This window comes from Streptococcus sp. ELY_137, from assembly GCF_058314515.1.
Genome location: NZ_JBZFUL010000018.1, coordinates 1 through 41,672, shown reverse-complemented (window position 1 = coordinate 41,672; position 41,672 = coordinate 1). Strand labels below are relative to the sequence as shown.

Sequence of the window (41,672 nt, the reverse complement as noted above, 5' to 3'; positions counted from 1 at the left end):
ACGAGTTCGTTTGTGGTAAGATGGGTGTAGGTCATTTATGGTAGTTCCTCTCAGACAAATGTGGTGTTTATCTGAGCCTAACATAAATGGCTTTTTTCTGTCTAGCTTAATTTTACAAATTGGGTATAGTATAACTGACATCAAAACCTTAATGCTCTTACTTAAAGAAAAAGTAGCACTCAAAATATTCCAGTGTCAGTGCCTTTAGAGTCAATGCCATTATCATAATTTTTAAAAACTAAAAGGAGTCTGTTATGAATCATCAACACAATCATCACATGGATAGGTCTCATTCTTCACATGCGACTCACCACAGTCATGGGGGTGGAATGGCTCATAGTGGCCATGCTGAAATGTTCAAGAAAAAGTTTTGGGTAAGTCTTATTCTATCTCTTCCTGTGCTATTTTTATCACCAATTATGGGGTTGAAACTACCGTTTCAATTTATCTTCCCTGGGTCCAATTGGATAGTATTAATTCTCTCGACAGCTGTATTTTTCTATGGCGGGATGCCCTTCATTACTGGTGCTAAAGATGAAATCAAGGCGAAAAGTCCTGGTATGATGACCCTGGTTGCTATGGGGATATCTGTTGCTTATTTCTATAGTGTCTATGCCTTCATTGCCAATAACTTTATCGGAGGCGATCATGTTATGGATTTCTTCTGGGAATTGGTGACACTGGTAGTTATTATGCTATTAGGTCACTGGATTGAGATGAAGGCTATATCCAATGCAAACTCTTCACTAGAGCAATTGGCCAAGCTTTTACCCGATGAAGTTACTCGTATCACCGATGGTAAGGAGGAGAATGTAGCTCTCGAAAACGTAAAAGAAGGCGATGTTCTCTTAGTACGTGCCGGTGATAAAATGCCTGCTGATGGAATCATCGAATCTGGCTCAACAATTGCGGATGAATCAGCCGTTACCGGTGAATCTAGGGGAATTATTAAAGATGTAGGAGATAGTGTCATCGGAGGTTCTATTAATGGCAATGGGACTATTCAAATGAGGGTAACTGGTACTGGAGAAAGCAGCTTCCTAGCTCAAGTCATGGAGCTGGTACGAAAAGCGCAGGATGAAAAGTCTCATTTGGAAGTCCTTTCCGACAAGGTGGCCAAATGGTTATTCTATGTGGCCGTTAGTGTTGGTATTGTGACCTTTATCGTTTGGTTGTTGATAGCAGATTTGCCAACGGCACTTAAATTTACAGTGACAGTACTGGTTATCGCCTGTCCACACGCTCTGGGATTAGCGATTCCGCTTGTCGTTTCTCGTTCAACATCAATGGCTGCTCAAAACGGACTATTATTAAAACGTCGCTCAGCTCTCGAAGTTTCCAGTCATCTAAATAAAATGGTTTTAGACAAAACTGGTACTTTGACAGAAGGAAAATTCGATGTTACAGGTGTTGAACAGTTCTCCCACTACACTGCTGAAGATGTTTTAGCTTTTTACGGAGCACTAGAAAAAACATCAAATCACCCTATCTCAACCAGTATTGTTAACTATATTTCTGAACGCAACATTCCCGTAAGGGATGCACAGGAGACAGAGAATATCTCTGGTAAAGGAATTCGAGGTCTAATTGATAATAAAGAAGTCCAAATTTTAAGCTACAAAGCCATCAAACTCCTTGGATTTAATATTGATCCAAAAGTTATCAAACCTTATCAAGAACAGGGAAATACATTAACCTTTCTTATTGTCGACGGTATATTGGCAGGTATGATTGCTCTGGGTGATACTGTTAAATCTGATTCAGCCGAATTTATTAAGTCACTAAAAAATCATGGGATTACCCCAATCATGATGACTGGAGATAATAAAGACTCAGCTAAGGCTGTTGCTGACTACTTAGGAATCACAAACTATTTCGCAGAGATGTTACCAAGCGATAAAGAAAAAAAGGTAGCCGAGTTAGTGGCTCAGGGAGATCAAGTAGCCATGGTAGGCGATGGGATCAATGATGCACCAAGCTTAGCCAGTGCCACTCTTGGCATTGCAATAGGGGCAGGTACTGATATCGCTATCGAATCTGCAGATCTTGTCTTGACCAATAGTAGGTTAAAGGATATCTTATACTTTTTAGATCTAGCCAAAAATACAAGAAGAAAAATGGTACAAAACTTGATTTGGGGAGCTGGCTATAATATTCTGGCTATTCCATTAGCTGCTGGAATATTAGCCCCAATCGGATTTATCTTAAATCCAGCTGCTGGTGCTATTCTCATGTCATTATCCACGGTTATTGTTGCGATTAATGCGATGACCCTGAAAATGAAAGGACAAGGATAGGAAAAGACATCGTGTAGGGCCTCCTCAACTCTAAGGTAAAATCCGGCTAACGTTTTATACAAAGGACTTACCTATTCGTATTAGTAATCCGAATCTTTTCTCAGTGGTGCGGATATTCATCATATTGCTTTAAAATCTGAGAGTGGGACAAAATATTGTAAACTTATTTAAGAAATAAGTATAGGTAAGTTTCTTAAAAAAGGTAGCACTCGTGCGTCTCATCAGTGATTCCTTGAGAAAGGGTAAGCAATGACTAAAAAATATCTATACGTTACCCAAGGAAATTAAGAAATATATCATATCTCCTATTTGCTAGTTACTTCCTTCATCCTTAAGCTACACTGCTATGAGGGAGGGAGTAAAGAGAGAGGTGCTGGCTTGTCTGTTTCAAATTTCCTTGTAGTAGAGAGGTGGACCAGTAGGGGAAATATATCGAAATAAATAGAAAAAAGAATGGACTGTTGAATAAATACGCTTTGAGCGGTGGCTTTCACCTGATAACTTTGATGCTAACGGCTACCAGAAAAGGTCTCTGCAAGATTAGATATAGCAGAGATAACAAATAAAAAGACACTTCTGATTCTAGTTTACTAGATGCTAACAGAAGTGTTTTTTTATCTTCTTTATAGATAGGCTTTTACATTATGACACATTTGTATTAATTGATAACCGAGTAATTGTTTTTGTAGGAGTGGTAAGATCGCTTTTATGGAAGAAGTGTGGGAGTGTGTTGGGAGAGCATTTCAGAAGTGAAGATCATTGACAATTTCGAGATGTTATTTTACTATCTAATTGAATAATATAGGAGTCAATAATATGCAGGAAACAATCAACCATTATAAAACTAATCTATACAAGGCTTTATCTCATTTGACCAAAGGATTGGGTAGTGAGAAGCGGATTGAAATTTTAAATATATTATCACAGGGCCCTAAATCGGTAGAGGGGATTGCACAAGCAACTGGCCTTTCGGTTGCTAATACATCACGACACCTTCAAGTGCTAAAAGACAGTCATTTAGTAGTGACGCACCGCAATGGAAATTATATTCGTTATAGTTTGGCTTCAGAAAAAGTGGCTCAGCTTATCCTTTTATTATTTGATGTAGGTGAGGAGCAGCTTGCTGAAGTTCGTGCTATTGAGAAAGATTATGATCAAGCGGCTGGAGTTAGCCAACTAACTTTGGATAAGGCAGTGGAGATGTCTGAGCAGGCAGATGTTGTCTTGGTTGATCTTCGACCAGCTGAGGAGTTTGAAGCTGGGCATCTGCCAAGAGCGCTGAATCTACCGATTGACGAGTTTGCTCAGAGAAAAACGAAGCTGCCAAAAGATAAAAAAATTATCCTCTACTGTCGTGGTCGTCAATGTGGTTACGCTAATCTAGCTGCCCAAGATTTACAGAACATGGGCTATCAAGCTTTTAGCCTTAATCGAAGTTTTGCAGATTGGAAATGGGGCACAGGTTTAGCCATCAAATAAGTCAATGTAAAAAGTAGTTTGCTAAAAAGTCAACTACTTTTTTTAGTACAGTTGAGCAAAACAGTTGACCTTTTATTGAAACATGCTATAATTCAATTATTCAATTAAATGATTGAATATAAAAATGCTGTTTTTTTTTAAAACTCTATTCAACGAATTAGTTGAATATCATAGAGGAGGCTATCATGACAAAACAACTAACAACTGAAACTTTTGCACAAGAAATCCAGGCTGGTGTCACATTGGTAGATTTTGGTGCGACCTGGTGCCCACCATGTAAGATGATTGAGCCAGTCGTAGAAGAGTTAGCGCAGGAATTTGACGGGAAAGCCAGCGTGACTAAGGTTGACGTCGATCAATCACCTGAGCTAGCCCAATTGTTCAATGTCCGTTCCATCCCTACCCTTATTTTCTTTAAAGATGGAAAGCCGGTCGATGCAACAATCGGTGTTCAATCTAAAAAAATTCTGGCCGATAAGTTGGCCAGTCAATTATAGGAGAAGGTTATGTACGATGCGATTATTATTGGATCAGGTCCTGCCGGATACACGGCAGGGATTTATCTGAGCCGTTCTGGTTTAAAGAATCGGTTAATTTCAGGGTATTCTCAGGGAGGTCAGTTGACAACGACAACTCTAGTTGAAAATTACCCTGGTTTTAAAGAAGGTGTAGATGGTAATGAACTTGTTGAAAGCATGCGCCAACAAGCCGAGCAATTTGGGACTGAAATGACCTTTGGTTTGGTTGAAAATATTGAAGGAGATGTTTCCCCATTTACCATTCATCTGGATAATGGAGAGGCCCTTCAAACCAAAGCGGTCATTATTGCGACAGGTTCCAGTGCTAAGTACCTAGGAATTCCTGGCGAAGAAGAAGTGATTGGAAAGGGTGTCAGTGCTTGTGCAACCTGTGATGCCTTCTTTTATAAAGAACGCGAAATTGTCGTGGTCGGTGGAGGTGATGTTGCCATGGAAGAGGCGATCTTTCTAACCAAGTTTGCTTCCAAGGTGACCCTTGTGCATCGTCGAAAAGAGTTAAGAGCATCAGATATTATGGTTCAGCGGGCAAAAGCCAATGATAAGATTCATTGGATGCTCAACTACACCCCGCTTGAGGTCCAGTCAGACATGCTAGGTATGACTGGACTTGATCTCAAAGATAACGAGACGGGAGAGGTGGTTCACCTTAAGGCAGATGGTTTGTTTGTAGCTATCGGTCATCATCCGAATACTGAGTTTTTACAGGGTAAGCTCGCCTTGGATGATAAGGGCTATATCAAAACAGAACCAGGAAATTCAAAGACAACAGTAAAAGGTATTTATGCAGCAGGTGATGTCCAAGATCCTAAGTATCAACAGGCGGTAACAGCAGCTGCTAGTGGTGCCATTGCTGCTCTAGATGTTTTGGAGTATCTCAACCAATGACTCAAGATAGTATCACATCAACTTTGGAATTAAAAGAACTTGTCTCAGCGACAGCTCGTCTTGCGCTCTTAGTCTCTGCCAATCAGTGCAGTCTCTCTCCCTTAGGGCAAAGAGCCTTGATGAAAGAAGCAAGAGACCGTAATCTCCCTCTTTATCAAGCAGATATATTTCAAGTCCCTAAACTGATTCCCTTATACGGACTAAATCCAAACCAAATCAGTTTACTCATCTTTGAGCAGGGGCAGTTGATGGCAAAGGAGGTTGCCTAGTATGGCTAGAAAAACATTCAAGCAAGCTAAGAAAAAGAAATTCGCTGTCCAAGAGTACAGCCGTTGCCAATCCTGTGGGCGACCACACTCGGTCTACCGCAAATTTCAACTCTGTCGGATTTGCCTACGTAGCAATGCTTATAAAGGAATGATTCCAGGATTGAAAAAAGCATCTTGGTAACAAGAAAGGAATTATCAATGGAAATTAGTTACTGGTCAGATATTGCCTGCCCATTTTGTTATATCGGTGCAGCTCGTATGAAACGGGCGATGAGAGAGGTGGGATTAGATCCCTATGATTTGGAAATGAAGGCCTTTCAATTAGATCCCAATGCGCCTTTAGAAACTGACGAAACCATGCAAACCCAATTTGCGGCCAGCCACGGGATGACCCAGGAGCAAGCCAAATTGCAATTTGAGCACATGGCTGCTATGGGTGAGGAGGAAGGCTTGCATCTAGATGTTGCTGGTGCTATTCCAACCAATACCTTCTCAGCCCACCGTTTAGTCAAATGGGCGCGCAAACGCTTGTCTAAGGAAGATCACCAAGGCTTGATCATGAAACTCTACCAGCTCTATTTTGTAGATCATGTCTCAATCGCTGATAAGGAAGTCCTTGTCTCCGCTGCGACAGCAGTCGGTCTGCCAGCTGATGAGGTTTCAACTTTTTTAGATGGAACAGAGTTTTCAAGTGACGTGAAACAAGATATTCTTGAAGCTCACCAATCAGGTGTGCAAGGAGCACCCTTCTTTGTAATTAACCAGAAATATGGCATTTCCGGTGCTCAGCCCTATGACTATATGTTAGCAGCCCTTAAACAAATCCAAGCAGAAGAAGGAGAGGTTTAGAATGAAAGAATTTAAATTAGATCTTTTTGAATCTACTGGAGCCAACGAAAACGGTATCGGTCTTGTCTGTGGTATTGATGGCTGTGCCATTGATCCAGGCTTGCTTGAGTCAGTTGAACAAACCAGTGAGATGACACAGATTGAGGAAACAGACTGATGGAACTATCTGTGTTAAATTTAGTCCCTTTACGAACGGGGCAGTTTTCTGAGATTAATCTGTTAGCCCTGTAGAAGAAACCATCAGTAGTATTATGATAATCTGTCGTAATTAGAATAGTGCCCTACTAGCCACTTTTGTGGCTATTTTTTCTGTCAAAGTGAATCTCAGTAGCACTTAAGGATGGGATAGAGTGTTTTAAAAAAATGAGCAAGTAGGTTGACAAATTGAAGACCCTATCCTATACTTGTATCACAAACAAGAACAAGTTTGCCGCTTATCAGTCAGTTACTGATAGCAGAGCAGTGTTTGGAGAAGGAGTGCTATGGATACCAAATTTTCTGTCGCCATTCATATTTTGGCCATGATTGCTGAAACCAAGGAAAGCTTATCTTCACAAGCCTTGGCAACAAGCGTTGGGACCAATGCTAGCTATATCCGCAAGGTTATCGCCCTTTTAAAAAACGCCAATTTATTGACCTCGCATCAGGGCAAGGTCGGCTATGAGCTTACCAAGGCTCCCTCAGACATTAGTCTGCTTGAAATCTATTATGCGACCCAAGAAGTGGCGCAAGTCAAGCTTTTTCAAGTTCATCAGCATGCGAATATGGATTGTCCTGTCGGCAAGCATATTGAAGGGGCCATCAGCCCAGTCTTCCAACAAGCAGAAAGACAACTAGCTGAAGAGCTAGCCAGTCAAAGCTTGGCGGATGTCATTGCTAATCTCTACAAACAAGCTAACTTAGCCAAGTAATGAGCTTGGCTAATAATTTAAATCAACTTGTATCTGTACTCAAAACAAGAACAAGAAAGAGTTGACAATTACCTCAATAACTAACAGACCCAGTTCTGCTATTTTCAAAAATTAGAAAGAAGAAAATCATGAAAGCAGCACAATTAAACGCCTACAGCAAAAACAACCTCAACCTTGACCTAGTCGATGTCGCAAAGCCAACATCAGTGGAAAACCAAGTCCTTATCAAAGTATTGACTGCCGGTGTTAACCCACTGGATAACATGATTACTCGTGGTGAGGTCAAGATGATTGTCCCCTACAAAACGCCTCTCATCGCTGGTAACGAAGTAGTCGGTATAGTCGAGGAGGTCGGCAGCAATGTGAACCAGTTCAAGAAGGGGGAACGTGTCTTTGGACGCCTGCCGTTAGATAGTATTGGTGCTTTTGCCGAATATGTGGCAGTGGATGCTGAAGCCTTGGCCATCGTTCCAGATTATTTGACAGATGAAGAAGCCGCTGGTGTGCCACTGACTGCTCTAACCATTATGCAGGCCTTAGAGCTGATGGATGCCAAAGCCGGGCAGACCCTTTTTATCTCAGGTGGAACTGGTGGCGTTGGAGCTATGGCTATCCCTCTTGCTAAGGCTAAAGGCTTAAATGTTATCACCAATGGCGGAGCTGATAGTCGTGATCGTGTCCTATCACTAGGTGTGGATCAATTCTTGGATTACAAGACACAGGATTATACCGAGCTCTTGTCAGATATTGACTTGGTTTTAGACACACTAGGCGGTGCGGAGACCGAGAAACAGATGACTGTCTTAAAACCTGCTGGTCACTTAGTGTCGCTTCGTGCTATGCCCAATGGAGCCTTTGCCAAGCGTATGAACCTTCCCAAATATAAGCAGCTTCTCTTTGCTCAAGCTGGCCGTAAATTCGATAAAATGGCTGATAAATACGGGGTCCATTATGACTTTATCTTCGTGGAAAGCAACGGCAAGCAGTTGCAAGAAGTGGCAGCTATCTTTACCGAGCGCCAGATCAAGCCGTCTATAGATACCGTCTTTGGCTTTTCAGATGTCAATAAAGCCTTAGACAAAATCGCTAATGGTCGCTCACGTGGTAAAACAGTCCTCAGCATGAAAGGGTAAAACATGGCTTATTTAACAACTAAAAACCAATATATTACTGTTAATGGCAACAAAATCGCCTACCGTGAAATCGCAAAAGGCAAGTCAGAACGGCCTTTGGTCATGCTGGTTCATTTAGCAGCAACCATGGATAACTGGGATCCTAAGCTGATCGATCTTTTAACTCAAAAACAACATGTCATTCTGCTTGATTTACCAGGTGTTGGAGCAAGCGAGGGTAAGGTTGCCCCAACTATTCCAGGCATGGCTGAGCAGGTGATTGCTATTGTCAAGGCCATGGGTTATGCCAGCATCAACTTACTGGGACTGTCCATGGGCGGTATGGTCGCTCAAGAAGTCGTGTGGCTTGCGCCAACTTTAGTCAACCGACTCGTTCTAGTTGGGACAGGGCACCGAGGCGGCATCGGTATTGATAAGGTGACGTCAAGGACTTTTCGTTATATGGCGCGTGCTGGTTTCCACCACGTAGATCCTAAACGCTATATTTTTTACGGGCATGATGCTAAGGGCAAAATAGAAGCAGATAAGGTTCTCAGTCGTTTAGACAGCCGTGATCAGGCTTATGCGGACAAGGCCATGGCAGTTCCGTCTTTCCTGCGTCAGCTTAAAGCCATCAAACGCTGGGGCAAGTCAGCAGAGGATGACCTGAGCTTTATCAGCCAACCGACTTTTATCGCCAATGGGGATAAGGACATGATGGTGCCGACGGAAAATTCTTATATCATACACGAAAAAATTCGCAATAGCCAGCTCATCATCTATCCCAATGCTGGTCATGGTTCACTCTTTCAGTATGCTGATCAATTTGCTAAGGATTTAGAGGATTTCTTAGGAGTATCACATGACTAAAACCATCCTCATCACCGGCTCAACGGACGGTATTGGAAAGCACTTAGCCGCCAAGCTAGCAAATGAAGGGATATGACCGCATAAAATGAAGCTAAACCGGCTAAATTTAGTCAAGGCTATAAACGTGCTGACGCTCTAATTCCCCAGAAACAGTTCTTTACCTCAGCTGGTATTCTTGTTACAATAATAATCCTGTCAGTTATAAGCTTGCAAGTAATAGCAGTGACAGAAATTATAGAATAAGATTAGGAAGTGAACCATGAGCAAACTATCTACCAAACTCATCGCACAAAATACTATGATCGCAGCCATCTATCTAGTGCTGACTCTCATCAACCCCATCTCAAGTGGGATTTTCCAATTTCGCCTATCAACACTCTTGATGGCAGTTCCCTTTTTCTTTCCAAGGCTATCTTATGGCCTTGTGATCGGGGTCATGGTCAGCAATTTCTTTACAGGTTTCGGCTTGATTGATGTCTTGGGTGGCTTTGTCATCCAAACTCTATCCCTATTCGTCTATAATAAAGTCTTCAAATCGGCCTATCTTAAGAGCTTTTTATATGCCCTAACAGCTGGTTTGGTCGTTTCAAGCGTCATTTTTTACGTGACCAAGATTCCATTTGAAAGCAAGGCCTTTGCCCTCAGCGTCTTTTCTGTAGGTGTTTCAAACTTCTTGATTGCCGTCATCGGTGTCTTTATCGTCGATAAATACCTCAAAACACCCTTAGAAAGATTCCTTGTTAAATAGTTAGATCCCTTGGTTGCCACACAAGTCAACTGAGGTTTTTTTATTATCGCAAATTTGAAAATAGCTATAAAATAAATGTTGACTGTTATGATTATTTCTAAAAAATTGAAAATAATAGAAATAATAGATGGTAGAGATGATTTGATGATATAATGGTGACAAAGTAAATGCTATGAAAATCGTTTTATTGAAAATCTGGCTTATTTAGAATTGTGTCGACGATATCCTAAAGTATACGTAGGTAACACTGGAAAGTATGAAGTGTATTTCGTAGCTGTCACTGACCAAGAGTTTTAGGAGTGCTATCAAGTGAGCGAGACAACCTTAGTTTCAGAAATCTTAAAAAGAGAGCCCCATCCCTAAAAGAAATCTAGGATCAAATTCCAAAATACCTATTAACTTTAGGCAGAATTCAACCTACAGCAAATTACGATGGGATCATCAAGAAAAATTTGGTGGACTGGTTGTTGGAGAAGTAAAGTAGATAAAGGAGGAATGTATGACAGTCAGATTAGAATTGCTAAAAATAGAAGACAAAGAACAATTCATCCTAGACAATCAGGAATCCTTTAGATATGGCGCACTAGAAGAATTTGGCAAGCGTGACGCTCATTTTGAAAAGGATGGCGAAATCATCTCTCGCCAAACTATCGAGCAGGCTATTGATACAGGAATCGCCTATAGAATTGTTGATCAAGATCAAATTGTTGGTGGCTTGGTTCTTCAAATAAATGGTAGCAAAGGAGACTTAGATTTATTATTTGTCTCTCCGCAGCATCATAGTAAGGGAATCGGTTATGCAGCTTGGCAAGAAGTTGAAAAACACTATCCACAAGTCAAAGTATGGGAGACTATGACACCATATTTTGAAACCAGAAATATTCATTTCTATGTGAACCGTCTGGGATTTCATATTATCGAGTACTTTCATGAAAAGCATCCAGATCCTCACCGAAATAATGACACGGCTACAGATGATAGTGACGGCATGTTTCGTTTTCAGAAAATTCTCTCAATATCAGATCATTGATTTGGGATAATAATATAAAGTGAACAAGAAGCAAATTTGTTCGTCTTAATTTTAGCACTTGTTCACGGTTATAGACTGACTATAAAAACATTTGTTAGCTTAACTCAAAGTCTGCATTTTTTTGATGTTAGAGTAGTCGCATATGGCTAAGGACATTGGAAAGCTTTTCCTGTGCTTTTTCTAGGCTTAAGTTGGTGTCTAAAAGCCAATAGTGGACAAAGGCAACAATAGCCCCTGAAAAGATGTGGATAGAGGCAGGATCTACAGTCAAGCCATGCTCATGGCTGCCGTCTAGGTTGGTGGTAACGATCATCTGGTGAAAGGCCGCCGAAAAGCTAGCGGGTTGGCTGGTTAAGAGTTGGTGAATAATGAAGCGGTTGTGATCCACGGCATGCAGGATATTATTGAGAAAGAGTCGGTTTTCTGCCGGCGTGATATGGCTGAGATCTTTAGCGACTGGGCGACAGGCCTCCTCCATAGATAGAAGGATTTTCTGCAGGAGGCTCTCATAGAGATGCTCTTTTGTCTCGTAGTGTTGGTAAAAAGCATTGCGTGATACTTGAGCCAGCTGGCAGATTTCTTTGACAGAAATTTTAGCAAGGTCCTTGGCTTGCAGGAGGTGTAAGAAAGCCTCTTGCAAGTTTTTTTCGGTCTTTTCAAAACGTAAGTCTTTTTTCAAGATGACAGTCCTTTCTAATGTGTCCTTTAAGTGACAGATGTGAAGATAATGTCCATTGCATTATTTAAATGACAGGTGTACTATAAATACTATACCATATTACCAAGGAGAAAAGAAGGTGATTCATGAAAAATCGCCTAACAGATCATTTAGATATTGCTAAATCGATTATCGAACAGTTCTTGACTTGGTAAAGATGGGTGATAGATAAAATGACAAATGCTTGTCACTATTCTAGCTGATCAGCCTCACTACTAGAGGTATTTACTAAATCAACAAAACAGCAGAGCGGTAGTGACTATTTTCTGGAGTATGGCATGATGACCATCTAATAATAGAATAGGAGTAAGCATGATGACAGAAAAGAAACAAATGAAACTCGGGCTTGCTATGTTTGGCGCAGCAGGTTTAAATTTTAAATCTTGGCTGGATCCAGAGGTTCACTTGGAAGACTATCCAGATATTTCGGTAGATGTTAAAGAAGCCCAATTGGCAGAAAAAGGAAAATTCCAGTTTATGTTCTTTGGTGATTTTCCTGGGACAAAAGCTGCTGATAATGCTGATATGCAGACCATGGGGATGGATCCTTTGCTGATTGCGACGGTCATTGCCAGTCAGACAAAGTATATTGGTCTAGGGATTACCAGAGCGACGTCTTGGAACAATCCCTACGAAGTTGCTCGCCAATTCAAGACGCTAGATGCGATTAGTAAAGGTCGTGTGGCTTGGAATGCCGTAACTGGGGCTAATGGGGTTAGTGCCAATGCCTATGGTGTTTCTTTGCCGTCCAGTTTTGATCGCTACGGCAAGGCAGCTGAATTTGTAGAAGCAGTCCAAGCTTTATGGGCAACTTGGGAAGAAGATGCGCTTAAACTCGATCATGATAAGCAAATTTTCGCGGATTATGACAAGGTGAAATCCGTGTCCATCAATGGAAATTATATTGAAACGTCTGGAACCTTACCCATTCCGCCATCAAAACAAGGTCAACCGCCAATTTTCCACTCAGGTGGTTCAAGCAATAGTGTTGCCTTTGCCGGTAAAGAAGCTGATGTCTATGTTGGTGAAGTGTGGACGATTGAGCAGGGACAAGCCATGCGTCAGGCCCTCAGCCAAGCCGCTGTTGCAAACGGCAGAAAATCAGATAGTATCGCCTTTATCGCAGGAGTCATGCCTCTCATCGGAGACAGTAAAAAAGATGCCCTAGAGCGCCATGCAAGGTTCATTGATGAAGAAACCTTTTATCAAAGAGTGGCTCATATCGGCTATGCACTAGGGGTTAACTTTACCATGGCTGATATTGAAAGGCCAATCGATCCTGAGATTCTAGACGGCGTTGAAATCACGCCTTACAGTGACCCACGGACTGAAAACATCATCCGAGTGGCGCGTGAAGGCTGGACTCTACGAGAAGTGGTTTACCACTCAGTTATTGACTATCACCCTGCAGCAGTCGGAACAGCTGAAGATATCGCTGATCACTTAACTGAATGGTTTGAAAGTGGCGCTGCCGACGGTTTCTGGGTCATGCCTGACGTCTATGAAACAGATCTTAAGCGCTTTGTCGATGAGGTTGTTCCCATCCTGCAAGAACGCGGTCTCTTCCACACAGACTATGAAGGTAAAACACTCCGAGAAAATCTAGGTCTTCCTTATCAATATGGTGTGCGAACAGAGGGTTAGATGACAGTTTTATCCATTTTGTCATCTAAGTGACAAAAAGACTTCTTCTGCCATTTGACCGAATTAAATGACAGATGTACTATTAGGCTGTAGAAAAATAAAGAATCGAGGTCAGCTTATGACAAATCGTGTGGCAGAAATTTTAGGAATTGAGAAGCCGATCATTCAAGGTCCCCTAGCTTGGTTGACTGATGGGCACTATGCAGGTGCAGTCAGCGCGGCGGGTGGTCTCGGAGTGCTTGGCATCAGTGCTGGTCAAAAGGTCGCAGCAACAACCGTAGAGGAAACGATTGAAAATATGCGCCGTGAAATTCATATTGTACGTGGGATTACTGATAGACCATTGGGGATTAATGTAGCACCGGGCAGTGAACTGACTGATATTTTTACCGGTCCAATGCTTGATCTCATGGTTGAAGAAAAAGTACCTGTTGCTATCATGGTCGGTCAATTTTCTGCCTACTGGACGGCTAAATTCAAGGAAAAAGGCATCAAGGTTGTCTTTCGGGCAGAAACGCCAGATGTTAAAAATACTGAAGAAGCTATTCAAGGTGGTGCCGATATCATTGTGGCGACTGGTTTTGATGAAGGCGGGACAGTTCCAAGCAAGGTTATCGGGACCTTCTCAATTGTCCCTATGATTGTGGATGCGGCTAAGGGGCGTGTACCAGTCATGGCGGCCGGCGGTATCGCTGACAGTCGTACAGCACGGGCAGCTTTTGCCCTGGGTGCAGAAGGGCTCTACGTTGGTACTGCCTTCATGATGTCAGAGGAGTCTATCTTAGCGCAAAACATCAAAGAGATGGCCTTAAAAGCTGACGCTTCTGATCTCTTGCTTTACCGTACAGTGCCTGCCTATTACCGTTCATTACCGGGAGAAATTCCTAATAAACTCTTAGAGATGAGTAAGGACGGAGCGACGGAAGAAGCGATTTTTGAAGTGCAGCGGGGCTACAATGGCATGCGTGATGGGATGCTCTTTGGAGATCTGACCAAGGGCTTCGCTTCTTTTGGACTTGGTATCTCAATGATTGATAAGATTGAACCCGTCGCCGTTATCATGGATAAACTCATGAGCGGGATTGCGGATTTGGTGTAACTCATAGGGAAATATTAGGGCTTAACGGCCTTCCAAATAGCACAGACTTTGTGTAAAAATTCTATCTGAACTAGGATAGAATTTTTTTGTCTCTACCTTTTAGGAAGGACTTTTGACTCGTATTTTTATTTTCAGGTTTAGCATGTTACAATGGCACTAGAATTTTAAAAGAGGAAAATGAGTTATGGAGTCAGTTAATTTATTGTTCACTATTGATGATGCCTATGTCGAGCAGTTTAAGGTAACGCTTTATTCTGTTAAGCAGAATCTGTCTGCTGCTGAAGTGCATGTCTATCTTCTGCAAAAAACAGCCCTAGCGAAGAGCGACCAACTAGCCCGTTTTTGTCAAGCATTAGATTATCATTACCATCCCATCCTTGTAGGGGATCAACCATTTAAGGATGCCCCAACGACGGATCGCTATCCCGATACTATCTATTACCGTCTTTTGGCGCATCAGTTTCTGCCGGAAGACCTAGATAAGATCCTTTATCTGGATGCGGATATCCTCTGCCTCAATGATTTTAATGATTTTTACCAGCAAGATCTGGGACAAAATCTCTACGCCGCAGCTAGCCATAACGCTGACAGTAAAATTATGGATTTGATCAATCAGTTGCGCCTTCAAAATTATGAAATGGAGTCCTCTTATTTCAATACAGGCGTTCTCCTTATGAATCTTGCCCTAATCCGTCAAGCTGTGGGGCGTCAAGCTATTTTAGAGTATATCGAGAAGAATCGGACTAAGCTGATCTTGCCTGATCAGGATGTCTTAAATGGTCTCTATGCAGATAGAGTACTAGCTGTTCCTGATGAGATTTATAATTACGATGCTAGATACAGTCGTTTGTACCAAGCACGCAGCAATGGCAATTGGGATATTGACTGGGTCATTGAAAATACGGTCTTTTTGCACTTTGCTGGTCGGGACAAACCTTGGAAACCCAATTATACCACCCGTTACGCAGCTCTTTATAAATATATGGCTAAAAAAGCGCATGGGGTCTGAAGTAGAAATGGTTAAAATAAACTTGAATGCTAAAATGGAGACAGGACAATGAAAGAGTGGGAGAAGGCACAAGAATGAAATCTAGCAACTCTAAATTTTCAATAAGCTATCCGATAATAAAAAAGACAAGGAACTAAAAATTCAAGTCCCAAATTAAAAATAGCAGAGCACTTATTAATAAGCAGAATTATGAATGGAACAGTCAGTGCCTAGAAAAGCATAATAAAAGACATGATGAAAGTGTAAAATAAAGAAATCAAAACTTGCTATTTCAATAGTTTGATCTAATATCTAATCGATAGCCAGTGATGTTGGGGGAGGCAGTTATGCATATCGAAAAACTTAAATACTTTATTGACCTATATGATTATAGAAATTTTACTGCAACGGCGAGAAAAAACTATATTTCTCAAGCTAACATTAGCCAATATATTTCTAGCTTGGAGAAAGAGTTTGATACAGTATTTTTCGATCGTTCTACAAATCCCATAAGACCTACAGAGTCAGGGAAAATATTTTATGATCATGCGCAATTATTGCTCAAGCAGTATGAAGAAACCCAAGAGGCTATCGGTCGTTCCAAAAGTCAACAAATTCCTAAAATAACTTTAGCCTATACATCTTTAAGTGATATAAAATTACTGCTACCTTTTATTAGCTTTCTAAAGGATCAACCTCAAGTTTTCAGTGTAGAGCTAGAGAAGGTTGACTGCAAGGATATTGAGAATTATCTTTTAAAAGGGTTAGTTGATATGGCCTTGTCCTTTTCGGAAGAGTTTATGGGTGAGAGCATATCAAAAGTGGTTGTTAAATCTGGGATTTACAGGGCTCTAGTTCCGAAAGGACACGATCTTTTTAGATTTGATAGTCTTGATGTAGAGGATTTATACAAATATCCTTTGCTTATGCTAAGTGAAGAGAAAATGGGAAAGCCTTATCAAACTATGAGGGAGCGATCCTTGGAAGATGGATTTTATCCAAATATAGCCAGAACTGTAGATGACTTTGAGGAAGGGTTCTTTTATATCCTCACTGAACAGTTGATTGGATTTGCAGCTAGTGAGTATCCCCTTGATAGTTTAGAAGGGGTCATTAAGAGTATCCCCATAAATAGTAGTCAGCATACCTATGAACTTGTGCTAGCCTATCAGACCGACACCGAGAATGAAGCATTAGTACAGTTCATAAAGCAGTTAAATACCTACTTATTATAAAAATTTATAGCCCATAATAAATCAGAATTGGCCATTTGACAATGTTTGCACTATAATGAAGATATCTTATGAAAGTGAGGAAATTCACATGGGGAAATTATTATTAACAGGTGTCGATGGAAATCTAGGTGGCCTTGCTGCGGATTATCTGCTTGGCTTGGCAGAAAAATCTAGTCTTATCTTTGGCGGTTATAGTAGGTCAGCCCTTGAAAAATATGCTAATCAAGGCATCGAAACTCGCCAAATGAATTTCAATCATAAAGAAGGTTTGGCTGAAAAATTTGAAGGTGCAGAGGTTTTGGCACTTATTTCCATGCCATTTGTCGGTGAAAAGCGGCAAACGGCTCATAAAAATGTTGTAGATGCAGCTAAAGAAGCAGGAGTGAAGAAAATTATCTATACCTCTTTGGTAAATGCATCTGATCCAACCAATCCTAGTAAGGAAAAGATCGACCATGCTTTTACCGAAAAATATATAGAAGAATCTGGTCTCGATTATATTTTCTTACGGAACTCACAGTATGCTGAAGCCATGATTACAAACTATTTCACCTTTGTTCACGCGAATGCACCGCTTGCTAATAGTCAAGGTGAAGGGAAGATGGCCTATATTTCTCGAAGAGACTGCGCCAAAGCAGTAGCTTACGCCTTGCTAGCAGATGACTTGCATCAATCTATACAAAATATTAATGGACCAGAGCTTCTGACCATGGCAGAGTTTGTGGCCATTGGTAATGACGTTACTGGAAATCATATTGCCTATAAGGCAATTACTGATGAAGAAAACTATGCTATCTTTGATGCCATGGGTGTCCCTCGTACAACCGATGGTGATTTTAAAGACAACTCTGAAGCCCCTTATTCATCGGAAGGTATGGTGACGTTTGCTCAAGCCATTCGTGAGGGCAAGATGGATCTTTGCACTGATGATTTTAAAAATCTTACGGGAGACAAGGCTTTGAGTGTTCGGTATATGTTTGAGCATGCGGCAGAATTCCAAGTTGGAGAGCGACACTCTCAGGATAATTAAAAGAATACAGCCAACGACACTTGCAAAAATCCAAAGACTTACTAGCCACTTCAGGCATTTATGATAGTTTTCCTATTTTGTGCTGTGTATCGCTTACACTTTTGTATCTTGATTAAAAGGAGGACGTTATGACTAAAATTGTAGTTAATGGAGTTGATGGCAACTTTGGAGCTCAGGTTGCCAAAGATATTTTAAAATTACTGCCTAAGGAATCATTGCTCTTTACAGCGCCTAGAGAAGATGGTTTAGAGCAGTACAAGCAGGAAGGAATTGCAACAGCGGTTGCCGATTTTACCTCTCAGGAAAGCTTGGTTGAGGTCTTTGAAAATGCTGATAAGGTATTGCTCGTATCGATGCCATTTGTTGGTGAGAAGCGTCGTTTTGCTCATAAAAATGTAGTGGAAGCCTGTGTAAAAGCAAATGTTAAACAAATGATTTATACCTCAGTTCTTTCAGCAAGTCATCCCTTCAACCCAAGTATTGAAAATGTCGATCACAGCTATACAGAAGCACTGATTGAAAACTCACCATTAGATTATATTATATTGAGAAACTCTTTGTTCGCAGAAGCCTTTATTAGTGATTATCTGCGAGCTGTAGAGTCCGGCGAGGATACGATTTCAAAAAACATGGGAGATGGCTGTGTTTGGTTTATTTCAAGAAGAGATGCTGCCCTTGCAGCTAGCTGTGCCTTAGCAAATGATTTACTGCACCGAGAAATCTTGAACATCAACGGCCTGGAACCCGTGTCTTATCAACGTTTTTTAGATATTGCGAATCAGGCAACTCAAAATAATATTACCTATACAAAACTCACAGACGAAGAGCTTTATGCTTATTTCGACAGTATTGGTGTCCCTCGTGATACTGATGGTGATTTCAGTAAGAGCCCTATTCAGGCAACTTCTGAAGGGATGGTTAGCTTTGGTACGACTGTTACTCAAGGCTTCTTAGACGTAGCCGTTAGTGATTTTGTCAAACTGACAGGAAGGCGACCGATCACACTAGCTCAAATGTTTAAAAATCCAGAGGACTATCTCTTAGGCGATAGACATGTAGTGGAGTGAGAAGAAGGAAGAGAAATATTCATAGTCAGGAGACTGGGCAAAAATTTGTCCAGTATTCCTGTTTTGGGATAAGCTCTTGATGCAGAGGTAATTCTAATTAAATTTAAGAACTACCACGCCCTAGAACTACATTCTTTTTGAAAACAGTAGAAGTTAAGTGATGCAAATAAACGATTAAAAGCCCTTGAAATTACTTGGTTTCAAGGGCTTTTTGGATATTTTGAAGTGGCAGTAAGCTGTTTTACCGTTTCATTATTCCCTATCCAGAGCAGAAAATTGAAATTTAAAGAGTGACCACTGATGTTTATTTTTCTCCGAAAACGGAAAGTAAAGAATTAAAGGTCGGTTCTTTCAATAATTTGGCTTGTAGCTTTTCTGAACTTATAAAATCTAATAGTCGCTCATAGATGAATTCCATTTTTTCCGGTTCTTCTGCCTTAATAGCAAACAAGAAAACAAATTTTACTAGTTTGCCATCCCATGCGATTCCTTTCGGTGCAATTACAGGAAAAATGGTACTTGTTATAACGGCATCACCAAGTGGGTGTGGTAGGGCAACAGAGTCCGAAATGATGGTAGATGAGATACTTTCTCTTTCATAAATTTCAGTTAAAAAGTTCTCTTTGACATATCCTTGAGAGAGTAGCTCTGTATGTAGATAACTTAGGACATCTTCCTTTGTCGATTTCTTGTGTATAACATGGAAGTGTTTAGCTGAAAGTAATCCTTCAGGAGTGTTAATTGAATGAACCGCCAACTCGTTTATTTTATTACCAATTTGGGTCATTGAGGCATCTAAATCATTAACGTCGATAAAAACAATGTTAGCGGTATTTTCTCTAATAGGTATAGTAGACACAATTAGATCAAATTTATTGAATGGCTTATCATAGGTTAAAAAAGTAGTGTAGGAGAGTTTTTCAATATTAAAAAAAGCATTAGGAAATTTTCTTTTTATCTTCGCTTCAATGATTGAACTAAGAGTCTGTCCTGTTCCACAAATAATTGCGAGAGATAATTGCCTGTGAGCTTTCGTACTGTTGCGCTCAATTGCATTTGCAAAGTGCAAAGCGATATATGAAATTTCATCTTCTGAAAAGTGGATATTGAACCTCTTAACAATTTCCCTACTGCAGCCAATTGCTAAATCAAAGGCATAAGGGAAATTGTTTTTGACAATATCCAATAAAGGATTGTTTCGATTGCCCTTGATGGTTTGAATCTTAAGAAAAAGTTTTATGTGCTCCAGCAGATTGTTTTCTAAGGTAAGATCATCAATCCAACTTGAATCGCTCAATTTTTGTAAAGTGTTGTGGATGAGTTCAAGGATATTCTCGGCAAGCTCTTGATTTTCGTTGATTGCTGCATCATCGATGAGACGCGGAGAATTTTCGGCTATGCAAAAATTAATATAACTTCTTTCTATAATTGATAGCTTTAAATCAAATTGCTTTTCGATGGTTTTAATGAACTGGTTAATTACTGGCCTAAAATGCTGACTAAGTCTAATATTTTGCTCAAATTTAGATAAAGTATGCCCTGCTTTAACCCTACTGACAGTTAGCAATAGGCTTGTAAAAATATTTCTTTGGAAGTAATCAGAATCAATAAATATTTCTTTAGAAAGTTGTTCTTCATAAATCTTATTAAATTGGTCATAATCGATATTGTTGCAGACATCTTTCTCGACAGAAGTTGAAGCTGTGAGATATTCCGTAAAATGATTTTTGAAAATGAGATCTATGATGGCGTTTCTAAAGTCTTGCTCTTGACCGATTACTTTATATCCTAGATTACTTTTATTTTGAATCTTTAGATTGTATCCGGTTAGGTACTGTCTTAAAGTGCGTAAATCACTGTAGAACGTATTCTGGCTAACGAATAATACAGACTGAAGATAGTCGTGACTGATAAATTCCTCAGAAGTTAAAAATAGGCGAATAAGAAAGGTCAGTCGGGCTTCAGAAGTCGTAAAAAGAAATGTTCCAGTATCTTGGTGAGACCAAAATTCATCAAAAGTCTTTTTATCAAGGTACTCAATGACATACCCTCTTTTTCTGATTAAAATGATGTGCGCACCATGGTCTTTAATATAATCATTGATAGTATTGATGTCTGAACGGATGGTTCTGTCAGAAACACTACAGTATGAACTTAGCTCATTAATGTGAACAGCCTCTTTTTTATCCAGTAATAGATTCACGATATCATCAAGTCTTTGGTAATCAAAAAAAGACATATGAACCTCCCAATTCTTAGGCTATTTTTATTTTATCATAAAATCATTTTTGAAAATTTTGATGTTTTTCAAACAAAAAGTTGAAAAAAGTAAAAAATAATTTTTGCTTCTTGCAGAAATAAAGTGGAAAAAGGTGTTAGTGACGTCTCCGTATTTTGATGTTAAGATGTATCTGTAAAACGAAAGGAGGTCGAGTAATGGAATTTACAAAAGACAATATTTTATTAAATGTTAACGTTAAAGATAAGTTAGAACTGTTTCGTTATATTGCTCAGTATGCTGGGAAAAAGAATATTATTGATAATGAATCTGCGTTAGTGACAGCCTTTCTTGAAAGGGAAGAAGAGGTCTCGACGGGTTTGCAAGATTCATTTGCCATACCACACGCAAAGTCGGATTTTATAAAAGTACCAACAGTTCTCTTTCTTAAGTTAAAGGAACCCATTGAATGGGAAACATTTGATGAAAAACCAGTATCCAATGTCTTTGCGTTGCTGGTTCCTAGTGAATATAAGGGCATATTGCATCTAGAAATGATTAGTAAAATCGCCACATCTCTTCTAGAAGAAGAATTCATTACCTCAGTAAAGAATTCATCAGATAAGGATGAATTAGAAAAGCAAATAAAAAAAGCGATGGAAGGAGCTTATTAAAATGAAAATTGTAGGAATTACCTCTTGCCCAGCTGGATTAGCCCATACACCAATGGCTGCTAAGGCATTGGAAAAAGCTGGACCTAAATTAGGTCATAAAGTACGTATTGAGCAACAAGGTTCCATGGGACAAGTCAATAAGCTGACTGATCAAGAAATTATTGAAGCAGAATTTGTTTTATTGGCGACGGATCAAAAGATTGTGGACCAAGAGCGTTTCGAAGGAAAAAAACAAATTCGGGTAAATATTGCAACATGCATTAAAGCACCAGAAGCTGTGCTAACAAAATGTGTAGATGCAGTATTAAAAAAGTAATTAAAGTCGAATAAATAAAGGAGTGATTGGGATGAAAAAATTTCTTAACACAGCCAAAGGTCATTTAATGACGGGGATTAGTTATGCTCTCCCTATGATTATCGGAGCATCATTAGTTGTAGCAATTCCCAAAATGATTGCTCTTGTAATGGGAATTACAAGTTTGGATCCATATGCTGAAACGTCAGGATTCACACATTATTTATATCAAATTGAACAAGTTGGCTGGGCTGGTATTGGTCTGATTAATACAGTTCTTGCGGGTTTTATTGCTTATTCAATTGCTGACAAAGCAGCTCTTGGAGCAGGTTTTATCGGCGGTGCGATTGCCTCAAAAACAAATGCTGGTTTCTTAGGAGCCATGATCGCAGGTTTTGTCGCAGGTTATGTTGTTGTCTGGTGTAAAAATCATATCAAAGTACCAGAAAAGTATAATGGTATTCTACCTTTGATTGTTTTTCCGCTCTTTGGAACAATGTCCGTTGCTCTGGTTATGGGAGTTCTCCTTGCAGATCCACTTGGTGCGATTAATACGGGGCTTGTCGCATGGATTAAAGACATGATTGAAAATGATGTCAACAAAGTTGTTCTGGCCCTTATTATGGGAGCTATGATTGGTTCTGATCTGGGTGGTCCAATCAACAAAGCATCTTGGATGGCTGGTAATGTTTTGCTAGCGGAAGGTATTTATCTTCCAGCAATTATCGTAAATGTTGCCATCTGTGCCGTCCCAATGGGGTATGCTTTTGCCTCACTTTTCCACAAAAATAAAATGAGTGATGAATTGTTGGATGCAAGTCGCAATAACTATGTGATGGGGTTCATTGGTATCACGGAAGGTGCCATCCCATTTACACTGGTAAACCCACTTAAGTTGGTTCCAGTTAATATGATTGGCGGTGCTCTTGCGTCAGCTATCGGTATTGCTCTTGGCATGTATGCTAAAATGCCTCCAGTTGGTGGTGTGTATGGTTTCTTTACAGTAGGCAATGGATGGGCTTATCTCATCGGTCTATTTGCTGGAGCAGCATTTATCGGATTTGTAGCCCCAATGTTTGTCAACTTTAAAGAAAGTACTTCAACAGAAGACATTAGTGTTGATGATATCGAGATTAGTTTCGAGTAAATACGTATTATTAGCACATATCATAAGAGGTATGTGCTTTTTTAATAGGAAGGTTTAATCATGAAAAAAACTATACACATTGTTCCTCACTCTCATTGGGATAGAGAGTGGTATTTTACTACAAGTCGTTCAAAAATCTATTTGATGAATAATTTAAAGAAAGTTATTTCCTTATTAAAAGAAGAAAATGGTTATGATACTTATACTCTGGATGGGCAGGCTTCTTTATTGGATGATTATCTAGCTTGGTGTCCTGAAGATAGGGAAGTTATTAAAGAATTAGTCCAAGAAGGTAAGTTAATTATTGGTCCATGGTATACACAGACTGACCAAATGGTTATTTCAGGGGAAAGTATTGTCAGAAATATGCTCTATGGCATGAATATTTCCAAAGAGTTTGGTAATTACATGAATGTTGGCTATGTCCCAGATTCTTTTGGTCAATCAGCAGCAATGCCACAAATTTATAAAGAATTTGGTATTGAAGACACTCTGTTTTGGCGTGGTGTCAGTGATGATGATGTCAAGCAATCAGAGTTCAAGTGGCGTGGTGAAGACGGAACAACCGTTAATGCTTATCAAATTCAAGCAGGTTACTATATTGGTGGAGATATCCCGGAAGATGATAAGCACTTAAAAGAATATCTGCATAAAGAGCCCTATAGCAGAATTTGGGCAAGAAGTAGTACAGATCAGGTTGTTCTTCCAAATGGATTTGACCAAGCGCCGGCTAGGGAAAATCTCGTTGAATTAGTTGAGCGTATGAAGAAATTTTATGAAGGAGAGTTTGAATTTAAAATTTCAACTTACGCTGATTATATCCAAGCTATTAAAGAACAGCATCCTGAGTTAGAAGAAGTTGCTGGTGAGTTACTAAATGGCAAGTTGATGCGGATCCATAAGTCAATCTTTTCATCTCGCTCTGACTTAAAAAAATTGAACACTCAGGTACAAAACTACCTCGTAAATGTCCTTGAACCATTATTGTCATTTTCTCAAACACTCGGATTTGAATATCCAGTGGAAGTGGTCAAGGAAATTTGGAAGCTAATGTTTGAAAATGCAGCTCATGATTCAATTGGTTCCTGTGTTTCCGATACTACAAATGAAGATGTCTATCTGAGATATAAGAAAGCGCGTGATTTAGCTGAAAATCTTGCAGAATTGAAGATGCGTGAAATTGTCATGAGGATCGATGCTGACCGAGATATTACGGCTACGGTGTTTAATCTATCAGGTAGAGAAAAATCGGGCGTTTTCGAGACAACATTCTATGTACCTCAGCATCATTTTGCTATTAAAGATGCTGAAGGAAATAGTTATGAGTACACGATTACTTCTTCCGAAGACCAAACGGACTACATCCTAGGGCAAGGAAATGTTCTAGATTCTACTAAAGAGACTTATAAACCATCAAAAGTCTTTAAGGTTAAAATTGCTATCAAGTTTGAGAATTTACCATCTTTTGGTTATAAGTCATTCTATCTTGATTTGAATACAGATACTCATCAGGAACAAGCGATTTCTCAAACAAATACTATTGAAAATCAATATTATAGCATTAGTTTAAACGATGAAAATACAGTTGATATTTTAGATAAGACATCTGGGAAGCTTTACTGCAACCAAGCAGTTTTACAGGAAAATGGAGATGGTGGAGATTCATTTAACTATTCTCCACCACGAGAAGATTTAGTCATTAACTCCAACGAATTTGTCCCAGAAGTTTCAACAAATGCTTCTGGTTTAATCAGTACGATGAGTTTGCGATATAATTTTAAAGTTCCAAAAAATCTTGAAGAGCGTGCAAAAGGTCTTAAAACAACAGATCTGCCAGTTAAATTGGATATTACTCTAAAAGATAAGTCACCAATTATCGAGTTCAATTTTGAGGTAGATAATCGTTTTGTCGACAGCCACCGCATGTGCGTGTTATTCAATAGTGAAATTGCTTCTAAATTCTCTAAAGCAGACCACCAATTCGGTGCTATCAAACGTCCAGTAATTACTGATAACATGGCATTGTGGGAAAAAGAGCCGGAGAAATGGAATGAAGTTCCAATTGCGATTGAAACCTGTCAGTCATTTGTCACCTTAGATGATGATGAACGAGGTGTTGCTGTTATTCCTAAAGGTGTTCGTGAATATGAGATAATAGGAGATAATTTTGATACGATTCGCTTAACTTTGTTTAGAACATACGGTTACATGGGAAAAGAAAATCTCTTATATAGACCAGGACGCGCTTCAGGTGAGACAGTCATCACGACTCCAGATGCACAATGTCATAAGGTGATGAATTACCAGTTTTCAGCTATCTATTATCAAGGAGATATGAACAGTTATCGCTTAGCAAATGTGGTAAGTGAATATCTCAAAAATGTTCAAATTTACCAATATGCGGATTATTTAAATACCCGCCTTCGTTTTACCCAATTTGAGGTTAAAAAAACATTGGCTACATCAAATGAATTGTTTTGTCTCAATTCAGATGGAATCCTCAGTGTTGTTAAAAAAGCAGAAGAGCGATCAGGATATATTATAAGACTTTATAATGGACAATACGATAAAGAGGTCTCTCCAGAAATTTCTTTTAAAAAACTTCCTTCAGTAGTAGAAGTTGTAAACTTGAAAGAGAAAACAAAAGAAAGTTTGGATCTTGTTAGTGATAAAGTTTTATTGGGGCATTTAGGGCATAATAAATTTATGACATTATATGTAGAGTTCTAATAGAAGGTTTAAATAGTTGATGATCTATTATTTAAACCACAGTGCTAGTTCATTGCCACAGAAATGGTTATCATGCCCTAGAAATACCTTCTTTTCGAAAACAGTAGAGGTTAAGTGATACAAACAAACGCTTAAAAGCCCTTGAAATTATTTGCTTTCAAGGGCTTTTTGATGTTTTGAAGTAGCGGTTAGTGAGGTCTATCAATTCGTCAATAGGCACTTTATAAATTTGTTCCCATTCAAAGAATATCTAGCCATGTAGAGCACGAAATTTTTAGTGGTTAGACAGCCATTATCCAACAAAGATAGTCATTAGTTATTCTGCTGTAGCGGCAGTAATCAAAATAACACCAAAAACATCCTCCACAGATGACCCTCGAGAGAGATCATTAACAGGCTTGTTAAATCCTTGTAAAATAGGACCGTAGGCGTCAGCTTGAGCAAATCGTTGAATGGCTTTATATAAAATATTTCCAACATTTAAATCTGGAACTATGAGTGTATTTGCATATCCAGCAACCTTACTGTCACGTCCCATCTTTTTCTCAGCAATCTGAGGAACAATAGCAGTATCTAACTGCATTTCCCCATCAATCATTAAGTCAGGAGCTTTCGCTTTAGCGATAGCAAGGGCATTAGTAACTTTTTGAGTGAGTTCACTCACCGAGCTTCCATTGGTCGAGTAAGATAATAATGCTACACGGGGATCCCAACCTAAGAGTTTTTGAACAGAGTTGGCTGTTGCGATGGCAATATCTGCCAGCTCTTCTTCACTTGGATTTTCACATGTTCCGGCGTCTGATAGAGCAATGAGACTTCCTTGAGTGCCCTTGAATTGTGGCACATCCATAATAAAAAAACTTGATGGTATAGTCACAGATGGTTTCAAGCCAATCATACTGCTGCTAGATAAAACGACATCAGCTGTAGTGTAGGTCAAACCACAAACTAGACCATCACCATCCCCTAAGGCTAACGCCATATGACCCAAGTAAAGTGGATTTTTAGCTAATCGTGTTAAGCGCTTAATAGAAAAAATTTGATTATGCTTATAAAAATTTTCAACATAATTTTCGAGCAAAGCATCATCATCCAATGAAATTAATGTATAGAATTTTTCTGTGATGCTGAGTTCCTTCAATTTTGCTTCAAATCCAACTTGTGAGGCAACAAAAACAGGAAAGCAAATCCCCTCCTTGTAGGCCCTATAAGCGGCTTGAATAATTGTTTCTTCTGTTGCTTCAGGGAAGATAATTCGTTTAGGAGAAGTAACTTTCTCCTTTAATAAAGAAGTAATGGACATAATGACCTCCGCTAATTTTTGGTTATATCCTATCAGATGGACAATGAGCAAAAACCAACAAATGTAAGCGTTTGTGTTTAATATAAACATATCTTTTTGAAGTGTTCAAAATGAACATAAAAGAGGCAGAATGTCTGTTTTTTGAAAGCGCTTAAATTTTATAATTAGAGTGTAATCGAGCTCAGCTCAAAAAAATCAAGGAGGTACACTTATGTACAACGAAGTTTTCTCACTAATTAAAACTACAGCTGCTCGTAGCTTATCTATCTCACCAGATGAAATCACTGGAGAAACTAGTTTAAAAGATGATTTTGATGCTAAGTCTGTTAATTTTGTACAGATTATTGGTGCATTAGAAGATGAATATGAAGTTGAGATTGACTTCATGAAATTTAGAAATGCAAATACTGTTGATGAGCAGACAAAATACGTTGCAGATATGCTTTAAAATTGAGAAGGGAAAGAGACGATGGTTAAGGAATTAAAAGAGTTCGTGAAACCACAGCTAATGGAAATGATGAAGGACCGTTCTCGGTATGATTATGAGCGTGTGGTAGAACAGTTTGCAGGTGAAGATATTGAGGTCGTTTATCGTAGGCCAAACCGTGAGACCAATGAATTTGTTGACCGCGATATTTCAGGTTGGGGCTACTATCCCCCATTGAATCAACGTACTTATGAAGAAATGGGGATTATCTGCATGCAGGATGTAGAAGTCCCTCTTCGAGATGGGACAACTATCTATGTAGATATTTACCGTTCTAAGGACGATGAAGCTAAAAAGGTTCCGGTTATCATGTCTTGGGGATTTTATGGCAAGCGTCCAGGTGATACACCAAAAACATGGCAAATCATGGGAGTACCACCAAAAACAATGTCAAAAATGGCTAAATTCGAGTCACCAGACCCAGCCTATTGGACGAAACAAGGATATGCGGTTGTTAATGTGGATGCTCGTGGCGCAGGAAATTCCCACGGTCACCTTCATGCCTGGGGGACACAAGATGGGAAAGATGGTTATGATGTCATTGAATGGCTAGCTGAGCAAGACTGGTGCAGTGGTAAAATTGGATTGTCAGGGAATTCTGCCGTGGCTATGTGTCAATGGTTTATCGCAGCAGAACGCCCGCCGCATCTAGCTTGTATCGCGCCGTGGGAAGGTAGTACGGATATTTATCGTCAGTTTGCCAACAAGGGCGGTGTCCCAATGGTAGGCTTTAACGAGTTTGTTTTCCGCGATGTAACTGGTGAAGCTGTAGAAGATCATATGCAAATGCTCAAAGAACATCCGTTGATGGATGCTTATTGGGAAGATAAAGTGGCTCAACTTGAAAAAATTCGTATTCCTGTTTACATGACCGCAGGTTGGAGCCATCAACTCCATATTACAGGAGCTTTCAATGCATGGCAGCGTGTGAAATCTCCTAAAAAATGGATTCGTATACATCGTGAATTTGAGTGGGAGGATTTAGTAACGCCATCATCCATCAAAGATCTCAAGGAATTCTTTGATCGTTACTTGCTTGAAATCCATAATGGGTGGGAATTGACACCTGCTGTTCGTTTTGAACTTCAAGATGCTTATGACCATGACTATATCAAGGATCGCACTGAACATGAATTTCCAATTGCTCGAACAGAATACAATAAACTTTATTTAGATGCTGAAAGCAATGTCCTATTAGAAAATCCTGTAGTATCTGTTTCATCTCTTAAATATGATGCTGAAAATGGCTACACGTATTTTGATTATGAATTTAAAGAAGATGTTGAATTAACAGGTTATTTCAAGGCGCATATTTGGGTCGAAGCCAAAGGAGTTGATGACCTTGATTTAGAAGTGTGTGTTATGAAGGCTAATTCAGATGGTGATTTCCTACCAACCTACGTGTTCCATGACTGGGCTTACTATGGTACAGCTGGTAATTTACGTGCATCAATGCGTGAACTTGATGAAGAGCGTTCTACTGATTTTCAACCGCAGTATACTTTTAAAACCATACAAAAACTATCACCAGGTGAGATTGTCCCTTTGGATATTGAAATAAACCCTACCAGCAAGTTTTATCACAAAGGCGAAAAATTACGTGTTTTCCTATCTAGCTGGCGTGCTATCGGCGGTATTGATATTTATGAACGTGAAATCCTGACTCAGGGTGAACATGTTATTCATACAGGCGGTGATTATGATTCTTATATCCAAATTCCTGTTATTCCCCCCAAATACGTAGCAGGAGATACTATCTATCGAAAATAAACGCTAGTCTGAATAAAGTAAATAGAGATCAGGTACAGTGCAAGTACCTAATCTCTATTTTGCTGTATTTTAGTCATCATACCGTGGATTAAATGCCCGCAGGTCTTGGACATCTCTTCCGGAGATGGGGATGGTTCTTTCTCTATATAATAATAAATAAATTCAATGAGAATAGCAATAATGGCACGAATAACCAGTTCAAAATTTTCTGAATCAATATCGTTATTTTTTAAGAGACGCTCAAAATATTGTTTGATGAGTGCTCTCCATTCTAGAACAAATGCTAAATCACCATTAGGAGATAAGAGAGCAGAAATTTCTTTCTTATTTCGTTCAATCCATATGTAGGTTTCCACAAAAAAGGGATAAGGTTCATCAGGGTTTAATTGGTCGAATTTTAAAGTATCGAGGTTACGATTAATTTCTTTCAACTCAGCAATCAGTCTATTTTTCAGCTCCTCTAATATTTGGTATTTATCGTCATAATGGAGATAGAATGTACCACGATTAATATTAGCTTGAGTGGTGATTTCTTTAATGGTAATGCTATCAATACTTTTATGTTGCAATAGTTCTACTAAAGCATCAATAATAGCATTATCTTTGGTGATGTAGTCTTTTCTTTTTTGTAAACCTTGTACTGTCATAGGTTTAACTCTCCTCGATAATGGCAAAACTCTGGGCATAGTTCCCATCGTGAGTTATGGAAATACGAATATTGATGTGACCATAGTCTGCCAAAGCAGAACTCAGTTCGTTTGTTGGAGAAACGACAGGGGAACCATCAGGATTTTCAAGAATCTCAAGTTTACGAAAATCAAACTGTTTGTTAAGGGGTAAGAAAGAAAGTGCTTTTGCCAGGGATTCCTTGGCTGAAAAACGTCCAGCAAAGAATTCTAGCTTTCTGCTTTCCGAAAGATTTTTAACAAAAGCCCTTTCATCTATTGTAAATGTTTTTTCAAGAAAGGAGTGATCGGATAAGATTCTCTTGAACTGTTTTATATTTACCAAGTCTGTGCCAATTCCTAAAATCAAACTGTTTCTCCTGTGTGAAATATCACTTTATTATTCTTAATTATAACATAAAGACATTTAATAATCTTTTTTGTTCTGTATGGTGTAATGAACTGGTAGGATTAAGCACCATCATCTCTGTTGAGAGAAAATTAAAACTAAAATGAGGTTGAGACAAAAGTTCTCAGCCTTATTATTTGGTCAATTTATTTGCTAGGCGCAATGATTGGTTGGATATCCAATTCTATGAACGTTAGTTCATGTTAATCCCTAACCAACTTTGCGGAAGTGGGACAACGAAATCAAATTCTTCGAATTATCGACTAGTTGGACGGATTTATTCTGTAAAACAAGCTGCCATTTTTTAACAGTTCTACATTGGAGTTGGATCGCCGTCTAGCTCCTTTTCTGCTTTATTGTACTATACTCAGTATTTTTTCAAATAAGTGTATAATTTCGTCCTGACGAAAACGTTAGGCATTTCTTTATCTTTGATTAAATTTCTATACTCATTTGGTAGCATACCATACCTATCTTTAAATTTCTGATAGAGTTGATTTTGGTTAGAGAAGCCTGTTTTTTCAGCGATTTCAGAGATAGTATATGTGGAGTTGACAAGATAATTTTCTACCTCGGCTATTCGTTTAGTCATCTGTATTTCTTTAAAAGATTTACCGTATGAGTTTTTCAAAAGACTCGAGAGATACTTTTCGTGGTAACCATATAGCTTGGCAAGCTTTTTAAGATTAATCTCTTTATAATTATTTTCAATGTAATTGACGATATTAAAAATATTATTAGATAATGCATCCGAGAAATGAATTTCTGTTTGATTCTGATGTTCCCCAATATACAGCAATTCAAGGAAAATCAGCGAGAAATAATACTGGATAGCTTGGTGTTTGTAGTCTCTGTCACTGTAGTGTTCCAGAAGGAGGTCTTGAAATAGCCGTCTTATTTTGTTACTGTCCTTTGTTTTAAAAATAATATAGTTATTGTGGCTAGTATTTGAGTATAAAGTCTTACTAATAAAAGTAGACAATAAATTAGAAGTATCCACTGTTAGCAATGATTTAAGATAACTGTTTTTCATCACTATATTAATAATAATATCATCATAATCTGGTTTCCGTTTTTCACGTATCACTTGTGTATCAAAGAAACAAATGTCTCCAGCCTCCAGTGTTACCTCCTTATTATTTATAACATAGGTGCATTTGCCGGAGTAGATGAAATTAAGATTAATGTTGGAATAAATATGAGGAGGCATGGGGGTAAAACGAGAATCTTTACGAATGTGGAGAGGTGATACTCTTAGCTTGTAATCGTTAATCTCAAAAATTTCTTTTCCATTCAATATTCGCTGGGGAGTGCTGCCATTGTTATAACGCTTGGAAAGGCTATTAGGATTGGAAAGATAGTAACTTTCATTTTCTGTATAGGCAAATAAATGTTTCTCTAAGGATTTTATATCTTGCTCAAAATTCATAATACTATATTATCTTACTTTTTGATAGTAATCAACTATCTTTTTGACATTGTATGCGAGTGTTGGCTCATCTATAATAAAAGTGTAAAAACAAAGAAGGGAGCCTAGAATATGGCAAAAGACTATTCAGCTTTAGCCAAGGATATTGTGGCGCATGTTGGTGGAAAAGATAATATCATTGACTTACGCCATTGTGTTACACGTCTGCGCTTTACACTAAAAGACCAATCCAAAGCTGATACTGATTACCTCAAAAAGAGAGAAGGAATCGTAACGGTAGTTCAAGCGAGTGGACAGTATCAAGTTGTAATCGGCAATCATGTACCCGATGTTTATGCTGCAGTCCTTGAGCAAGGCGTCATGGCAACGACAACTTCTGATGACTTGAGTCAGAAAGACACTGATACCAATATTTTTAACAGGGTTATTGATGTTATTTCTGGTATTTTTCAACCAATTCTAGGAGTAATGGCAGCAGCTGGGATTATCAAAGGGATCGTAGCATTATTAAAAGCAGTTTTTGCTATTACTCCAGACAATTCGGCCCTAGCATTAGTACTCAATGCTGCAGGTGATGGCCTTTATCAATTTTTACCGATTATCCTAGCTGTTACAGCAGCTAGAAAATTTAAGATGTCAGAGTTTACCGCAGCAGCCATTGGTGCTGCCTTGGTATATCCAACTCTTCCTGCAGGTGTTGAAACACTGGAGAAAGCAGGAATTACTCATATGCTTGGTTTACCGTTTGCGCTGCCATCATCAGGTAGTTATTTATCAACGGTTATTCCGATTATCTTAGCCGTTTGGTTTGCTTCACATGTTGAAAAGTTTGTCAAAAAAATGTCACCTGAAGTAGCAAAAATGTTCTTGGTTCCATTTACTACATTATTGGTGACAGTTCCATTAACATTTGCTATTGTGGGACCAGTCGCAAATCTTATCTCAGATCTGCTCTCAAAAGGATTTATGGCAATACTAGACTTTAGTCCATTTATTTATGGTGCAGTCTTGGCTGGCCTTTGGCAAATATTGGTGATGTTTGGTTTGCATTGGGCCATTATTCCATTAGCTATTCTCCAATTTGCTGATAAGGGGTGGACAACAATTATTGTGCAAAATTCAATTGTTGCCTTTACCCAAACAGGTGTCCTTTTAGCAATTCTTCTCAAAACTAAAGAGAAAAAGGTAAAATCAGTTGGCTGGCCAGCATTTATTTCCTCAATTTTCGGTGTTACGGAACCCTCTATCTATGGTATCACTTTACCAATGAAAACACCGTTTTTGATTTCTTGTATTGTTTCAGCTGTTTTAGGTGGATGGACTCAGTTTTTTGGACTAAAGAATTATGCAATGGGTGCGCTCGGTATTTTTGGAGTCCCTGGTTATGTCAGCCCTAGCCAAGGATTGCGTCCTATGTTTATTCTTATCATTCTTGATATTCTTGCCGTTCTGATTTCGTTTACTATTCAAATGTTTGTTCCTGTTCCAAATTTATATGGGACACCTGATGAAAAATCTACTGTTAAGCAACAGTCTGAAGTTACAACTTCAGCGGTTGAACCAATTGGAGAAGAAATCCAAAGTCCCATGATTGGCTCTGTCGTTCGACTTTCTGAAGTGCCTGATGAGGTTTTCGCTTCTGGTGCTATGGGGCAAGGTCTTGCGATTAATCCTACAGACGGAACAGTTGTTGCGCCGGCTGCTGGTGAAATCACTTTAGTATTTCCGACTGGTCACGCTGTTGGGATGAAAACTGAGCATGGTGCAGAAATTCTGATCCATATTGGTATGGATACTGTGTCATTGGCTGGTAAAGGATTCAAAGCATTTGTTAAACCTGGCGATAAAGTAAAAGTGGGTGATAAATTGCTTGAATTTAACTTGTCAGAAATCAGGGAAGCGAAATTATCAGTTATTTCACCCATTGTCATTACCAATGCTTCAGAGTATCAGGCTATTAAGCCGACAGTAGCAGGTACCATTAATTCTGGTGATTTCTTGATGAAGACAGTCAAGTAACTAATAAATAAGAGTCTGGAAATATCTCAGACTCTTTCTTGGATTAGAGATGAGGAAGAATGTTTACTAATATTCTTAATCAAGTATTTTTGATGTTTGTATTGGTTGGAATTGGGTTTGTACTAAATAAAATCCAATTTCTTCATAAAGAGACAGGTTCTGATTTGACCAATATTTTACTATATGTCATAAGTCCAGCGCTTATACTAAAGTCGATGCAGCAAGATCGGAGTTCCTATAGTTTAAAAACAATTGCCCTTGTTGTTATCGCTCTGGTGATTCTCTATTTTATAGCTATCTTACTATCCAATGTGAGCTTTTCACATTTATGTTCTTTAGATATGAAGCGTAGTGCAATTATGGGAACCGTGTATTCTAATATTGGTTTTGTTGGAATACCGATTGCAAGTGCTTTATTTGGCGACAGAGGAGTGTTTTATTCAGCCATTGGTATTATGGTTTATAATACTTTTGTCTGGACACATGGAATGACTCTTTTTGAGAATGGTGACGGAAGTTTAAAAGAAAAGCTTCTAAAGATGTTTAAAAATCCTAACACCATAGCAATAGGTGTAGGTCTGGTACTGTTTTTCTCAGGTGTGAGACTTCCAACTACCCTAAACCAAGGTCTGGGATATCTGGCGGGTGCCAATACTCCCTTATCAATGTTTTTGATAGGGAATAGTTTGGCAAATATAGCGATGGATAGAAAAGTTGTCAAACCTTGGATGATTGTAACAGTGTTTTACCGTAATCTATTGATGCCAGTTATTGGAGTATTGCTATTTGCACTCATGGGAATAAAAGGAATAGACTATTTTGCAAATGTCGTTTTATTTGCTTGTCCAATCGGGTCTTTAGTTACTCTATTTACAATCCAGGTCAAAGGAAATCCTGAGTTTTCAATTATTGAAATTGGTCTCTCAATTGTAACTTGTATTATATCAATACCAGTAATTTATCTTATAGCACAATTAGTCATGCAACAATGGTTTTAGAGAAAGGAGTTCAGAATGTCAAATAAATTTCCAAAAAATTTTTTATGGGGCGGTGCAATTGCTGCAACGCAAGCAGAAGGAGCCTACAAGGAAGATGGGCGTGGTTTAATCAAACTCGATGTGACTACAGGGGGAACAAAAGATACTCCTCGTATGACAACTTACCTCGATAAAGATGGCAATTCTGGTGAGGCACCGGGTCGTGGTCACCATGCAGTTATTCCAGAAGGAGCGCGTTATGCAGTTTTGGAGGATCACTATTATCCTAATCACGATGGGGTCGATTTTTATCATCGCTATAAGGAAGATATTAAGCTCTTTGCTGAAATGGGCTACTCCATTTTTCGATTGTCGATTTCTTGGAGTCGCATTTTCCCGAATGGTGATGACCAAGAGCCCAATCAAAAGGGTTTAGATTTTTATCGCCAAGTATTTGAAGAGTGTCATAAATATGGTATAGAGCCCTTGGTTTCAATTTGGCACTTTGATACACCTTTAAATCTAGAAGTGAAATATGGTGGTTGGAACAATCGTCAATTGATTGATTTTTACGAAAGATATGCCAGAGTAATCTTTACAGAATACAAAGGTCTTGTTAAGTATTGGCTAACGTTTAATGAAATTAATAATACAGTCATGATGTTGGATATGTTTGGTAAAAAAGCTACTAAAGAGATGTATCAACAGGGCTATCAGCAGCTCCATTATCAATTGGTGGCCAGTGCCCGTGCGGTTAAAATTGGACATGAAATTGACCCTGCAAATAAGATTGGTTGCATGATTTGCGGTATTACATTTTATCCAGCTACTTGTGACCCTAATGATATCCTGGCTAATGAACATAAGTGGCAACAAGGAATTTATTATTGTGGAGATGTGCAGGTGAAAGGGCAATATCCTACCTATGCTAAGCGCCTTTGGAAGCTGCATGATGTGGAGCTTGATATCACAAACAAAGATTTAGAAGAGTTGCGTGAAGGATGTGTGGATATGTATACTTTTTCTTACTACATGTCAAACAATGTGACAACTCATAATTTAGATGCTAAAGATATGGTAGACGGAAATTATTCTACTGGGGCTCGTAATGAATACCTAACTTATTCTGAATGGGGATGGGCAGAAGATCCACTTGGATTAACCTACTATCTTGAAAAAATTTATGATCGTTATGAAATTCCATTAATGGTCGTCGAAAATGGACTCGGAGCCATCGATACAGTATCCGAAGATGGCAGCATTCACGATGATTATCGCATCAACTATCATAGAAATCATATCGATGCTATGGCAAAGGCGATAGCAAATGGCGTTGATTTAATTGCTTATACAACTTGGGGCTGTATTGATATTGTATCTTCCGGTACAGGGGAAATGCGTAAGCGTTATGGCTTCATTTATGTTGATAAAGATGATGAAGGCCATGGTACATTTAACCGAGTACCAAAAGACTCTTTCTACTGGTATAAGAAGGTTATTGCTTCTAATGGAGAAGACTTAGAATAATTAACAGTCAAGACCGCGATTGAAGTTTTTGCTATAATAAGCGTATTAAAAACTTTTGAAAGGACCATCATGCCCTACAAATACCTTCTTTTCGATCTTGATCATACTTTGTTAGATTTTGATGCGGCGGAAAGCCTTGCGTTGCACCAGCTTTTGCTTGAGGCGCAAGTGTCGGATATTGCAGCTTATATGGACTACTATGTTCCCATGAATCGTGGACTTTGGGATGATTTGAGCTTGGGCAAGATCAGCAAGCAAGAATTGATCGATACACGTTTTGTAAGGTTGTTTGCCCACTTTGGTCAAGATGTGGATGGCCGCTACTATGCCCAGCGTTATCAGCATTTTCTCAGTCAGCAGGGGCAAGTTTTAGATGGAGCTAAGGAACTTCTGGGAATCCTTGGGGCGCGTGGCTATCGTCTCTTTGCTGCGACTAATGGGGTGACTTTTATCCAAAACGGTCGTTTGGATCGCTCTGGTATTAAAGACTATTTCGAGCAGGTGTTTATCTCGGATGATCTGGGTCATCAAAAACCGACTGTTGCTTACTTTGACAAGGTTGCGCAGGCTATCAAGGGCTTTGACCGCAAGCAGGCCCTTATGATCGGTGATGGTCTTCTCAGTGATATTCAAGGCGGTAACAATGCTGGGATTGATACGGTTTGGTACAATCCAGACGGTAAGGAAAATACTAGTCAGGCTCAGCCAACCTATACGGTAGCTACTTACCAGAAGCTACTAGAAATTCTCGATTAAGATGATAAATGGGTAGACTCAGTCCCTCCTTGGGATTGAGTTTCATTTTTGCATGATTTTATGAGGTTGGGCAAAAATTCGTCCAGTATTTCTGTTTTGGATAAACCCTTGGCCTTGGCGCAATGGTTGGGAATAAGACTTGTTGGTGATGCCAAGAAGTTTTACCCCTGCACAATTCATTAGGTATTCTAGCACCAATGGGCCACTACTGACCGGTCTTCCTTTTACACAAGGCCAAGTCAGAAAAAACCAAACGACGCTGCTCATCAGCTACATGAAATAAGCTGTTCTAAATTTTTTATCCAGCAGGTTCAAGCGCAAGCGAGCCCTATCTAACAGATACTGTTGTAACTGTCTTGCAAGCAGTAGGATTATTGCATTTAACAATCTTGTGATAAAATATAATGTGGATAAATAAGGGAGGAACGTGTGTTTATGTCTAAGGAACGCTTAGTCGCCTTTACAGACGCTATTCTTGCTATTATTATGACGATCTTGGTTTTGGAGTTGGAGAAGCCAAGCATTCTCAGCTGGTCTGCCTTCTGGGATTTACGGATGAATTTTTTTGCCTATACGGTCTCTTTTTTCTGGTTAGGAGCTATGTGGGTCAACCTGCACCAGTCTTGGCATGATGTGGAGAAGATTGGCAATAAGCAAGTCTGGCAGTCCCTTTTTCTCCTCTTTTTTGCCTCCTTCTTTCCGTATGCGACAAGCATTGTTGCAACTCATTTTGAGAGCAGTGTTGCCCAAGGTTTTTACGGTCTGATTGTTCTGCTGGTCAGCTTTTCTAATGTTTGGATGTATAATAGCTTGGCCCATATCAGCAGCAGTCCGCAAGCCAAACAGTTTGCCATCGGACACAATCGAGCCATGATTTATGATATTGCCGTCAAGTTTATCGGTCTGGCTGTTAGCCTGACGGTTTATCCTCCAGCTATGATGTATTCTGTTGTACTGGCAGCCTTCTTTGTTGTTGGTCCCATGCCAGCACGTTTCAAGAGATAAAGCTTGATAGTTAAAAATTAAAAAAGGAACGCCCCTTTTTGTAAGTAAATAGAGGGATTTGGAGGATTTATGGCATCGCTAATGAAGCACAAAAAAGTTGAGCTGACCGAGCTCTTTTATGACTTGGTCTTTGTCTACGGTATGAGTCAGGGCACGTCCTTGATTCATCATGTTCATCACGGAGTGATTCCTTGGATGAACTTTTTTTCATTTGCCATTGGAATGATCATCATGATTAATTCCTGGATGGTTCAGACCGTTTTTACTAATCGATTTGGGAAGAATTCTTTGACCAACATTCTCTTTATGTTTGCGCAGATGTGTCTCTTGCTGATTTCTTTGGCCTCATCATCTGGAGAGTTTACCCATCAGAGCTTCCAGTATTTTTATGGCCCCTACGCTGGGATTTCTTTCTTGCTATTATTGCAGTACCTTATCGAGTATGTGAGGGCTAAGGAGAAAGAGAACAGGCTTTTTATTAAACAGTTTTTTTACATTTTAGGACTAAGAACCACAGGTCTCTTGATATCTGTGTTCCTACCTATGTCTATTGGTCTGTGGGTGGCGGCTGCCAGTATCTTGATTAGCTGGATTTTGCCGGGTCTTTTAACCAGCAGAAGTGCGGTAAGGTCAGAGGTACGTCTGGTCAACTTCCCCCACTTGGTAGAGCGCTTATCTTTGCTGGTCATTATCACATTTGGGGAGATGATTATTGGTATCGCTAAGTATTTTACACCAGAGGCTTTGTCAGTCTACTCTGTCTTGATTTTTTCAGTGGTAGCTAATCTCTTTATGATCTATATCGTCGAGATTGACCACATGATTGATGTCAACAAGCCGGTGGAAAATAGTAATAGTTTGATTTACTGGCATTATCCAATTTTCTTCGGACTCAGTTTTGTGACAGTTTCCCTAGGTTTTTTAGGCGAAGCAAAGGCTGACAATGGTTTTTCCATCTTCCTGCTTTATCTTGGCATTTTCTTACTATTAATCAGTCTATTTGGTATTCAGCGATTCAATAAGGAGAGCCACAAGATCTCCTTGAGTTTGATTGGTCAATCGCTTGGAATCTGGCTGGCTGGTTGTTTGCTGAGCTGCTTGACTGTGGGGCACAGTTTTGCCTTAGTCATTCTAGCTGCCTTGGCCTGTGCCCTTTTAGCTATCGTTTTTGTTCGCTTTAACCTCAGTCATTTGGAGTAGTATTGGGCTACTAGGTATCTAAATAAATAGAACACCTCAACTTTTAAGAAGGTTTGGGGTGTCATTTTGATATTTAGGTTTACATAATTATTTATATGTTGATTTAAGGCATATTTAAACTAGGACTGTTTTACTCAGAAGAGAGCGGAAGAGGAAGGGCATTTTCACCAGTTTTTTATCCTTATCTATTAGTCGTTTGCCTGTTAATACTTTGAAAATCGAAATAATAAATTCTTAGCTGCATCTCGTCTGATTCTGATTTTCTTTGCACATAGGCCAGTATCTTTGGATAGTATCATTTTTTCCTATGATAAGATAAGTTTTTAGATTTTAGTCGTGTTATGATATTGGTAGTTAGAATCTAATAGAATAAAGGAGTTTGCGATGACAATGACAGAACTAAAGCCTTTTCCAGATGGTTTTTTGTGGGGCGGTGCAACGGCTGCCAACCAATGTGAAGGTGCCTATGATGAAGACGGGCGCGGCCTAGCAAACGTTGATGTAGTACCGATTGGTGAGGATCGTTTCCCTATCATTGCTGGTAAGAAGAAGATGTTCGACTTTGAGGATGGCTATTTCTATCCTGCTAAGGAGTCTATTGATTTTTATCACCATTATAAGGAAGATATCGCTCTCTTTGCTGAGATGGGCTTCAAGACTTTTCGCATGTCTATCGGCTGGAGCCGCATTTTCCCTAAGGGAGATGAGCTTGAGCCCAATGAAGCAGGGCTTCAATTTTATGAAAATGTCTTTAAAGAATGCCGCAAGTACGGTATCGAACCCTTGGTGACGATCACCCACTTTGACTGCCCTATGTATTTGATCGAGCACTATGGTGGTTGGCGCAATCGTAAAATGATCGAATTTTACGAACGTCTCTGCCGTGTCCTTTTTAATCGCTACAAGGGATTGGTTAAATACTGGCTGACCTTCAATGAGATCGACATGATTTTGCACGCACCTTTTATGGGGGCAGGCCTCTACTTTGAAGAAGGCGAAAATGAGGATCAAGTTAAATATCAATCAGCTCATCACGAACTAGTAGCTTCGGCATTGGCGACGAAAATTGCCCATGAAGTGGATTCCGATATCAAGGTTGGTTGTATGCTGGCGGCAGGTCAATACTACCCTAACACGCCAAATCCAGCAGACTACTGGCAGGCTATGCAGGATGACCGTGAAAATTATTTCTTTATTGATGTGCAGGCGCGCGGAGAATACCCAAATTATGCTAAGAAGAAGTTCGAACGTCTGGGATTGAATATTGAGATGACTCAGGAAGATCTCGACCTTCTCAAGGCTCATACAGTTGACTTTATTTCATTTTCATATTATTCAAGCCGTGTATCATCTGCTGATCCAAGCTTGACCGATAAGACAGCTGGCAACATTTTTGCTTCGCTGAAAAATCCTTACCTTGAAGCATCTGAATGGGGCTGGCAAATCGATCCGCTCGGCCTTCGCATTACCCTCAATACCATCTGGGATCGGTATCAAAAACCGCTCTTTATCGTGGAAAATGGTCTCGGTGCTGTTGATACCCCTGATGAGAATGGCTATGTCACAGACGACTACCGTATCGACTATCTGCGTGAACACATTAAAACGATGAATCAGGCGATCAACGAAGATGGCGTTGAACTTCTTGGTTACACCACCTGGGGCTGTATCGACCTTGTATCAGCTGGAACCGGTGAGATGAAGAAGCGCTACGGTTTCATCTATGTCGACCGCGACAACCAAGGTAACGGCAGCCTCAAACGCTCTAAGAAGAAATCCTTTGATTGGTATAAGCAGGTTATTGCATCAAATGGAACGAAGCTGGATTAGCAAACATATTTGAAGAGAAACCGCTTTATCTAAATGATCAGTAGCTTGTAATATAGAAGTCCGGAGATTCTCGGACTTCTTTTGCATGTCTAAGATATAATAGGGCTTCTCCTTGCTGGTGATAAAAGAATTAAAGATGATAAAAATCCTTGACAGATAAACCTTTTGAAAGCTAGAATAAGTCTGTATTTATTATTACCATTTTAGGTTTTTATGAGGAGGAATTTCATGGAAATTAAAAGTAGTTTATCTGCCGCTCAATTGCATGCCAGTCAGTTTTCATCCAAGGGAGGTGCGCTGGGTGGTCTGGGTGAAGTATCCAAGGATGACGCCACAACTGTGGCCGGCAATACTAAGGCGCATGAAGCGCTGGAGACGGTTAAATCAGCCCGAGAAGCGATCTCTGAACTGCTGAGTCATGCTTCTTCAAATATTCACAGTGTTGCCAGTGAATTTGAGAC

The 41,672-nt window shown here is 39.4% G+C and carries 39 protein-coding genes and 1 pseudogene; 34 read left to right on the top strand and 6 right to left on the bottom strand.

Annotated elements, in window-relative coordinates:
• The first annotated feature begins 254 nt into the window (after positions 1–254).
• The 14 genes and pseudogenes from AC4HAO_RS10130 (at position 255) to AC4HAO_RS10065 (ending at position 10,989) form a co-directional block, all read left to right on the top strand.
• The gene (locus tag AC4HAO_RS10130; protein WP_491093870.1) at positions 255–2,297 is read left to right on the top strand and encodes a heavy metal translocating P-type ATPase; all 2,043 of its coding nucleotides are present in this window, start codon (positions 255–257) and stop codon (positions 2,295–2,297) included.
• 816 nt (positions 2,298–3,113) lie between these two features.
• Positions 3,114–3,776, top strand: a complete 663-nt coding sequence (locus AC4HAO_RS10125) for an ArsR/SmtB family transcription factor (RefSeq protein ID WP_491093871.1) — start codon at positions 3,114–3,116, stop codon at positions 3,774–3,776.
• A gap of 185 nt (positions 3,777–3,961) precedes the next feature.
• A complete protein-coding gene (trxA, locus tag AC4HAO_RS10120; RefSeq protein ID WP_491093872.1) occupies positions 3,962–4,273 on the top strand; it encodes a thioredoxin in 312 nt (103 codons plus the stop codon).
• Between the two features lie 9 nt (positions 4,274–4,282).
• Positions 4,283–5,200, top strand: a complete 918-nt coding sequence (trxB, locus tag AC4HAO_RS10115) for a thioredoxin-disulfide reductase (RefSeq protein ID WP_491135296.1) — start codon at positions 4,283–4,285, stop codon at positions 5,198–5,200.
• A complete protein-coding gene (locus tag AC4HAO_RS10110; protein WP_491093874.1) occupies positions 5,197–5,469 on the top strand; it encodes a hypothetical protein in 273 nt (90 codons plus the stop codon). The genes trxB and AC4HAO_RS10110 overlap by 4 nt, the downstream gene beginning before the upstream one ends.
• A 1-nt stretch (position 5,470) precedes the next feature.
• The gene (locus tag AC4HAO_RS10105) at positions 5,471–5,650 is read left to right on the top strand and encodes a type Z 30S ribosomal protein S14 (RefSeq protein ID WP_491093875.1); all 180 of its coding nucleotides are present in this window, start codon (positions 5,471–5,473) and stop codon (positions 5,648–5,650) included.
• A gap of 17 nt (positions 5,651–5,667) precedes the next feature.
• Positions 5,668–6,318, top strand: a complete 651-nt coding sequence (locus tag AC4HAO_RS10100) for a DsbA family oxidoreductase (protein WP_491093876.1) — start codon at positions 5,668–5,670, stop codon at positions 6,316–6,318.
• Position 6,319: 1 nt separating this feature from the next.
• Entirely contained in the window at positions 6,320–6,475 is a 156-nt protein-coding gene (locus AC4HAO_RS10095; protein ID WP_491093877.1) for a hypothetical protein, read from the top strand.
• A gap of 325 nt (positions 6,476–6,800) precedes the next feature.
• Complete coding sequence (locus tag AC4HAO_RS10090; RefSeq protein ID WP_491078427.1) at positions 6,801–7,229, top strand: Rrf2 family transcriptional regulator; 429 nt, start codon at positions 6,801–6,803, stop codon at positions 7,227–7,229.
• Between the two features lie 128 nt (positions 7,230–7,357).
• Complete coding sequence (locus AC4HAO_RS10085; protein ID WP_491135295.1) at positions 7,358–8,362, top strand: NADP-dependent oxidoreductase; 1,005 nt, start codon at positions 7,358–7,360, stop codon at positions 8,360–8,362.
• Between the two features lie 3 nt (positions 8,363–8,365).
• Positions 8,366–9,211, top strand: a complete 846-nt coding sequence (locus AC4HAO_RS10080) for an alpha/beta fold hydrolase (RefSeq protein ID WP_491135294.1) — start codon at positions 8,366–8,368, stop codon at positions 9,209–9,211.
• Between the two features lie 259 nt (positions 9,212–9,470).
• Complete coding sequence (locus tag AC4HAO_RS10075; RefSeq protein ID WP_491135293.1) at positions 9,471–9,959, top strand: QueT transporter family protein; 489 nt, start codon at positions 9,471–9,473, stop codon at positions 9,957–9,959.
• 186 nt (positions 9,960–10,145) lie between these two features.
• Positions 10,146–10,438 (top strand): annotated as a pseudogene (locus AC4HAO_RS10070) (ATPase); the annotation flags it as partial.
• 20 nt (positions 10,439–10,458) lie between these two features.
• Complete coding sequence (locus tag AC4HAO_RS10065; RefSeq protein ID WP_491135292.1) at positions 10,459–10,989, top strand: GNAT family N-acetyltransferase; 531 nt, start codon at positions 10,459–10,461, stop codon at positions 10,987–10,989.
• A 127-nt stretch (positions 10,990–11,116) separates the two neighbouring features.
• Here AC4HAO_RS10065 and AC4HAO_RS10060 read toward each other — a convergent pair whose 3' ends face one another.
• Positions 11,117–11,668 (bottom strand): TetR/AcrR family transcriptional regulator, encoded by a 552-nt coding sequence (locus AC4HAO_RS10060; protein WP_491135291.1) that lies wholly within the window; start codon positions 11,666–11,668, stop codon positions 11,117–11,119.
• A gap of 351 nt (positions 11,669–12,019) precedes the next feature.
• Between AC4HAO_RS10060 and AC4HAO_RS10055 the strand changes: the two genes are divergently transcribed.
• The 6 genes from AC4HAO_RS10055 to AC4HAO_RS10030 all read left to right on the top strand — a co-directional run bounded on the left by AC4HAO_RS10055 (position 12,020) and on the right by AC4HAO_RS10030 (position 18,770).
• Positions 12,020–13,351: an NtaA/DmoA family FMN-dependent monooxygenase gene (locus AC4HAO_RS10055; RefSeq protein WP_491135289.1), complete on the top strand. Its 1,332-nt coding sequence runs from the start codon at positions 12,020–12,022 to the stop codon at positions 13,349–13,351.
• Positions 13,352–13,469: 118 nt separating this feature from the next.
• On the top strand, positions 13,470–14,450 hold the full coding sequence (locus AC4HAO_RS10050) for an NAD(P)H-dependent flavin oxidoreductase (protein WP_491135288.1): 981 nt from the start codon (positions 13,470–13,472) through the stop codon (positions 14,448–14,450).
• Between the two features lie 184 nt (positions 14,451–14,634).
• The gene (locus AC4HAO_RS10045) at positions 14,635–15,459 is read left to right on the top strand and encodes a glycosyltransferase family 8 protein (RefSeq protein ID WP_491135287.1); all 825 of its coding nucleotides are present in this window, start codon (positions 14,635–14,637) and stop codon (positions 15,457–15,459) included.
• 326 nt (positions 15,460–15,785) lie between these two features.
• Positions 15,786–16,673 carry a LysR family transcriptional regulator gene (locus tag AC4HAO_RS10040; RefSeq protein ID WP_491135286.1) on the top strand — a complete coding sequence of 296 codons (888 nt, stop codon included), beginning with the start codon at positions 15,786–15,788 and terminating at the stop codon, positions 16,671–16,673.
• Between the two features lie 88 nt (positions 16,674–16,761).
• The gene (locus AC4HAO_RS10035; RefSeq protein WP_491135285.1) at positions 16,762–17,703 is read left to right on the top strand and encodes an NmrA family NAD(P)-binding protein; all 942 of its coding nucleotides are present in this window, start codon (positions 16,762–16,764) and stop codon (positions 17,701–17,703) included.
• A gap of 128 nt (positions 17,704–17,831) precedes the next feature.
• Complete coding sequence (locus tag AC4HAO_RS10030) at positions 17,832–18,770, top strand: NAD(P)H-binding protein (RefSeq protein ID WP_491135284.1); 939 nt, start codon at positions 17,832–17,834, stop codon at positions 18,768–18,770.
• Positions 18,771–19,074: 304 nt separating this feature from the next.
• Here AC4HAO_RS10030 and AC4HAO_RS10025 read toward each other — a convergent pair whose 3' ends face one another.
• Positions 19,075–21,009: a BglG family transcription antiterminator gene (locus AC4HAO_RS10025; protein ID WP_491135283.1), complete on the bottom strand. Its 1,935-nt coding sequence runs from the start codon at positions 21,007–21,009 to the stop codon at positions 19,075–19,077.
• Positions 21,010–21,206: 197 nt separating this feature from the next.
• Here AC4HAO_RS10025 and AC4HAO_RS10020 point away from each other — a divergent pair, with 197 nt between their 5' ends.
• From AC4HAO_RS10020 to mngB, 4 genes are read left to right on the top strand one after another with little or no spacing between them, the layout of a single operon-like run.
• The gene (locus AC4HAO_RS10020; protein WP_491135282.1) at positions 21,207–21,662 is read left to right on the top strand and encodes a PTS sugar transporter subunit IIA; all 456 of its coding nucleotides are present in this window, start codon (positions 21,207–21,209) and stop codon (positions 21,660–21,662) included.
• 1 nt (position 21,663) lies between these two features.
• Positions 21,664–21,978 (top strand): PTS fructose transporter subunit IIB, encoded by a 315-nt coding sequence (locus tag AC4HAO_RS10015; RefSeq protein ID WP_491135281.1) that lies wholly within the window; start codon positions 21,664–21,666, stop codon positions 21,976–21,978.
• Positions 21,979–22,009: 31 nt separating this feature from the next.
• Complete coding sequence (locus tag AC4HAO_RS10010; RefSeq protein WP_491135280.1) at positions 22,010–23,104, top strand: PTS fructose transporter subunit IIC; 1,095 nt, start codon at positions 22,010–22,012, stop codon at positions 23,102–23,104.
• A 60-nt stretch (positions 23,105–23,164) separates the two neighbouring features.
• Positions 23,165–25,834 (top strand): mannosylglycerate hydrolase, encoded by a 2,670-nt coding sequence (mngB, locus tag AC4HAO_RS10005; protein ID WP_491135279.1) that lies wholly within the window; start codon positions 23,165–23,167, stop codon positions 25,832–25,834.
• Between the two features lie 316 nt (positions 25,835–26,150).
• On the opposite strand, the gene AC4HAO_RS10000 is transcribed toward mngB, so the two are convergent.
• Positions 26,151–27,227, bottom strand: coding sequence for a phosphate acyltransferase (locus AC4HAO_RS10000; protein WP_491135278.1), 1,077 nt, complete (start codon positions 27,225–27,227; stop codon positions 26,151–26,153).
• Positions 27,228–27,348: 121 nt separating this feature from the next.
• On the opposite strand from AC4HAO_RS10000, the gene AC4HAO_RS09995 reads away from it, so the two are divergent.
• Positions 27,349–27,585, top strand: a complete 237-nt coding sequence (locus tag AC4HAO_RS09995; RefSeq protein ID WP_491135276.1) for an acyl carrier protein — start codon at positions 27,349–27,351, stop codon at positions 27,583–27,585.
• A gap of 21 nt (positions 27,586–27,606) precedes the next feature.
• Complete coding sequence (locus tag AC4HAO_RS09990; protein WP_491135275.1) at positions 27,607–29,394, top strand: CocE/NonD family hydrolase; 1,788 nt, start codon at positions 27,607–27,609, stop codon at positions 29,392–29,394.
• Positions 29,395–29,441: 47 nt separating this feature from the next.
• Here AC4HAO_RS09990 and AC4HAO_RS09985 read toward each other — a convergent pair whose 3' ends face one another.
• The 3 genes from AC4HAO_RS09985 to AC4HAO_RS09975 all read right to left on the bottom strand — a co-directional run bounded on the left by AC4HAO_RS09985 (position 29,442) and on the right by AC4HAO_RS09975 (position 31,897).
• Positions 29,442–30,041, bottom strand: coding sequence for a TetR/AcrR family transcriptional regulator (locus AC4HAO_RS09985; RefSeq protein WP_491135274.1), 600 nt, complete (start codon positions 30,039–30,041; stop codon positions 29,442–29,444).
• A gap of 4 nt (positions 30,042–30,045) precedes the next feature.
• Positions 30,046–30,429: a holo-ACP synthase gene (acpS, locus tag AC4HAO_RS09980; protein WP_491135273.1), complete on the bottom strand. Its 384-nt coding sequence runs from the start codon at positions 30,427–30,429 to the stop codon at positions 30,046–30,048.
• A 406-nt stretch (positions 30,430–30,835) separates the two neighbouring features.
• Positions 30,836–31,897, bottom strand: coding sequence for an AraC family transcriptional regulator (locus AC4HAO_RS09975; protein WP_491135272.1), 1,062 nt, complete (start codon positions 31,895–31,897; stop codon positions 30,836–30,838).
• A 111-nt stretch (positions 31,898–32,008) separates the two neighbouring features.
• On the opposite strand from AC4HAO_RS09975, the gene AC4HAO_RS09970 reads away from it, so the two are divergent.
• From AC4HAO_RS09970 to AC4HAO_RS09935, 8 genes are all read left to right on the top strand, one after another.
• Entirely contained in the window at positions 32,009–33,916 is a 1,908-nt protein-coding gene (locus AC4HAO_RS09970; RefSeq protein WP_491135271.1) for a beta-glucoside-specific PTS transporter subunit IIABC, read from the top strand.
• Positions 33,917–33,975: 59 nt separating this feature from the next.
• Positions 33,976–34,914 (top strand): AEC family transporter, encoded by a 939-nt coding sequence (locus AC4HAO_RS09965; protein ID WP_491135269.1) that lies wholly within the window; start codon positions 33,976–33,978, stop codon positions 34,912–34,914.
• A 15-nt stretch (positions 34,915–34,929) separates the two neighbouring features.
• Positions 34,930–36,420, top strand: coding sequence for a family 1 glycosylhydrolase (locus AC4HAO_RS09960; RefSeq protein ID WP_491135268.1), 1,491 nt, complete (start codon positions 34,930–34,932; stop codon positions 36,418–36,420).
• A 69-nt stretch (positions 36,421–36,489) separates the two neighbouring features.
• On the top strand, positions 36,490–37,176 hold the full coding sequence (gene pynA, locus AC4HAO_RS09955) for a pyrimidine 5'-nucleotidase PynA (RefSeq protein ID WP_491135267.1): 687 nt from the start codon (positions 36,490–36,492) through the stop codon (positions 37,174–37,176).
• A gap of 435 nt (positions 37,177–37,611) precedes the next feature.
• A complete protein-coding gene (locus AC4HAO_RS09950; protein WP_491092868.1) occupies positions 37,612–38,181 on the top strand; it encodes a TMEM175 family protein in 570 nt (189 codons plus the stop codon).
• A 69-nt stretch (positions 38,182–38,250) separates the two neighbouring features.
• A complete protein-coding gene (locus AC4HAO_RS09945) occupies positions 38,251–39,381 on the top strand; it encodes a low temperature requirement protein A (RefSeq protein WP_491092869.1) in 1,131 nt (376 codons plus the stop codon).
• 390 nt (positions 39,382–39,771) lie between these two features.
• A complete protein-coding gene (locus tag AC4HAO_RS09940; RefSeq protein WP_491135297.1) occupies positions 39,772–41,211 on the top strand; it encodes a 6-phospho-beta-glucosidase in 1,440 nt (479 codons plus the stop codon).
• Between the two features lie 228 nt (positions 41,212–41,439).
• The coding region (locus tag AC4HAO_RS09935) for a TIGR04197 family type VII secretion effector (protein ID WP_491135266.1) at positions 41,440–41,672 on the top strand (233 nt) is incomplete at its 3' end.

Coding starts and splice junctions, on each gene's coding strand:
- AC4HAO_RS10130 (WP_491093870.1), top strand. CDS start 255: ATGAATCATCAACACAATCATCACATGGATAGGTCTCATTCTTCACAT.
- AC4HAO_RS10125 (WP_491093871.1), top strand. CDS start 3,114: ATGCAGGAAACAATCAACCATTATAAAACTAATCTATACAAGGCTTTA.
- trxA (WP_491093872.1), top strand. CDS start 3,962: ATGACAAAACAACTAACAACTGAAACTTTTGCACAAGAAATCCAGGCT.
- trxB (WP_491135296.1), top strand. CDS start 4,283: ATGTACGATGCGATTATTATTGGATCAGGTCCTGCCGGATACACGGCA.
- AC4HAO_RS10110 (WP_491093874.1), top strand. CDS start 5,197: ATGACTCAAGATAGTATCACATCAACTTTGGAATTAAAAGAACTTGTC.
- AC4HAO_RS10105 (WP_491093875.1), top strand. CDS start 5,471: ATGGCTAGAAAAACATTCAAGCAAGCTAAGAAAAAGAAATTCGCTGTC.
- AC4HAO_RS10100 (WP_491093876.1), top strand. CDS start 5,668: ATGGAAATTAGTTACTGGTCAGATATTGCCTGCCCATTTTGTTATATC.
- AC4HAO_RS10095 (WP_491093877.1), top strand. CDS start 6,320: ATGAAAGAATTTAAATTAGATCTTTTTGAATCTACTGGAGCCAACGAA.
- AC4HAO_RS10090 (WP_491078427.1), top strand. CDS start 6,801: ATGGATACCAAATTTTCTGTCGCCATTCATATTTTGGCCATGATTGCT.
- AC4HAO_RS10085 (WP_491135295.1), top strand. CDS start 7,358: ATGAAAGCAGCACAATTAAACGCCTACAGCAAAAACAACCTCAACCTT.
- AC4HAO_RS10080 (WP_491135294.1), top strand. CDS start 8,366: ATGGCTTATTTAACAACTAAAAACCAATATATTACTGTTAATGGCAAC.
- AC4HAO_RS10075 (WP_491135293.1), top strand. CDS start 9,471: ATGAGCAAACTATCTACCAAACTCATCGCACAAAATACTATGATCGCA.
- AC4HAO_RS10065 (WP_491135292.1), top strand. CDS start 10,459: ATGACAGTCAGATTAGAATTGCTAAAAATAGAAGACAAAGAACAATTC.
- AC4HAO_RS10055 (WP_491135289.1), top strand. CDS start 12,020: ATGATGACAGAAAAGAAACAAATGAAACTCGGGCTTGCTATGTTTGGC.
- AC4HAO_RS10050 (WP_491135288.1), top strand. CDS start 13,470: ATGACAAATCGTGTGGCAGAAATTTTAGGAATTGAGAAGCCGATCATT.
- AC4HAO_RS10045 (WP_491135287.1), top strand. CDS start 14,635: ATGGAGTCAGTTAATTTATTGTTCACTATTGATGATGCCTATGTCGAG.
- AC4HAO_RS10040 (WP_491135286.1), top strand. CDS start 15,786: ATGCATATCGAAAAACTTAAATACTTTATTGACCTATATGATTATAGA.
- AC4HAO_RS10035 (WP_491135285.1), top strand. CDS start 16,762: ATGGGGAAATTATTATTAACAGGTGTCGATGGAAATCTAGGTGGCCTT.
- AC4HAO_RS10030 (WP_491135284.1), top strand. CDS start 17,832: ATGACTAAAATTGTAGTTAATGGAGTTGATGGCAACTTTGGAGCTCAG.
- AC4HAO_RS10025 (WP_491135283.1), bottom strand. CDS start 21,009: ATGTCTTTTTTTGATTACCAAAGACTTGATGATATCGTGAATCTATTA.
- AC4HAO_RS10020 (WP_491135282.1), top strand. CDS start 21,207: ATGGAATTTACAAAAGACAATATTTTATTAAATGTTAACGTTAAAGAT.
- AC4HAO_RS10015 (WP_491135281.1), top strand. CDS start 21,664: ATGAAAATTGTAGGAATTACCTCTTGCCCAGCTGGATTAGCCCATACA.
- AC4HAO_RS10010 (WP_491135280.1), top strand. CDS start 22,010: ATGAAAAAATTTCTTAACACAGCCAAAGGTCATTTAATGACGGGGATT.
- mngB (WP_491135279.1), top strand. CDS start 23,165: ATGAAAAAAACTATACACATTGTTCCTCACTCTCATTGGGATAGAGAG.
- AC4HAO_RS10000 (WP_491135278.1), bottom strand. CDS start 27,227: ATGTTTATATTAAACACAAACGCTTACATTTGTTGGTTTTTGCTCATT.
- AC4HAO_RS09995 (WP_491135276.1), top strand. CDS start 27,349: ATGTACAACGAAGTTTTCTCACTAATTAAAACTACAGCTGCTCGTAGC.
- AC4HAO_RS09990 (WP_491135275.1), top strand. CDS start 27,607: ATGGTTAAGGAATTAAAAGAGTTCGTGAAACCACAGCTAATGGAAATG.
- AC4HAO_RS09985 (WP_491135274.1), bottom strand. CDS start 30,041: ATGACAGTACAAGGTTTACAAAAAAGAAAAGACTACATCACCAAAGAT.
- AC4HAO_RS09975 (WP_491135272.1), bottom strand. CDS start 31,897: ATGAATTTTGAGCAAGATATAAAATCCTTAGAGAAACATTTATTTGCC.
- AC4HAO_RS09970 (WP_491135271.1), top strand. CDS start 32,009: ATGGCAAAAGACTATTCAGCTTTAGCCAAGGATATTGTGGCGCATGTT.
- AC4HAO_RS09965 (WP_491135269.1), top strand. CDS start 33,976: ATGTTTACTAATATTCTTAATCAAGTATTTTTGATGTTTGTATTGGTT.
- AC4HAO_RS09960 (WP_491135268.1), top strand. CDS start 34,930: ATGTCAAATAAATTTCCAAAAAATTTTTTATGGGGCGGTGCAATTGCT.
- pynA (WP_491135267.1), top strand. CDS start 36,490: ATGCCCTACAAATACCTTCTTTTCGATCTTGATCATACTTTGTTAGAT.
- AC4HAO_RS09950 (WP_491092868.1), top strand. CDS start 37,612: ATGTCTAAGGAACGCTTAGTCGCCTTTACAGACGCTATTCTTGCTATT.
- AC4HAO_RS09945 (WP_491092869.1), top strand. CDS start 38,251: ATGGCATCGCTAATGAAGCACAAAAAAGTTGAGCTGACCGAGCTCTTT.
- AC4HAO_RS09940 (WP_491135297.1), top strand. CDS start 39,772: ATGACAGAACTAAAGCCTTTTCCAGATGGTTTTTTGTGGGGCGGTGCA.